This window comes from Aureibacillus halotolerans (assembly GCF_004363045.1).
Lineage (GTDB): Bacteria > Bacillota > Bacilli > Bacillales > DSM-28697 > Aureibacillus > Aureibacillus halotolerans.
Genome location: NZ_SNYJ01000024.1, coordinates 1 through 57,146, shown reverse-complemented (window position 1 = coordinate 57,146; position 57,146 = coordinate 1). Strand labels below are relative to the sequence as shown.

At 45.2% G+C, this 57,146-nt stretch carries 59 protein-coding genes and 2 pseudogenes (1 of these 61 running past the window's edge); 43 read left to right on the top strand and 18 right to left on the bottom strand.

What is annotated here, in order from left to right:
• The 3 genes in view from EV213_RS18945 to EV213_RS18935 are tightly spaced (at most 17 nt apart) and all read left to right on the top strand, a layout consistent with a single transcriptional unit that may run on beyond the window.
• Positions 1–293: the end of a TIGR02678 family protein gene (locus EV213_RS18945; RefSeq protein WP_133582142.1), read on the top strand. The gene continues 868 nt to the left of window position 1, outside the view; the window shows 293 of its 1,161 coding nt (coding positions 869–1,161); the start codon falls outside the window, past its left edge; it ends in the stop codon at positions 291–293.
• A complete protein-coding gene (locus EV213_RS18940) occupies positions 290–4,426 on the top strand; it encodes a TIGR02680 family protein (RefSeq protein WP_133582141.1) in 4,137 nt (1,378 codons plus the stop codon). The genes EV213_RS18945 and EV213_RS18940 overlap by 4 nt, the downstream gene beginning before the upstream one ends.
• 17 nt (positions 4,427–4,443) lie before the next feature.
• Positions 4,444–5,721 carry a TIGR02679 family protein gene (locus EV213_RS18935; protein ID WP_133582140.1) on the top strand — a complete coding sequence of 426 codons (1,278 nt, stop codon included), beginning with the start codon at positions 4,444–4,446 and terminating at the stop codon, positions 5,719–5,721.
• A gap of 635 nt (positions 5,722–6,356) precedes the next feature.
• Here EV213_RS18935 and EV213_RS20920 read toward each other — a convergent pair.
• Entirely contained in the window at positions 6,357–6,530 is a 174-nt protein-coding gene (locus EV213_RS20920; protein ID WP_166639420.1) for a hypothetical protein, read from the bottom strand.
• Between the two features lie 601 nt (positions 6,531–7,131).
• Between EV213_RS20920 and EV213_RS18930 the strand changes: the two genes are divergently transcribed.
• Positions 7,132–7,440: a GRAM domain-containing protein gene (locus EV213_RS18930; RefSeq protein WP_166639419.1), complete on the top strand. Its 309-nt coding sequence runs from the start codon at positions 7,132–7,134 to the stop codon at positions 7,438–7,440.
• 146 nt (positions 7,441–7,586) lie between these two features.
• Here EV213_RS18930 and EV213_RS18925 read toward each other — a convergent pair whose 3' ends face one another.
• The 4 genes from EV213_RS18925 to EV213_RS18910 are packed head-to-tail and all read right to left on the bottom strand — an operon-like array spanning position 7,587 to position 11,551.
• Positions 7,587–8,390 (bottom strand): ABC transporter ATP-binding protein, encoded by an 804-nt coding sequence (locus EV213_RS18925; protein WP_133582138.1) that lies wholly within the window; start codon positions 8,388–8,390, stop codon positions 7,587–7,589.
• Positions 8,390–9,421, bottom strand: a complete 1,032-nt coding sequence (locus tag EV213_RS18920; protein ID WP_133582137.1) for a FecCD family ABC transporter permease — start codon at positions 9,419–9,421, stop codon at positions 8,390–8,392. Before EV213_RS18920 ends, EV213_RS18925 begins: the two co-directional genes overlap by 1 nt.
• Complete coding sequence (locus EV213_RS18915; protein WP_133582136.1) at positions 9,418–10,461, bottom strand: FecCD family ABC transporter permease; 1,044 nt, start codon at positions 10,459–10,461, stop codon at positions 9,418–9,420. The genes EV213_RS18920 and EV213_RS18915 overlap by 4 nt, the downstream gene beginning before the upstream one ends.
• Positions 10,454–11,551 carry an iron-siderophore ABC transporter substrate-binding protein gene (locus EV213_RS18910; RefSeq protein ID WP_133582135.1) on the bottom strand — a complete coding sequence of 366 codons (1,098 nt, stop codon included), beginning with the start codon at positions 11,549–11,551 and terminating at the stop codon, positions 10,454–10,456. The genes EV213_RS18915 and EV213_RS18910 overlap by 8 nt, the downstream gene beginning before the upstream one ends.
• A gap of 607 nt (positions 11,552–12,158) precedes the next feature.
• On the opposite strand from EV213_RS18910, the gene EV213_RS18905 reads away from it, so the two are divergent.
• The 6 genes from EV213_RS18905 to EV213_RS18880 all read left to right on the top strand — a co-directional run bounded on the left by EV213_RS18905 (position 12,159) and on the right by EV213_RS18880 (position 17,436).
• The gene (locus tag EV213_RS18905) at positions 12,159–13,289 is read left to right on the top strand and encodes a Rossmann-fold NAD(P)-binding domain-containing protein (RefSeq protein WP_133582134.1); all 1,131 of its coding nucleotides are present in this window, start codon (positions 12,159–12,161) and stop codon (positions 13,287–13,289) included.
• Positions 13,290–13,838, top strand: coding sequence for a hypothetical protein (locus EV213_RS18900; protein ID WP_133582133.1), 549 nt, complete (start codon positions 13,290–13,292; stop codon positions 13,836–13,838). It begins immediately after the preceding gene.
• Positions 13,839–14,098: 260 nt separating this feature from the next.
• Positions 14,099–14,797 carry a response regulator transcription factor gene (locus tag EV213_RS18895; RefSeq protein ID WP_133582132.1) on the top strand — a complete coding sequence of 233 codons (699 nt, stop codon included), beginning with the start codon at positions 14,099–14,101 and terminating at the stop codon, positions 14,795–14,797.
• Complete coding sequence (locus EV213_RS18890) at positions 14,794–15,765, top strand: sensor histidine kinase (protein WP_133582131.1); 972 nt, start codon at positions 14,794–14,796, stop codon at positions 15,763–15,765. Before EV213_RS18895 ends, EV213_RS18890 begins: the two co-directional genes overlap by 4 nt.
• Before the next feature lie 56 nt (positions 15,766–15,821).
• The gene (locus EV213_RS18885; protein ID WP_133582147.1) at positions 15,822–16,766 is read left to right on the top strand and encodes an ABC transporter ATP-binding protein; all 945 of its coding nucleotides are present in this window, start codon (positions 15,822–15,824) and stop codon (positions 16,764–16,766) included.
• Positions 16,744–17,436, top strand: coding sequence for an ABC transporter permease (locus EV213_RS18880; RefSeq protein WP_133582130.1), 693 nt, complete (start codon positions 16,744–16,746; stop codon positions 17,434–17,436). Before EV213_RS18885 ends, EV213_RS18880 begins: the two co-directional genes overlap by 23 nt.
• 102 nt (positions 17,437–17,538) lie before the next feature.
• On the opposite strand, the gene EV213_RS18875 is transcribed toward EV213_RS18880, so the two are convergent.
• Both EV213_RS18875 and EV213_RS20915 read right to left on the bottom strand, forming a co-directional pair.
• Positions 17,539–17,949 (bottom strand): type II toxin-antitoxin system death-on-curing family toxin, encoded by a 411-nt coding sequence (locus EV213_RS18875; protein WP_133582129.1) that lies wholly within the window; start codon positions 17,947–17,949, stop codon positions 17,539–17,541.
• 86 nt (positions 17,950–18,035) lie between these two features.
• Complete coding sequence (locus tag EV213_RS20915) at positions 18,036–18,203, bottom strand: AbrB/MazE/SpoVT family DNA-binding domain-containing protein (RefSeq protein WP_166639418.1); 168 nt, start codon at positions 18,201–18,203, stop codon at positions 18,036–18,038.
• Between the two features lie 265 nt (positions 18,204–18,468).
• Between EV213_RS20915 and mqo the strand changes: the two genes are divergently transcribed.
• Positions 18,469–19,992, top strand: coding sequence for a malate dehydrogenase (quinone) (gene mqo / locus EV213_RS18870; protein ID WP_133582128.1), 1,524 nt, complete (start codon positions 18,469–18,471; stop codon positions 19,990–19,992).
• A 351-nt stretch (positions 19,993–20,343) separates the two neighbouring features.
• On the opposite strand, the gene EV213_RS18865 is transcribed toward mqo, so the two are convergent.
• Positions 20,344–20,748, bottom strand: a complete 405-nt coding sequence (locus EV213_RS18865; RefSeq protein WP_133582127.1) for an RrF2 family transcriptional regulator — start codon at positions 20,746–20,748, stop codon at positions 20,344–20,346.
• Between the two features lie 241 nt (positions 20,749–20,989).
• Between EV213_RS18865 and EV213_RS20910 the strand changes: the two genes are divergently transcribed.
• The 9 genes from EV213_RS20910 (at position 20,990) to EV213_RS18825 (ending at position 28,035) form a co-directional block, all read left to right on the top strand.
• Complete coding sequence (locus EV213_RS20910; RefSeq protein WP_166639417.1) at positions 20,990–21,130, top strand: hypothetical protein; 141 nt, start codon at positions 20,990–20,992, stop codon at positions 21,128–21,130.
• Positions 21,127–21,663, top strand: a complete 537-nt coding sequence (locus EV213_RS18860) for a FixH family protein (RefSeq protein WP_133582126.1) — start codon at positions 21,127–21,129, stop codon at positions 21,661–21,663. Before EV213_RS20910 ends, EV213_RS18860 begins: the two co-directional genes overlap by 4 nt.
• A 427-nt stretch (positions 21,664–22,090) precedes the next feature.
• Complete coding sequence (locus tag EV213_RS18855; protein ID WP_166639416.1) at positions 22,091–23,392, top strand: right-handed parallel beta-helix repeat-containing protein; 1,302 nt, start codon at positions 22,091–22,093, stop codon at positions 23,390–23,392.
• On the top strand, positions 23,389–24,012 hold the full coding sequence (locus EV213_RS18850) for a nitrous oxide reductase accessory protein NosL (protein WP_243740272.1): 624 nt from the start codon (positions 23,389–23,391) through the stop codon (positions 24,010–24,012). The genes EV213_RS18855 and EV213_RS18850 overlap by 4 nt, the downstream gene beginning before the upstream one ends.
• Complete coding sequence (locus EV213_RS18845; protein WP_133582124.1) at positions 24,009–24,830, top strand: ABC transporter permease; 822 nt, start codon at positions 24,009–24,011, stop codon at positions 24,828–24,830. The genes EV213_RS18850 and EV213_RS18845 overlap by 4 nt, the downstream gene beginning before the upstream one ends.
• Positions 24,823–25,548, top strand: a complete 726-nt coding sequence (gene ccmA / locus EV213_RS18840) for a heme ABC exporter ATP-binding protein CcmA (RefSeq protein WP_133582123.1) — start codon at positions 24,823–24,825, stop codon at positions 25,546–25,548. The genes EV213_RS18845 and ccmA overlap by 8 nt, the downstream gene beginning before the upstream one ends.
• Entirely contained in the window at positions 25,545–26,069 is a 525-nt protein-coding gene (locus tag EV213_RS18835; RefSeq protein ID WP_166639415.1) for a TlpA family protein disulfide reductase, read from the top strand. Before ccmA ends, EV213_RS18835 begins: the two co-directional genes overlap by 4 nt.
• Before the next feature lie 76 nt (positions 26,070–26,145).
• Complete coding sequence (locus EV213_RS18830) at positions 26,146–27,561, top strand: PepSY-associated TM helix domain-containing protein (RefSeq protein ID WP_133582121.1); 1,416 nt, start codon at positions 26,146–26,148, stop codon at positions 27,559–27,561.
• Positions 27,562–27,819: 258 nt separating this feature from the next.
• Positions 27,820–28,035 carry a DUF6366 family protein gene (locus tag EV213_RS18825; protein ID WP_133582120.1) on the top strand — a complete coding sequence of 72 codons (216 nt, stop codon included), beginning with the start codon at positions 27,820–27,822 and terminating at the stop codon, positions 28,033–28,035.
• A gap of 31 nt (positions 28,036–28,066) precedes the next feature.
• Here the strand turns inward: EV213_RS18825 and EV213_RS18820 are convergent, their stop codons facing one another.
• Positions 28,067–28,711, bottom strand: a complete 645-nt coding sequence (locus EV213_RS18820; protein ID WP_133582119.1) for a response regulator — start codon at positions 28,709–28,711, stop codon at positions 28,067–28,069.
• Position 28,712: 1 nt separating this feature from the next.
• Positions 28,713–29,543, bottom strand: coding sequence for a sensor histidine kinase (locus tag EV213_RS18815; RefSeq protein ID WP_133582118.1), 831 nt, complete (start codon positions 29,541–29,543; stop codon positions 28,713–28,715).
• Between the two features lie 260 nt (positions 29,544–29,803).
• On the opposite strand from EV213_RS18815, the gene EV213_RS21265 reads away from it, so the two are divergent.
• Positions 29,804–29,944: a nucleotidyltransferase domain-containing protein gene (locus EV213_RS21265; protein WP_341770360.1), complete on the top strand. Its 141-nt coding sequence runs from the start codon at positions 29,804–29,806 to the stop codon at positions 29,942–29,944.
• Positions 29,945–30,121: 177 nt separating this feature from the next.
• Positions 30,122–30,537, top strand: a pseudogene (gene hepT, locus EV213_RS18805) (type VII toxin-antitoxin system HepT family RNase toxin).
• Between the two features lie 54 nt (positions 30,538–30,591).
• Here hepT and EV213_RS18800 read toward each other — a convergent pair.
• Positions 30,592–31,227: a hypothetical protein gene (locus tag EV213_RS18800; protein WP_133582117.1), complete on the bottom strand. Its 636-nt coding sequence runs from the start codon at positions 31,225–31,227 to the stop codon at positions 30,592–30,594.
• 187 nt (positions 31,228–31,414) lie between these two features.
• Here EV213_RS18800 and EV213_RS18795 point away from each other — a divergent pair, with 187 nt between their 5' ends.
• From EV213_RS18795 to EV213_RS18740, 12 genes are all read left to right on the top strand, one after another.
• Complete coding sequence (locus tag EV213_RS18795; protein WP_133582116.1) at positions 31,415–32,167, top strand: SDR family NAD(P)-dependent oxidoreductase; 753 nt, start codon at positions 31,415–31,417, stop codon at positions 32,165–32,167.
• 227 nt (positions 32,168–32,394) lie between these two features.
• Positions 32,395–32,643, top strand: a complete 249-nt coding sequence (locus EV213_RS18790) for a hypothetical protein (protein ID WP_133582115.1) — start codon at positions 32,395–32,397, stop codon at positions 32,641–32,643.
• A 104-nt stretch (positions 32,644–32,747) separates the two neighbouring features.
• Positions 32,748–33,851, top strand: coding sequence for a Fic family protein (locus EV213_RS18785; protein ID WP_166639413.1), 1,104 nt, complete (start codon positions 32,748–32,750; stop codon positions 33,849–33,851).
• A 52-nt stretch (positions 33,852–33,903) separates the two neighbouring features.
• Entirely contained in the window at positions 33,904–34,131 is a 228-nt protein-coding gene (locus EV213_RS18780; protein ID WP_166639412.1) for a DUF2651 family protein, read from the top strand.
• 662 nt (positions 34,132–34,793) lie between these two features.
• A complete protein-coding gene (locus EV213_RS18775; protein WP_133582112.1) occupies positions 34,794–35,690 on the top strand; it encodes a macrolide 2'-phosphotransferase in 897 nt (298 codons plus the stop codon).
• A 233-nt stretch (positions 35,691–35,923) separates the two neighbouring features.
• Positions 35,924–37,450 carry a nickel ABC transporter substrate-binding protein gene (gene nikA / locus EV213_RS18770; RefSeq protein WP_133582111.1) on the top strand — a complete coding sequence of 509 codons (1,527 nt, stop codon included), beginning with the start codon at positions 35,924–35,926 and terminating at the stop codon, positions 37,448–37,450.
• Positions 37,451–38,395 carry a nickel ABC transporter permease gene (gene nikB, locus EV213_RS18765; protein ID WP_133582110.1) on the top strand — a complete coding sequence of 315 codons (945 nt, stop codon included), beginning with the start codon at positions 37,451–37,453 and terminating at the stop codon, positions 38,393–38,395.
• Positions 38,395–39,255: a nickel transporter permease gene (gene nikC / locus EV213_RS18760; protein WP_133582109.1), complete on the top strand. Its 861-nt coding sequence runs from the start codon at positions 38,395–38,397 to the stop codon at positions 39,253–39,255. Before nikB ends, nikC begins: the two co-directional genes overlap by 1 nt.
• A complete protein-coding gene (locus tag EV213_RS18755) occupies positions 39,242–40,036 on the top strand; it encodes an ABC transporter ATP-binding protein (protein ID WP_133582108.1) in 795 nt (264 codons plus the stop codon). Before nikC ends, EV213_RS18755 begins: the two co-directional genes overlap by 14 nt.
• Positions 40,033–40,794, top strand: a complete 762-nt coding sequence (locus tag EV213_RS18750) for an ABC transporter ATP-binding protein (RefSeq protein WP_133582107.1) — start codon at positions 40,033–40,035, stop codon at positions 40,792–40,794. Before EV213_RS18755 ends, EV213_RS18750 begins: the two co-directional genes overlap by 4 nt.
• A 34-nt stretch (positions 40,795–40,828) precedes the next feature.
• Entirely contained in the window at positions 40,829–42,157 is a 1,329-nt protein-coding gene (locus EV213_RS18745) for an MATE family efflux transporter (RefSeq protein WP_133582106.1), read from the top strand.
• Between the two features lie 110 nt (positions 42,158–42,267).
• A complete protein-coding gene (locus tag EV213_RS18740) occupies positions 42,268–42,744 on the top strand; it encodes a hypothetical protein (RefSeq protein WP_133582105.1) in 477 nt (158 codons plus the stop codon).
• Positions 42,745–42,818: 74 nt separating this feature from the next.
• On the opposite strand, the gene EV213_RS18735 is transcribed toward EV213_RS18740, so the two are convergent.
• The 4 genes and pseudogenes from EV213_RS18735 to EV213_RS20905 form a co-directional block, all read right to left on the bottom strand.
• Positions 42,819–43,709 (bottom strand): putative RNA methyltransferase, encoded by an 891-nt coding sequence (locus EV213_RS18735; RefSeq protein ID WP_133582104.1) that lies wholly within the window; start codon positions 43,707–43,709, stop codon positions 42,819–42,821.
• Positions 43,710–44,018: 309 nt separating this feature from the next.
• Positions 44,019–44,801 (bottom strand): annotated as a pseudogene (locus tag EV213_RS18730) (PhzF family phenazine biosynthesis protein).
• Between the two features lie 37 nt (positions 44,802–44,838).
• Positions 44,839–45,120 carry a hypothetical protein gene (locus EV213_RS18725; protein ID WP_133582103.1) on the bottom strand — a complete coding sequence of 94 codons (282 nt, stop codon included), beginning with the start codon at positions 45,118–45,120 and terminating at the stop codon, positions 44,839–44,841.
• A 557-nt stretch (positions 45,121–45,677) separates the two neighbouring features.
• Positions 45,678–45,845, bottom strand: a complete 168-nt coding sequence (locus tag EV213_RS20905) for a hypothetical protein (protein ID WP_166639410.1) — start codon at positions 45,843–45,845, stop codon at positions 45,678–45,680.
• A gap of 142 nt (positions 45,846–45,987) precedes the next feature.
• Between EV213_RS20905 and EV213_RS21385 the strand changes: the two genes are divergently transcribed.
• The 4 genes from EV213_RS21385 to EV213_RS18705 all read left to right on the top strand — a co-directional run bounded on the left by EV213_RS21385 (position 45,988) and on the right by EV213_RS18705 (position 48,061).
• A complete protein-coding gene (locus EV213_RS21385; protein WP_133582145.1) occupies positions 45,988–46,239 on the top strand; it encodes an ATP-binding protein in 252 nt (83 codons plus the stop codon).
• A gap of 88 nt (positions 46,240–46,327) precedes the next feature.
• Positions 46,328–46,855 carry a P-loop nucleotide/nucleoside kinase family protein gene (locus tag EV213_RS18715; RefSeq protein ID WP_133582102.1) on the top strand — a complete coding sequence of 176 codons (528 nt, stop codon included), beginning with the start codon at positions 46,328–46,330 and terminating at the stop codon, positions 46,853–46,855.
• A gap of 91 nt (positions 46,856–46,946) precedes the next feature.
• Positions 46,947–47,378 carry a GNAT family N-acetyltransferase gene (locus tag EV213_RS18710; RefSeq protein ID WP_133582101.1) on the top strand — a complete coding sequence of 144 codons (432 nt, stop codon included), beginning with the start codon at positions 46,947–46,949 and terminating at the stop codon, positions 47,376–47,378.
• A gap of 149 nt (positions 47,379–47,527) precedes the next feature.
• Positions 47,528–48,061, top strand: a complete 534-nt coding sequence (locus tag EV213_RS18705; RefSeq protein ID WP_133582100.1) for a hypothetical protein — start codon at positions 47,528–47,530, stop codon at positions 48,059–48,061.
• A 121-nt stretch (positions 48,062–48,182) separates the two neighbouring features.
• Here EV213_RS18705 and EV213_RS18700 read toward each other — a convergent pair whose 3' ends face one another.
• Positions 48,183–49,640, bottom strand: coding sequence for a carboxylesterase/lipase family protein (locus tag EV213_RS18700; RefSeq protein WP_133582099.1), 1,458 nt, complete (start codon positions 49,638–49,640; stop codon positions 48,183–48,185).
• Between the two features lie 196 nt (positions 49,641–49,836).
• Here EV213_RS18700 and EV213_RS18695 point away from each other — a divergent pair, with 196 nt between their 5' ends.
• Both EV213_RS18695 and EV213_RS18690 read left to right on the top strand, forming a co-directional pair.
• Positions 49,837–51,102, top strand: a complete 1,266-nt coding sequence (locus tag EV213_RS18695; protein WP_133582098.1) for an MFS transporter — start codon at positions 49,837–49,839, stop codon at positions 51,100–51,102.
• Complete coding sequence (locus EV213_RS18690) at positions 51,077–51,613, top strand: winged helix-turn-helix domain-containing protein (RefSeq protein ID WP_133582097.1); 537 nt, start codon at positions 51,077–51,079, stop codon at positions 51,611–51,613. Before EV213_RS18695 ends, EV213_RS18690 begins: the two co-directional genes overlap by 26 nt.
• Positions 51,614–51,672: 59 nt before the next feature.
• Here the strand turns inward: EV213_RS18690 and EV213_RS18685 are convergent, their stop codons facing one another.
• On the bottom strand, positions 51,673–54,897 hold the full coding sequence (locus tag EV213_RS18685; protein ID WP_208112787.1) for an FIMAH domain-containing protein: 3,225 nt from the start codon (positions 54,895–54,897) through the stop codon (positions 51,673–51,675).
• Between the two features lie 255 nt (positions 54,898–55,152).
• Entirely contained in the window at positions 55,153–55,656 is a 504-nt protein-coding gene (locus EV213_RS18680) for a GNAT family N-acetyltransferase (protein ID WP_424923081.1), read from the bottom strand.
• A 180-nt stretch (positions 55,657–55,836) separates the two neighbouring features.
• Between EV213_RS18680 and EV213_RS21380 the strand changes: the two genes are divergently transcribed.
• The 3 genes from EV213_RS21380 to EV213_RS21370 all read left to right on the top strand — a co-directional run bounded on the left by EV213_RS21380 (position 55,837) and on the right by EV213_RS21370 (position 56,737).
• Complete coding sequence (locus EV213_RS21380) at positions 55,837–55,920, top strand: putative holin-like toxin (RefSeq protein WP_424923082.1); 84 nt, start codon at positions 55,837–55,839, stop codon at positions 55,918–55,920.
• A 324-nt stretch (positions 55,921–56,244) separates the two neighbouring features.
• On the top strand, positions 56,245–56,328 hold the full coding sequence (locus EV213_RS21375) for a putative holin-like toxin (protein WP_424923082.1): 84 nt from the start codon (positions 56,245–56,247) through the stop codon (positions 56,326–56,328).
• A 325-nt stretch (positions 56,329–56,653) separates the two neighbouring features.
• Positions 56,654–56,737: a putative holin-like toxin gene (locus tag EV213_RS21370; protein WP_424923082.1), complete on the top strand. Its 84-nt coding sequence runs from the start codon at positions 56,654–56,656 to the stop codon at positions 56,735–56,737.
• The last annotated feature ends 409 nt before the right edge of the window (positions 56,738–57,146 follow it).

Genomic DNA, 57,146 nt, shown 5'->3' with positions numbered 1-57,146 from the left:
TTCGAAGCAAGGTCGAGGAGAATGAAGATATGATCAACGAATTTGGCGATGTGCGTTTGCCGATGGCGGAAGCGACGCAATGGGTGATTGAAACCAAAGAGGTTTACGGTGATGGCTGGAGCAAGGCGTATCGAGAGGCTGGGCAAGCCTCTCTGATGACAGACATCACCAATACGTTAATTGACTGGGAAATGGCTAAGGTAGATGAGGACTACGGCATGGTCGTCCTTCATTCTGCATTCGGTCGCATGTACGGCGTGTATCCAAAAGATTTTGAGGAGGAACACCAATGAGAGCAGAGCAACGTTGGCAGATGAACCGTGCGGGCTTGTTCAATTTTTGGTATTACGACGAAGAAACGTTTGATTTTGCTGATGGCAAGCTGCTGTTGCGCGGAAGCAACGGTTCGGGAAAATCGGTGACAATGCAAAGCCTTCTGCCAGTTCTTCTCGACGGCAGAAAAACGCCAGACCGCCTTGATCCCTTCGGTTCAAAAGCGCGACGGATGGAAGACTACTTGCTTGGAGAGAAGGATGTCGTGAATCGTGACGAGCGAACAGGCTACCTTTTTCTTGAATATAAGCGAAAATCGACCGAGCAGTATATTACGACTGGCATTGGGTTGCAGGCAAAACGGCACAAACCGATGAAATTCTGGGGGTTTGTCATCACAGATAACCGCCGCATCGGTCATCATTTCGAGTTGTATAATGAGACTACTGAAGGTGGAGAACGAAAGAAAATTCCGCTGTCTCGCATCGAGCTTGAGAACCGGATAGCTGACGGCGGTACGGTCGTGCAAACAGCGGAGGAATACAAGAACCTCGTCAACCGTCATATTTTTGGGTTTCAGTCTTCGGAAGCGTTTGACGAACTCATTAAGTTGCTCATTCAAATTCGCAGCCCGAAGCTCTCTAAGGAATATAAGCCGACTGCGATTTATGACATTCTTGAAGCCGCTTTGCCAGCATTGACCGATGACGATTTACGCCATCTGTCCGATACGATTGAACAGATGGATGAAACCCGGCAGCATATGGAGCAGCTGGAACGAGAGCTGTCGGCACTTGGGAAGATTAATCAAAAGTATACACAGTACAATCAACGTCAACTAGCGGATCAGGTCAGCGAGTTTTTGAAGGCAAAGCGTAGGCTTGCAAAGGAAGAACGCGAGCTTGAAGAACTGGCGAACAACCAGTCTTCTTTAGAGCAAGAGATCACCGACCTGACCGCTTCGATCTCAACACTTGACCAGCAGCGTGAAACACTGGAGAAGCAAGAGCATCGCTTACGCTCACACAAGGTATGGCAAATGGAAAAAGAGCTCGCAGAAGAACAACAGCAGCTCAAAGAGAGAAAACATCGCGTTAAACAGCTGCAGCAAAAGGAAGAAGAAAAGCGACGCCAGGAACTTGCAGCGAAGGAACGGATTCGCACTTTGGAGGCAGAAGGCGCGACTGTTGAACACGATGCCGTCCGCCAGCTTGAGGACCTCGAAGGAAGTGCGTTAGAAGCGTCTTTTTCTGGTCATGCGAACAATGCAGCTGCCTACAACAATGACACGGCGTTTGATTTTATGCTCTGGGATCAAGAGGCATCCACTCACCAAGCCTTTCTCTCAGAAGCAGAAGAAGCATTGCGGCTTTTAGAAGATGAAAAAGGAAAAGCGGCAGCAAAGCGACTGGAATTAAATGATGTCCAAATCGCTATGGAGAAGAAACAAGACGATAAAAAGGCCTGGTTAGACACGTTTGATGCAGAAAAAGAAAAGCAAATTGAGCTCATTCGCCAATGGATGGATACGTCCCCGCAGATTCAGAAAGAAGGGGAAGAGGCGTTCCGTCAAAGTACGCGTCATGTGTACCAGCTTTTCGAGGAAGCGGAGTACAACAACGTCCTCCAGCCTTTTCAAAAGGCAATTGAGCCGCTGGTGGATGCCCAAAAAACGACAGTCGCAGAAATGGACGTAGCTCTGAAAGAAAACGGTTTGAAGCAGAATGCGTTGACCGAAGAGCTGAACGCTTGGAAAAAGAAAAAGGATCCAGAGCCGGAACGTTCTCCTGCTGTACGTGCCTCTAGAAGCCGGTTGAAAGACACGGGCACTGCATTTGAGCCGTTATGGGCGACAGTGGAGTTTCAAGACGATGTGCCAGAAGAACACCGCATTCGCATCGAGGCGGCGCTTGAAGACATGGGGATGCTTGATGCCTTGGTTACAGCGACAGATCGAGTGACGGTAGAGCATGATCGCGTTTTGATCCCCAATCCGCAGTTGCTTTCCCATACTCTCGCGGATTATTTAAAACCGTCGTTGCACGCAGACAGTTCCTTGCCTGTTGAACGAGTCGCCAACGTGCTGCAAAGCATCTTGATTGGAGATGAGGGGGGTGGCATAACTTCCATTAGCGAGAGTGGGGCTTACGAAATTGGTCTTGAAAAAGGGCATGCACTCCCGCTTGATCATGTGCGTTTTATTGGGAGAACGGCGAGGGAACGGTACAAGCAACAACAAATCGCTGCACTTCAAAACGATCTGGACTTGTTGGTAGACGAGGCGCGTTCTTTAGATGAGAGAAAGGTGGAGGCAGCTAGCCTTGTCAAACACCTACAGTCCCATCTGTCTCGCTTTCCTTCAGGAAAAGATTTAGTGGAGATTTGGAGACAGCTTGAGAAGGTTCAAATTGAATTGGATCAACTCAACAACCGCATTACTGATCTTGCCAATCAGTCGAGAGCGCTCGATAAAGAGGTGCAAGCGCGACACCAACATATTCAATCGATTACAGAAGACCATGAGATTGAGTTGACCTTTGCAGGGTATCGAGCGGCCAAAGAGGCGATGATCATCTATCTGCGGGAGCTTCAGGAGCTGAAGCGACTCAAGAGCCAGCTAGAAAATGTGAAGCAACGGTCAGCGGATGTTGTCATTCGTTTGGAAGAGCTGATGGAAGATGTCGATGAGTTGAAGGGTGAGCTGAACGAAGAGGAAGATCGTGTGCAGCGAATCAACCTCAATGTGACACAGTTGGAAGAGCAGCTTCAAAAGGCGGGTGCCGACGACATTCGTCGCCAAATCAAGCAGGTCATGACTGACAAAACGTCTACCGAACAATTGTTACAAACGAAGCGAAGTGATTTCAGCAGCAAGGAGACCGAGCTACGCTATTCAAAAACCTCCCTTGGGCAGAAGCAAAAAGATGTCGATTTCTCGCAAAAATTTGCATTGCTTTGGACGGACACTGTTCGTGCGGAAGGCAAACGTGGATTTGTCCTTCCAGAGGAGGATTGGGACGACGTTGATCAGGTCGCAAGAACGATTGGGCAAGCCTTCGGTGAAGCGGCGAAAAAAGACAAGTCCGTCGTTGAAAATCAGCTTACCTCTGCTTTTTACGAGCAGCAGACGACCCTTGTTGAATTTAGGATGCAGCTGTTTCAACACGCTGCTGATATGCCTACGTGGAAAAATGAGGCGCTCACAGAGGAACAGGAAAGGCTGCTCGAGGTGTGGAAAGAGAAAGCGAGCAGACGTATTGTTGAGCTCGACATGCGTGGGCAGCAGGTAAGTCCTTACGTGGTGGAACAAAAAGTAGAAGAACATCGTGAGCAGCAAAAGGATATTTTAGACGAAGCGGATCGTGCGCTCTATGAAGAGATTCTCTTTAAGTCGGTGGGAATGAAGCTCCGCAGCCGAATTCAAAGGGCGGAAAAATGGGCAAAAGACATGGACAAGCTGATGGGCAACCGAAACATCTCCTCTGGCATTGTATTCTCTATTCGCTGGCGTCCGAGAACAGCGGATGTGGAAGAGGAAATGGACACGCGTGACTTGGTCCACTTACTGAAGCAAGATGCGAATCTCCTAAAAGAAGAAGATCTCGACCGCATTACGGCTCACTTTCGCTCTAAAATTAACAGAGCTAAGGAATGGATTGAAGAACAGGGAGAAGGGCAGACACTTCTCCAAGTGTTAAAAGAAGTGCTAGACTACCGAAAATGGTTTTCTTTCGAGCTCTCCTTTCAACGGACGAATGAGCCTGTTCGCGAGCTCTCCAATAACCAATTTTTCAAATTCAGTGGGGGAGAAAAGGCACTGGCGATGTACATTCCATTGCTCACCGCGTGTTACTCAAGGTACCAGGAAGCATCAGACCATGCCCCGTACATTATTTCGTTAGATGAAGCGTTTGCTGGTGTGGATGAAAACAATATTCGCGAAATGTTTGAAGTGGTGGAACAGCTTGGTTTCGACTATATTATGAATTCACAAGTGCTCTGGGGCGATTACGATACGGTGTCGGCTTTGTCAGTCTATGAGCTTCTCCGCGCCAAAAACGCACAGTTTGTCTCCTTGCTCCATTATCATTGGAACGGGCATAGGCTCGCAATGAAGGAGGACAGCCCTGCGTTCATCCAGGCGGAAACGTAAGGAGGCAAGATGGAACTATGTTGGAAGAGGCGCTAATCTATTTCAAGAGCAGACCGGGATATGAGACGTTATTTTCCCTCTTTAAAAAAAAGATGGAGTCGCTGGGACGTGTCGGTGGAAGTGTTCCTGTGACAGCATTGACCGGCGATGAACAAAGAGAAGTGGCTGCCTTTTTTGGTATGACTGCCGAGGAATTGAAGCAGAAACGAAATGTCACTTTGTTGTCGTTTGAGAAGAAGCTGCAACAGACACGGTTTGAAGGGATTACGCTGTCTGCTTTGCTCGAAGGGTATTATGGTAAAGCTATCATCTCAATCAAAGAGGCAAAGCAGCAAAAGCTCCTTGAGCAGGAGACGCAATGGCAGCACTGGAAAGCCCTCTACCCGCGTCTTGATTTCTGGTTTAACCGTGTATTGGCAAGAGCGCCGGACAGTTACTGGATCTATCGTCTCCAAGATGAAGGACGTTTGAACACATGGCTACCCAAGCTGGAGAAAGCGGTCACGATGTTCCCGGATGAGCCGACACGCCTACCTGTGTTCAGTCAGAAGGTTACAGGTGATCCACATGCCTTTGATCCAGGGAATGAACTCGGACGATTGCTCATACACGTGTTGCAGACGAATTTGGACGTTTCGCCATCCCGTTCATCAAACACGGAAGACATGAATGATGTGCTAAGTGCCCATTCCCTCGTTCGGGATGACATTGCCAACTTTGTCACTGTCGCAAACATCACAGCCTCCACAAGCAACGGCATTTCGCCATTGTGGGCAGCGGCATGTGAACAACATACTGTTCTGAACATGCCTCTTCGTGAAGTAAACAACGTCACGAGTGCGCGTCCTGCTCATGGTTCATACGTGTGGATCGTGGAAAATTCAGGCGTTTGCGCCAGTTTGTTAGATGAAGTACCTGAAGCGCCCCTCGTTTGTACACATGGCCAGTTTAAGCTCACGGCGCTCCGTCTGTTGGATCTTCTCGTGGCAACCGGCACACAACTGATTTACGGAGGAGACTGCGATCCAGAGGGTCTGCTTATGGCAGAGCGCCTCTTTCAGCGCTATCCCGGGCAAGTGTCTTTTTGGAAGATGGATGAAGCGTCCTATCGTCACTCGCTGTCAGGAGTCCAGGTAAGTGACGAACGCTTGAAAAAGCTGGACGCCTTACATCATCCCATGCTTTCGCAAGTGGCAAGCACGATGAGTGATTTGCGTGTAGCGGGATACCAAGAAGCCGTGCTGCCGGAGTTAATTCTTGAGTTAAAAGAATACATGGGGAGTGCGTTTGAATAAAGGTAAAACGATGAAAGTGTGTTTCCCTACCGAACTTCATTTGATACGAAACCATGACCACATATAGAAATAAAATAGGGCTACCCTAAACGTCATTTTTGTGACTTAGGCTAGCCCTATTTTTGTTTTATTGATTGTATCAAATCTAGTCCCCAATTTGGCATGGATCTGTCCTCACTCATTAAATGACCATTTTCTATAGTAGCAAACATCTCTCCATGTCTTCTTCATGAACCTACTGTTCGTTCTTTCTCAATCCGACCATCGGGGTATTCACGAACAAGGTAATTATCTTTTGCGTAAACAATGTAGGTATTATTCATTTTCGCACCTTTCATCTGGCAGGCACACTTAGATATCACTGAGTAAACCTACAATTTATTGTTGGGATTGCTTTTTAAACATACAAGCTACCATACGCTTGCTTTCACCCTAAAGGGGTTCAAGTGCATCATCGACTCAAAAAGACTTCGTCGTGATGTCTTTGCCGCGGGAGTCTCGCTATTGGCATCTTTTAATGATGTGATATGGATTGAAAAGGGACTCATTTAGTGATTTAACTAGAGTTCATTTCGTTACAAAGAAAGAGGGGATCTATTAGAATTACAGGATTGTGAGCATTGGCACTTTTATATTTACTGAATACAGCAGGCGTTGTTTTGAAGTAGTGAATTAATGGATCTTACCTTGCTTCCACTCAAGCACAGCCAGCGTTCAAGGTCTCTACGAAAGGAGTCCACCGCTTCATCAATTTGCAATAGCTGATACAACTTTTCATGAAACGATGCGCTTACTTGTCTTGTTCGCAAAAGTAAAACGCCTAAACAAGTTTTTCTCTCCGTTATACGAGACCGGGACAAAATAAAAACAAACCCCGCAGAAACAAAACATTAGCGAAGTCAAAATACGTAGACTCCTGCGGGAACAGCGCGAGCTGAAGATCCCGCAGGAAAGCTTGCTTTCCGAGGAAGCTGAAGCCGTGCCCGCGGAAAGCGAAGTGTTTTGACGAAGCGGTAAATGATTTATGGTGTAGAAGTCCGCTTCGTTATTAAAAGACGATCTTTTGAAAATACAGGTATTTACACAAGTTTTCAAGATGGCAATTAACCTATCTCACCTTGCTTCAACTCAGGCACAGCAAACATTACAAGTGTTTTTTGCTCTGCGAAAGTTGAGTGACATAGTAAAGAGTGAAAACTTTATTTTTCTTTGCTCCATAACAGCCTAAATAGTCTACTCCAAACAAAAAAGTATACCGAATCTATTGTCCGGTGCACCAATATGATGGATGAGTCGTCGTATTTCTTCTTCTAAACTCTCTATATATGTTTGACTTTTCCACTTATGGGAAAATTGTCATTAGGGAGTATTCGTACTTCACCATTTCCTATAAAACGTTTGGAGGTCTGTATGGTACAAAGACAAGAGGAAAACATTCATTTTAACATTGGCGCAAACTTGCAAAGAGGCATTGAAGCGGTAGGTGGAATGCTGAGGGTTTCAGAGGAGCGGCTGTTTTTCCAGCCGCACAGATTTAACATTCAAAAGAAAGAGTTAGAGGTGCCTATGCATCAAATTGCACGCACCGAGAAAGCAAAATCGTTTGGGTTTATTCCAAACCGGCTGAAGATCATTGAGCATGATGGTACGCAGCATACTTTTATTATTGGAAGACGAGATGAAATGATAGCGTTTATTGAGTCCAATCGAGGCGAATAAAGGATATGAGAAGGATCTCAAGTTTCAACAAAAGCTTCTTCACAATGGTTCCACGTGAATCATTCCAACATTTTCAATTGCACACAAAACAGCGCCGACGAAACGTTTACACAACTGTGGACGATTTTTAGTCGGCGCTATTTGTGTCACTGCATCACATGGTGCCTGCCCTTAGGTACGACAAACGGGGTGCCCGAAACAGGGTCCTCGATCACAGTACAATCAAGCCCGAAAATGTTGTTAATCAACGTGCTTGTTATGATCTGAGAAGGTTTTCCTTCGGCCATTAACCTGCCTTGATGGAGCGCAAAGATGTAGTCTGCATACCGTGCGGACAGGTTAATATCATGTAGCACCATCACGATCGTTGTGCCGTGTTTGCGGTTCAGATCTGTGAGCAAATCAAGGATGTCGATCTGATAGGTAATGTCTAAAAAGGTTGTTGGTTCATCGAGAAATAAAATATCCGTTTGCTGGGCTAATGCCATCGCGATCCAGACGCGCTGTCGTTGACCACCGGAAAGCTCATCAATGTGAAGATTGGCGAGCTCTGCAATGTTCATCATGTCCAGCGCTTCAGCAACAGCCTCGGTGTCCTTTTTTGTCCACGTCCCGAACATGGATTGGTGAGGAAACCTTCCTCGTCCCACCAAATCGGCGACAGAGATCCCTTCTGGAACAATAGGGGACTGCGGAAGCAGCCCTAAGACGCGAGCCAATTGCTTTGGTGGCAGGCTTCTGATGGGCTGTCCATCAAGGGTGATGTCTCCAGATGTCGGCTTTATAAGCTTTGCCATCGTTTTCAATAGCGTCGATTTCCCACAGGCGTTGGCCCCTATCATTACACTGATTTTATGGCTAGGAATTTCAAGGCTAACGTCGTGAATCACTGTTTTATGATCATAGCCTGCGACGATATTTTCGGCTTTGAATACATGGGTAGGTTTCATTATAACTGTCCCTTTCGATTCATTCGAATTAGCAAGAAAAGCAAATAGGGTGCACCAAGAATGCCGGTAATGATGCCAACGGGATATCTGACCTCAAAAGCAAACTGTCCGACGAGATCTGCGGCCAACACAAGATTCACACCAACGAGACCAGCAGGAAGGACATTTGAAAAACCAACGCCTACCAATCGTTTTGCGATCGGACCTGCTAGAAAAGCAACAAACGCAATAGGGCCTGTGGTCGCTGTTGCTAAAGCAATCATCACAACGGAGCTTACAATTAGTATGATTCTCGTTCTGTCTGTATTCACTCCGAGTGAAGCGGCTGATTGTTCGCCAAGCTCCAGTAAACTGAGATCCTTTGAAAGAAAAAGAATGATAGGCACGCAGATAAGGACAGAGATTGCGAGTGGTGGAAGCTCGTCCATTTGAGAGCCGTTGAGACTGCCACTAAGCCAGCGAATGGCTGAAGGAATGTCTTGTTCTGCGCCTACCAATAACAGGTAGGAAATCGCGGCATTCAGCATCGCTTGTATGCCAATTCCGACAAGAATTAGACGTCCGACCGAAAATGGCTTTCGCTTAGATAATACATAAATCAGGACAACTGTGATGAGTCCAGCGATCACTGAAGCAATGGAGACAACCGTATTGCTTGCCTGGAGGATGATGATGCAAAAGACCGCAGCTGCGCTTGAACCAGCCGTGATGCCGATGACATTCGGGTTCGCCAATGGATTTCGTAGCATTGTCTGGAAGGTGTTACCCGCTATCCCGAAAGCAAATCCAGCAAGAAGCCCTGCCACCATACGTGGTAACCTGATCGTGTTGACGGCAAAGGTGGCTCCTTTCATCTCTTCTCCAGTAAGCACTCGAACAACATCCTGCACGGGATAAATGGTGTTTCCTAACATAAGCATGGCGCCGCAAAGCACGACTGCGAAAAAACTTAGGACGCTTGTGACAAGCACCCACCTACGGCGTCTTTGACGTCTGCCTGTTTGAATGAATTCAATTGTAGCATTTTTCATAATGAACGCACTTTCGATCTCATCGCGATGATGATTAGGATAGGAGCGCCTATAAAGGCTGTAACAACGCCGACTTCAAGTTCTCCAGGGCTACCAATGAGCCGACCACTGACATCAGATAACGTCAAAATGATGGCTCCAGACATCGCCGACATCGGAATAATGTAGCGTTGATTTGGACCGAGGAGGAGTCGTATAACGTGAGTGGACAACAGACCGACAAAACCAATTGGTCCTGCGAGCGCGGTCGTCGCTCCGCACAAAATAACGCCTGCTAGGGCCGCAATTAGCCTTAATGTTCCGGTGCGAACCCCAAGACCTGACGCAAATTCATCTCCTAAGGCTAATGCATTCAGTGCGGGTGCAGTAAGAATGCCAACTAGAATGCCGGTCACCAAAAATGGTGCAAACGTTGCCATATCGCTCCAATTGGCGGAACCGACACTGCCGACCTGCCAAAATCGAAATTGATCCATGACGTAAGAACGCGGAATCATAATGGCGACAACGAGGGAAGACAGGGCTGCGGTGGTCGCAGCTCCAGCCAACACAAGCTTAAGAGGCGTAGCCCCGCCACGCCCCATTGAGCCAATGCCAAAAACGAAAAGGGCAGTGAGCACCGCCCCAGCTAAGGCTAGCCAGATATACTGACCAGACGTGCTGATGTTTAGAAACGCAATGCCGAAAACGACAAACAATGAGGCACCTGTATTCACACCTAAGATGCTTGGGTCTGCGATTGGGTTGCGCGTAACGGCCTGCATCAATGCGCCAGAAACGCCAAGCGCAGCCCCGCAACATAAGCTGAAGACGGTGCGGGAGATGCGCTTGCGAACGATATTGGCTTCATACGTATCGACGTTGCTATAAAACAAACCGTCCATTAAATCATTGAAGCGTACCGTACCAGAACCGAGGGTGAATGAGGCAATCACACTAATGCCAAGCAGGATCGAAATAAGAGTCAGAACGAGCTTAAAGTGCTTCGGCACATGGGAAATGTGCGGTTTTCGTTGTTCAGAAGCGACTGATTTACTCATTGACCTTACTGCTAGCTTCGCCTAACAATTCTAGGTATTCGTCAATCGTATAGGCAATGGAAAGTGGGTTCGGAGTGCCTGAGGCCGCTAGTGGTGTACCATCCCCGATAAAGACAACGGAACCTCTTTGAATGGCTGGAATCTTTCCAAGCAGCGGATCAGCCTTTACAGCCTCATATAAACTGTCATCCCCATAGCCAATTAAGACGTCTGCATCAAAAAGGGCTTCGGCATTTTCAGCACTTAAACTTAACGAATAGCTCGTCGGGTCTGTGATTTGCGATGTCACACTTTCAGGATATTCGAAGCCTAGCTCAATCAAAAAGGCGCCACGAGGATCTGCAGGTGTGTAAATGTGTAGCTTCGACATATCGGTCGACGAGAAGTTCACCCAAACGACCTTTTTCCCTTGAATCTCAGGAAACTCGCTCGCTTTTTCTTGAACAAGGGCTTCAGTGTCTTGAATGAGCTGTTCGCCCTCGGCCTCCATGCCCATTCCTTTTGCGTTCATAAGGACTTGTTCACGCCATGTTGTCGCCCAAGGAGCTGTTGGATAAGCGACGACTGGAGCGATTTCAGTAAGAAGGTCATAGTCTTCCTGTGTAATTCCTGAGTATGAAGCTAAAATAACATCAGGATCAGAATCGGAAATAGCCTCAAAATCAAGTCCATCTGTATCTTGGAAAATGTTAGGGGTCTCTGCGCCGAGCTCATCAAGCTTTTCAGCGGTCCAAGGCAAAAGGCCACTGTCATCTTGAACGCCAAAGTTCGCTGCTGAGAAGCCAACAGGAACGACGCCAAGTGCTAGGGCAACATCATGGTTTGCCCATTGAACCGTCGCCACGCGTTCTGGCTTGCTTTCAATCACGGTTTCGCCAAAGGCATGCTCAATGACGATAGGGTAATCAGAGCCTTCCTCCTCTGAAGCGTCCGTTTCTTCTTCTGGTGCGTCCGTGCTAGCCGAATCACTTGCTGTTTGCGTCGGCTCAGGGGTGGTGCTTGATGATTCAGAGGAACAACCAACAAGTGCGATCATAAAAACAGCGAACAGGAGAACTGCTCGTAATACATTGCTGCGTATTGTGTTCATTTTGCATGACCTTCCTTTTTATGTAAGATTTTAGATGTATGATTGTACAGATCAAATCACTATGAAGAGGAATTTTTGGGAAATTCTTTTATTTGTGATAATGATTATCATTTTCACATTTTATAATCTCTTTGAATGGATGTCAATGGAAAATTAAAAAGAGCCAATGCGGTCTATCGCTTGTTAAGAGAGTTTTACTACAACAAAATAAAATCGGTGGCTATATCAGTTAAGTACTTGTTGGTTCCAACGTATTGGCTAGTTATTCATCTACGTTGTAAAGTCTATTATTCTAATTACCTGGTTCATCACCACAACACGGGGATGACATAAATACGAGCAGTCATACGCTCGACTCAGAAGTACCTCTCGTCGTGATTTCTTTGCCGCGGAAGTCTCTCTAGTGACCGCTGGCTTTTAGAAGATTCCTTTTTGCACCTTCGCTTGTCCCTCAACAGATTAGATCTTATACAAAGCGATGTAATTATTCGTTGCGAGATGTACGAATGTTGCGCCAGTCAACCCCGACTTTTGGGTAAGGGCCAATTACCTGTTAAAAATGGAATTTTTTTATTCCTCGTGATATGACTTATTGAGGAGGGTAGTCATGAATCATATACTTGCGGAACATAAAGACAACCAAATGCTTGTATGGCATTGGCTTGTAAATGCTTACGGATCAATCCTTCTAGCGTTTATCGGTATAGGGCTTGCAACACTACCGGTATATCTTTTTTGGAATGGATTTACTGGTTGGGGTGTATTTGCTTCAGTAGGTTTAATTGGAACCGTCATTATCTTTCGAATCATTATTAATCATTATCAGCGGTTGCTTTGGTATAACCGACATCAAAATCATTTTGTACTAACTGAAACTCAACTAACTTATGATGTGAAAGATTTCAAGGACAGGAAAGTCTATACGGGGACAATCGCATTGTCAGATGTGGAATGCTGCGATGTGATGATCTATTTATCCTACGCGTACTACACCTATTATGAGGGATACTACAAAAAAGGTCCTTTTCATCGACTAGTACCATGTTTGTTGCTTCAAACGAAACAAGGAATTTCTATTCCGGTGTATCTAAAAGATTACGAAGCCATAGATCAGTGGCTTACTGTGTTTCACAATACAAATATCCCTATTTATATGAACCGCACTGTAGCCACAGAGGAGCACTTACAAGAATTGAAGAACATTGCAAATACAGATGAAAAAGAAAATGTTCCTGTTGACCTCCCTTTCGCAGAAATTTACGACTCTCTTAACCAAAAATGGATTAAAGAAGAGGAAGAAAGAGCAAAAAGTGTGGTGGAAGAGCTGGTAGCGCCAAAGACGAAATTCAGACCGACAATATTTGGTGTTATTGCAATTTTGTTGATTCCAACAATTTGCTCGGCTTTCCTTCACTCTTGGCTCCAGATTTCTGGTTGGCTCGCCGTTTTTCACGTTTTCTTTTATGCTGCCGGGTATGTCGCATTTACTTACAATTTGAAGGTATGTCGTTTTTGGACGTCGTGTTTATATATCCCTATGGCATTTGTCATTAGTGTTATTGCTTTAGCGCAGTTTGTAGATACAACTAGCGAAACATTTGCCTCCGTTTCAACTGTAATTGCGCAAGGGTTATATCTTATTTTAATTTGGTTTTTGTATAAAATTGCGCGTAAGCTCCGTGAGAAGTATCCTTCTTCCCACCATCAAGATCGACGTAAAAGAAGGAGGGTTGTTTAGATGACCATCCCAGTACAAGCGTTTTTTCCATTTTGGATCTCATGCTTTTCTGTCATTATGGCGGCAATAGCACTGATTAGTTTAATTGCGGGAAAGTACCCTCCCCGAATTGTGTGGAAGAACACGCTCAAAACATTTGCTGCTGTTTTTATTTTGTTTACAGGCATCCACGCATTACATACGTATTCAGATCATTATTCACAATGGCAAGCGATTAAAAAAATGGAGCGACACTTTACTGAGTTCGATGAAGCACGTAACAATTTATCTGAAATGCAGCATTTATTCGCACAAGTCTCCTCCTTTTCTGATGATTATCATTTTGATCACTTCGTCTACGTTGGGAACTTTAATGAAACATTTGATTTTGAAGGTCAACTGAAAGTTACGATGTATGATAACAAGGATGAAATTTTAGAGGTGCAAATCTTTGATGTGAAAATAGACGCAGGTGCAAAATTTTATCTTGATCAGTTTTCAACCCCAACGAAGGCTGCTAGTTTCCAATGGGAATGGAGGACACCAGGAAAACCTTGGATAGGTAAATAGAGAATAATAAGCAGTATCTTTGTCTTTCTAATTCTTGTCTTTCAGAGGTCATCATAGAATGGTAAAGGTTGAATCAAAAACCCAAAAGCGCAGGCCGATTGAGTGTCGATCATCCTGTGCTTTTCTTATGTTCTAGTTTGTATGCCCTAGAGACATCAGTCTAAGAGGGAATCGAGTTGTAGCTATTGAGCAATGTCTCTTATTTCCTCATGCTATAATGCAAATATATCCAGAACGTTGAATGAGAGGACTGAGATTGTATGGGGCATAGGCTTCTTGTTGTGGAGGATGAGAAGGAAATCCTTCAGCTCGTGCAGGAGCATTTGACGCGGGAAGGGTTTGACGTGGTGTGCGCCAGGGATGGTGAGGAGGGGCTGCGGAAGTTCCATGAAGGCACATTTTCAATGGTGCTGCTCGACATCATGCTGCCTGAAATCAATGGTATCGAGCTTTTGAAAACCATTCGTCAGTCGAGTGCTGTGCCGGTGTTGATTGTATCGGCCAAGGGAAGTGAGCTCGACAAGGCGCTTGGGTTAGGCTTTGGCGCAGATGATTACATCGCCAAGCCTTTTTCGTTTATTGAGTTGACGGCACGTGTCAATGCCGCTATTCGACGGGCGACTGAATACACGAATCGTATGGACGGACAGGCAAAACGCCATTTGGAGTATCGCGGGCTACGGCTCGATGTAGATGCGTTTATGGCTGTGAAGGAAGGACGTTCAATCAAATTGACTGCGAAAGAATTTGCCCTTTTACAGCTGTTAATGGAACATCCGAAGCAGGTGTTTACGAAGGCGCAGCTTTACCAGCATGCGTGGAACGATACCTATTATGGCGATGAAAATGTCATCAATGTCCACATCCGGCGGTTGAGGGAAAAGGTCGAAACGGACCCGTCTAACCCCGAGTTGATCAAAACGGTGTGGGGCATCGGTTACACGATGGGGGCGTCATGACGACGGTGCTTCTTAGCGTTGCTGTCGGTGTGTTGCTCTTGATTTGCCTAAAGCAGTTCTTTGACCGCCGTAGATGGAAATCGGATGTAAAGGCTGTCCATGCTTCCCTTGACCATATTCTTACACAAGAGACGCGTGAGAAGGTGTTCTCGCAGACGGACGAAACAGAACTCCAGCGCCTGCTAGCAGCCATTAATACATTGCTTGATGAGAACCAACGTGTTCAGGCAGCCTCCAACAAGACACGGCTCGAACAACGAAAAATGCTATCGAACATTTCTCATGATTTGAAAACGCCATTGACGGTGATGCTCGGTTATCTGGAAAAGCTGGAGCAACAGCCTTTATTGGCACGCGATGAGCGCGAACGCACGCTGTCCCAGCTGCATCAAAAAACGTTGACCTTGATCAAGCAGGTGAATGCTTTTTTTGATTTTTCCAAGCTAGAGGCAGGGGATGTGGACGTGCCCATGAGCCGTATCCATCTCAATGAGGTTTGCCGGCAAGCTGTGTTGGAGCACTATGCCATTGTTCAATCAAAAGGGCTAGCAGTTGAGCTCGATCTCACTGATGAGCCGATCCACATTTATGCCAATGAAGAAGCGTTTCAGCGAGTTCTTGGCAATTTGTTGACCAATGCAATCCGCTACGGTGCTGATGGCAAGGTGCTGGGACTAAAGCTGTACGTACATGAAGGGCAAGCCTTGATTGAAGTTTGGGACAAAGGTCGGGGCATTCCTGAAACCGAGCAAGACAATGTGTTTAACCGGATGTACACGTTGGATGATGCACGTCATGCGTCCTTTGAAGGCAGTGGGCTCGGGTTAAGCATCACCAAGCAACTCGTAGAAATGATGGGAGGCCACATTGTCATTCGGAGCATCCCCTATGAGAAAACCACCTTTCGCTGCACGTTCAATCAACTCCCTGAAGTTAAGAATTTTGTAAGAAATGCGCAAGAAAAATGACAGGGGGACGGTATAAGCTAAAGCTGAAGGGAGAGAACAGAGTGGAACAGCTTACAATGAACGTGCGTGAAGTAACCAAGGTGCTACACGGCACTGAAGTGATATCAAATGTATCGATGGACTTGAGGCGAGGGGAGATTTACGGCTTGATTGGGCATAACGGGGCCGGAAAAACGATGCTGATGAAGCTCATTACGAATCTCGTAAAGCCGACCACAGGAACGATTGAGCTTTTCGGTGAACCGCTGCTGGAGTCTTCTTATCTATTTTTGAGACGACTAGGGACAATGATTGAGTATCCGGTCTTTTATGATAGAAAAACCGCCTTTGAAAACTTGCAATTGTGTTGTGCCTATAGTGGCTACCATGAGGCAAATGCTGTCGACACTGCGCTTGAATGGGTGCAGCTGACTACAGTGAAACATAAGCCCGTGCATACGTTTTCGCTCGGTATGAAGCAACGGCTCGGGATTGCAAGAGCGATTATGACAAAGCCCGAGCTGCTCCTCTTGGATGAGCCAATGAACGGGCTTGATCCATCTGGCATTCGAGAGATGAGAGATCTCTTTAAGATGCTGGCAAACGATTACGGCACGACGTTGTTGCTTTCTAGCCATATGCTGAGTGAAGTGGAGCAAGTCGCAGATCGTGTCGGTTTAATGAAGAATGGACGACTGCTTGAAGAAAAGTCAATGGATACGATTCGTAGCAAGCACACCGAATTTATTGAGCTCTTGACGCCTGATGTTAAACAGGCGTGCTTCGTATTAGAGGATCAACTCGACCTGTTTAATGTGAAACATATCGGTGAGCGAACCATTCGAATTTACGGTTCCGTAAAAAGCCAGAGCGAAATTGCTCGAGTTCTGCTAAGTTACGGCATTGAGATTGAATCCATCAGCAAAAAGTACAAAACGTTGGATGAATATTACCACCAGGCGCTTCAAGTGGACAATGTAGCGAGGGAGGACATGGACGATGTTTCGGGTACTAAAGCTTGAACTAAAAAAAGATAGCGTGTCGTGGTACTGGAAAGGTGCCGTCATTGCCAATCTACTCATCGTTAGCATGCTCACCTTTATTTTGTACATGGAAAGGATGGAAGGGAGTCAGGTCGTCCGTGATATGGAGGAGTTGTTCTTTATTGGGGGCACCATCGTGCGAGCAGTGTTCATCGTCTTTGCCGCTGTTCTGCTGGCAAAGCTCATCATTGAAGAATACAAGAACAAAACGATGGCACTACAATTCCTATTTCCTATTGAACGAAAAAAGCTTCTGTCTGCGAAGCTGCTGATCGTGTTTTCATTTACGTTAACGTCCATCCTTCTCTCCGAATTGTTTGTCACAGCAGTGATGTGGGGCGTAAACGGGTATTTCCACTTTGTTGAACATACCGTCACAACGGCCATGCTAACAGAAAAAATTTCAACGAGTCTCACGCTCGCTTTTGCAGCGGCGGGAACGAGTCTCGTGCCATTATACTTTGGGATGCGTCGCCTATCTGTGCCTGTGACCATCGTGTCGTCACTTGTGATCGTCTCGTTGATCAGCTCTCACAACCCAACCTTTTCGCTCGCTAGCATTGTGTACATTCCAATAGCGTTTGCCGTCATTGGCATCGCCATCTCCCTGCTATCGATTCGGAATGTCAACCGGATGGATGTTCTCTGATTGTAGGAGTATCAATAAAAAAGAAGACTGCGATGTCCAGAAGAGGACGCGCAGTTTTCTTTTATTGTCCTTTTGTACCCTTTAATCAAATGGAAGGACTGTTCATTTGTCCATGTCTCGTTGCTTCGAATGGTCCTTTATCCACGCTCCAATTTCTTCAACGTTGAGGGATGGGTTTCGTACAACCAATTCCACTGTGAAATCTGCAGCTTCATTTTCAGGGACCATCAACTGGTATCCGTTCACCCATATCAATTGTTTCATCGCAGCAAATGCTGTTCGCTTATTCGCATTGTGAAAAGCATAGTGCTGGGCAATGCTGCTATACAGTGCTGCTGCCTTTAGCCAAAGAGTGGGGTAAGCTTCTTCACCAAAAGCCCTTTGCTGTGGTCGATTAACGGCACTATCCAGTAAGGCTGGCTCTTTTACGCCAATCTGTTCTCCAGGACTGTATCTTTTAATGATAAGGGCATTAAGTAAAATAACCTCCTTGTGGTGTAAATAACGAACCATCTAATTAACGATCCACTAAGTTTTTTAAGGTCTGATCGTAGTTGTCGAAAAGATCCTGTATTCCATCTAAAAACTCCTGATCAATTTCATTCAACGCCCCATGATCGAGAGTTTTTTGACGTTTGAACGATACAGCGCCGTCCTTTTCTAGAGAAAAGCTTTACTTGGAGATGATCTAGAACACTTTGAGGTAGTGTGATGCCAAGGCTATTTCCAATACGTGTGATCTTGCGTTCCACATTGGTCACCGCCATTTAGTTTTCCTCCTATGTATATGCGGATGTTATTAGAGAGAAAGAACGCTATGTAAAAATGGTTCTCTTGCCACGACTTGACACCTCTCACCGTCATTTGTTTCCTAAATGAATATTCTAATCTATGAATATTAGTGGTAAACTATAGAGTAGGGTCAGTATTCCTTGAATGAGACTCGCGATTAAACTGCGCCCTGTTTGGCAGGACGTCGAAGTATACGTAGACATTTTTCTGCAAATTTTTAGAGCATAAGGATGATCACACATGAGTAATACCTATAAAAAAACAGACGTTATATTAATAGGTGCTGGCATTATGAGTGCAACGCTAGGTTCTTTGCTTAAAGAATTGTCGCCAGACTGGAACATCACCGTGTTTGAGAGACGTGAAACACCGGGTGAGGAGAGCTCAAACGAGTGGAACAATGCGGGAACAGGGCATTCCTCGTTGTGCGAACTAAACTACACGGTTGAACAGCCAGATGGATCGATTGATGTCAGCAAAGCCATCAAGGTCAACGAAGAATTCCAAGTATCTAAGCAATTTTGGTCGTACCTTGTGAGCAACAAGCGCTTAAAGCAGCCGCGTGATTTTATCATGCCAGTGCCGCATATGAGCTTTGTGCAAGGAGAAACCAATGTCGCTTTTTTGAAAAATCGCTTTGAAGCGCTTTCGAGAAACCCTTTGTTTCCAGGTATGGAGTATACCGATGAGCCTGAAAAACTGAAGGATTGGATTCCGTTAATGATGCAGGATCGAAAAATCACGAAACCGATTGCGGCGACAAAAATCAATTCTGGCACGGATGTGAACTTTGGTGCGTTAACACGGGATTTGTTTAATCACTTAAAGAGCACAAATGTCGATATCCAATTTAAGCAGAGTGTTGAAGACCTGACTCAAACAAGCGACGGGTCATGGAATGTGAAGGTGCGAAATGTTGAAACGGGTAAGATTGAAACCCACACTGCTAAGTTTGTCTTTATTGGTGGCGGAGGAGGCAGCCTGCATCTGCTACAAAAATCAGGGATTCCCGAAGGCAAAGGGATTGGTGGTTTTCCGGTTAGTGGCCTGTTTATGGTCTGTCAGGACCCAGAGGTTGTTGCGCAACATCGTGCAAAGGTGTACGGCAAAGCAGCGATTGGGGCACCACCAATGTCAGTGCCACATCTGGACACACGTTTGATTGATAAGAAGGAATCGTTGTTGTTTGGTCCGTTTGCTGGTTTTTCACCGAAGTTTTTAAAATTTGGCTCCATGCTGGATTTGTTCACGTCCATTAAACCGCATAATTTGCTAACGATGATGGCGGCTGGTGCCAAGAACATTCCATTGACCATTTACCTGATTAATCAGGTGATGCAATCGAAGGAAAAGCGTATGGAAGAACTAAGAGAATTCGTGCCAAACGCGAAAAGTGAGGATTGGGGCTTGGTTGTAGCTGGCCAACGTGTGCAAATCATTAAAGATACGCCTGAAGGCAAGGGAACGCTTCGTTTTGGAACGGAAGTAATTAGTGCAGGGGATGGCTCGATTGCCGCCTTACTCGGCGCTTCTCCAGGGGCGTCTACCGCCGTCTCTGTGATGCTTGAGATTCTCAACAAATGTTTCCCAGAGAACATGAAAGCGAAAGCATGGGAGCCAAAGCTGAAGGAAATGATTCCATCGTATGGCAAGTCACTGTATGAAAACCCTGAGCTTTTTAAAGGCATTCATGCCACGACAACGCGGACGCTTCAGCTCGAGGATCCTAAGAAACCAGACAATAGCAAGGTGAAGGAAGCATAAATTGATACGTTCATCAAAACGTAGACAACATCTCTTTTTTGGAGGAGTTGTCTACGTTTTTTTTGTCTATTTCTCTTTGTTGCTTAAGGAACAAGCACACATGTCAAAGGACTGTCCTACGACTTCTAGGACAGTCCTTATGCAAATTTTTATATCATGCTCTGGTCTTTTAGTCGAACGAGAACCTTTCCAAAGCGCCCTCAAGGAATCATTAAGCATGCCACGTCCTACAGGCAATGAAAAGTCCACAGCAGCATTGGCTACCATCGTTTCTACCAAAACGGGATGATTTAATCTCCACTTCAAAAGTTTTTAAAGACACTTAATATCCTTAATTAGAAGAAAAAATTTTTACCAAAGATTCACTTTCGTTCTTTGAACTAACTCAAACATTGTCTGGTCTCTCAAATGCTGCTCCATTTTTTCCTCTGCGGACAGGACGACCTTTTGTATCGGGCATTCTGGTCCATGATCCAAGCTGCAATCGAACATAGAAGTGGGTCCTTCAATGGCGTGTATGATATCAAGGAATGAAATGTTCTCCCAATTTCGCTTTAACCGATAGCCACCCTTAGCTCCTGATGCGGATTCAATCATGCCTGCCTTGACTAGTTTAGTTAAAATCTTGGAGAGATAAGTTGGAGACACCTTCTGCTTTTCTGCTAATTCCACTACAGTGACAGGCTTGTTTGGCGTGGCTGCTACAAGAAAAAGCATGGTGTGTAAAGCATAATTCGTCGCTTTCGAGTATTTCATAGCAAATCACCGTCCTGAATTAGAGACTTTATATGTCGATAATACCTTGATAGACTCTTTGCGTCAAGCACTGCAGTCGTGGCTCTTCCAATAGTTTTGTACATCTTTCTCCAAAATCATTTCACAGAATGTTCATGTTCATAGCTCTAACGAGTCATAGGAAAGGAAATGAAACCCGTATACAATGCAAAGGAGCATTGGTTACGTGTATCACAAACGATCCCTTATGAGGAGGCTCGCGATGGCAATAAAGAAGATTCAACATGAACAGGTTGATGAACGAAAACAAAAAAAAATGAAAAAAGCATCGCTGTTCAAACCATTTGGCGATGGCATTTTTTTGAATAAGAAATTGACAATAAGAAAGGGTGAGCTGCAATGAAGACTTTCAAATTTATACTGATGGCTACGGCAATGTGTATCATAACGGCTTGCCAGGCACATGACCCAGGGGAGCCTGGTGGGCAACCGAATTCGGAACAGCTCTTAACAGGCTTCATTGAGGTCGAGCTCAAAATTGACCAAAACGTTGAAACCGAAGCTGCTGTAAACATCCAGGCGATCATTACAGAGGAAGAAAAGCCTGTAGACACAGCACAGGTAGGGAAAGTCACTTTTGAATTTTGGAAGGCGGGAGACCGTCAACAAAGCTGGGAAGAGCAAGGGACCTTGGCGGAGGCAGGCGTTTATACCGCAGACACTTCTTTCAATGAAGAGGGCGTTTACTACGTGCAGTCGCACGTGACAGCCCGAGGCACGCATGCCATGCCAAAGGAACAGGTGATTGCAGGCAACGTCAGTGAAGATGCGGTTCTAGCTGCTGAAGAAGCCGAAAAAAATAGCGACGTATCGGATATGGACAGTATGACTGATATGGAAGGCCATGATTCAGGGGGTGGAGGTCATCACCACTAAGTTCAAAAAGACTCTAGTGCCTTTTCAGATAACGTAGATCTTATTTCATTTAATGATGTGTTGTGCTTGTTCACTTGCAAATGACCATTTTGAAAACAATCTCAAATGAGATCGACCCTTTATGGTTTTATTTGATTCCTTTACCAAACTAATTTCGTGTAAAAGGCACTAGGTGATCTAACTTGAAACAATGAATTTTTTTCATATTTGGTTTAAACAAGGATTTTCACCCGCTATACGAGACCGAGACACAATAAAAACAATATGTGCAGAAGCAAACCCCAACGAAGTATTTTGACGGAGCGGATTGCACTAGAAGCATTCTACAAACAGGCTTCTCATTTTATTGAAAGAGGTGTTGCACATTCAAAGGAATCAATCAGCGCATTGGAATCGCCGGAAAATAATGTTTTTTTGGAGCAGCGTCATGGTGCTTATCCTTTCCATCGTTTGTGCTAACTCAGTGGCAAACGCACAGCAGCATACCTCCATCCAACAGTTGATTGATCAAGCGGAGGCAGGGGACACGATTCATATTCCAGCAGGGTACTACACAGGCGCGATGATTATTGACAAGCCTTTGCAGATCATATTCAGCAAAGGGTCGGTTCTTACCCACGAGGGCAGTGAATCTGCTGTTAAGATTACGAGTGATCATGTGAAACTAAGTGGTCTTAAGATCGTCGATCGAGAGTTAAAGGATGCCGCGACTGTCTTTGTAACAGGGGATTCAGTACACCTAGAAGCACTGCACATTCAAACGGGTTCCTATGGGATACGTTTAGAAAAAACGCAGAACGGTCTCCTTGATGAGAATCGGATTGAATGGTTGCCTGATACCGAACATCCTGTCTCGCTTTCAGACAAGAAAAATGGAATCGACTTATATGGGGCTTACAATAACCGCATTACGAACAACCATATTCGTGGGGTTTTGGATGGAATTTATTTAGAAAGAAGTAAGAAGAATGTTGTTTCTCAAAACGTGGTTGAACGTGCCCGATATGGCATCCATGCGATGTATACAGAGCAAACGATTATTCAAAAAAACACAAGTAGGTTGAACTTCACCGGGATCATCGTCATGGTCACACGTGGTTTGACGATTACAGAAAACCGTGTCGTCATGCAAAATGAAAATGTCAATTCACAAGGATTCCTCCTGTATGAAACAAATGGTGCTACTGTGCAAAGAAATTGGATTGAAGGAAATCGTGTAGGTATGAACATCCAACAATCTTTAGACAATCAAGTGATGCATAACACCTTTGTGAATAACTACGTAGGGCTTCAACTAATGGATGCAGAAAACAACCTTATTACTGAAAACAGTTTTATAGGAAATATTACTGGCGCAAGATCCGTTACGAGTGTTGATAATTCTTTGTCAGGAAATTATTGGGATGCGTTCAAAGGTGTGGATTCTGATGGCGATGGGAAAAGCAATCTTCCTTATGCAATGAATCCGCTTAGCCTGGCTCTCTTCCAGTCGCAGCCCGCTTTTCAATTGTTTTATCAATCGCCAGGACTGGAGCTTCTTGAACGTTTGTACCAAGCTGATTCACGCACATGGTCTATGGACAAGGAACCACTTATGGCACCACCAGACAACGTCTTTTCTGGAGATAGTTCACACGTTTTAGTTAAAGATCGTGTCAATCTGATAGCATTTCTACTGTTATCTTTCGGATGTTCAATTTTTTATTTTGGAAGGAGAAAATTATTATGAAAATGGTTAATGCAAATTTTATGAGGCCTCTCGTTTTTCTATTCCTTCTTGTAGCTCTTGTTGCTTGCAATACAACAAAGGCGTATGAGCCAGAGCCAATTAATGAAGAGACGGACAAATGTCCCATTTGTAATATGTCAGTGAAAGATGATCAGTACGCCACGCAAATTATTACAGAAGACGGCCGTGCGCTAAAATTTGATGACATTGGTTGCATGAATAAGTGGAAAGACCAGAATAGCACAGAAGCAATCGGAGCTGAATTTGTAAGGGATTTTGACAGCATGGAATGGATTCCTTATGAAGATGCGACGTATGTGTATGGGCCGGAAATCAAAACGCCGATGGCTTACGGGGTGATTTCCTTTGATACAAAAGAGGCGGCTGAAGCCTATATAAATGAACATAGTCAAGGCGAAATAATGACGGCTGAGGATCTGAAAAGCCATAGCTGGGAAGTCAATATGGACATGATGATGGAAGGCATGGACATGGAGGGTCACTCCCATGACCATTCTGAGGATGCCGGTAGCATGGACATGGAAGGTCATTCGAATGACCACTCTGAAGACACAAGCATGGACATGGACAAAGAGATGACAGAGGAAAAAACAGAGTGACTCAAATAGGGGTTATTGTCGCTAGAGAACTAAAATTAGGCTTTCGAAATCCGTGGGCATATTCGTTTCTAGTTGTGTTTTCACTTTTTATGCTTTCACTGACGTTAATCAATGCACAGGGGTATGTTCAAGGATATTCTGGAGCTTCTAGCACGATGATGAATTTAACGCTTTATTTATTACCGCTCATGACCTTAATGCTAGGGTCGTTTTCGCTGACAGCAGAAAAGGAAGAAGGAAGCTGGTCGCTGTTATCCACCTATCCCTTAACGACAACAGCATTTATCACGGGGAAGTATATCGGTATTGCCATTGTTCTACTTACCATTGTTTCAATTGGATATGGTATTGCTGGGATCGCAGGAAGCATGGCAGGCGCCGCGTGGTCCCTTGACGTCTATCTTCTCCTGTTTAGCTTCTCTTTGATTTTGACATTGCTCTATCTAGCTGTCGCCTTTCTTTTTGGGGCTTTAGTGAGCAATCGCTGGCAGGCCCTTACGTTGTCTATCAGCATATGGTTTTTTAGTGTGGTTGGATGGCCAGCTTTGCTTATTTCCGTGCTTTCCTTCCTTCCCTATGGTTGGGTGCAGCCTGTCATCTCTGTTGTTACAATTTTCAATCCAGCCGAATTCGCTCGCTTATTTGCTGTGATCAAGCTCGGGGGAGGATCGGCACTCGGTCCAGAATACTATCAATGGGTTCAATGGGTGCAGGGCACAAAAGGAACAATTGCAGCGCTTGTATTTTTTCTAACGTGGATGATGATTACTTTAGAATGCTCAAAAATACTATGGGGAAGGAGGGGGCGTCATGGATAAGAAGTTATTTGTTCAAATGAATAACATTTCTAAAACGATAAAAAAGACTACTATTCTTCACGATATTCATATGAATGTCTCCTCTGGACATGTAGTGGCGCTTTGCGGTGGAAACGGTGCAGGAAAAAGTACTCTTCTTCGTTTGCTTGCCGGTGTTCAACAACCTTCTGAAGGAACACTTCTCGTTGGGGGACTACAGTCTAAAACAAGTAAAAAAGCTTACGCGAAGCAAATTGGGTACATGCCAGATGACTATGTCTTTACGAACCGTCTGACGGGTAAAGAGTCGCTTGTGTTCTGGGCAAAGTTACGTGGGCTTCCAAAGGAAAGAGCCGTACAAATGCTTGAACGGGTTGGTTTATCGCAAGCAGCGAATGAAGCCGTCCAAAACTACTCAAAAGGTATGCGGCAGCGCTTAATGCTCGCTCAAGCACTCCTTTCCAACCCACCATTATTATTGCTCGATGAGCCGACAAACGGACTGGATCCTTATTGGGTAGACAACCTAATTGAATTGGTGCATGAGTTTTCTCAGGCAGGGACAACGATCGTCCTCTCCACTCACAATCTTTCTTTTACGGAAGCCATTTGTAATCAAATCGTGTTCTTAAGAACGGGAAAGATCGTCTTTAAAAGTACCCCGACGGAATTTCGTCAGCATATTGATGAAGAAGGGTACCGCGACGCATTTTCAGCAGAAGGGAGATGGATGCAATGAATAAAAACCGTTTAATATCATGGATTCTAGTCATTGGGTTAATCGTTGCAGCCACCAGTGTAGCCGTAGAAATGTTTTCTGAAGACACCCTTCTCGCGAAAGCTGGAGAGCAAGCACCATTATTTACTTTGAAAAACCTAGACGGTGAAGTTACTACTCTCGAAGATTTTAAGGGCCAGGGTGTACTGTTGAATTTTTGGGCTTCATGGTGTGTGCCATGTGTGAATGAACTTCCCTTGTTAAATGAAGCGGATAAATTGATGGATGGAGTCACTGTTGTGGCAGTGAACTTAGGTGAGGATAAAGAAACAGCGCAAACCTTCGTTGATCGATACGATTTGCGTTTTCCTATTTTACTTGATCAAGAACATTCTTTACGAACCACCTACCAAATCACCTCGCAGCCTGTCAGTCTATTGATTGACCCATCAGGTACGATTGTAGAGCGACGAATTGGCGCCATTGATCCTTTTGAGGAAATTATGAGAATGATGAAAAGCGTTCAGCCTGATTCGTTATAGGGGCGTTTAAGAAATAGGATGGAATCATCCAATAGGCAAGAACCTTGTAACAGATTAACAGACAAAGGAGATTTGTATGAGAAATAATAATATTTTTAATCCTTTCAGAAGACTTCATTTTTATGCGGCATTTTTCATTACACCACTATTGTTAACGATGACTTTATCGGGTATTGGTTTTCTGTTTTATCCTGAGGTCGAGAACAATATTTATAAAAAAGAATTTTTCGGACAAAGCGAAATAAAAGACACCCAAAACATAGATGAAGCTATGCAAGACATTCGGGACAATTTCGCAGGCTATGCGGTTACTAAAATCAGCATGATGGACGATCCCTATAATAGTAGAGTCACGATCAGTAATGATGAAGGTCGTACTCGTACAGTTTTTCTAGACAGCAACAATCAAATCGTTGCTAGTCAAGATACGAAACACACATACGCTAGTTTTATGCGGAACTTTCACAGCTCCCTTTTGACCGAAAGCACATTTATACGATATTTAGTTGAACTGACTGCTTGTTGGGCGGTATTTCTTATCGTATCTGGTATCTACATGACATTTAAAAAGAAGTTGCTTGTCAACAGGTCTAAGAAGGGAACCAACCCCTTAAAATTTCAAAAGGTCCACGCAATACTTGGACTAGTCATTGCAATCCCATTACTGGTACTTGTGGTGACTGGCATCCCTTGGTCTGTATTTATGGGAAGTCACATTAGTCAATTTGGTGCAGATCATCCAGACTTAGGTAGAACGGAATTGCGGTATAACCCTCCACAATCTAACGTTGATGAAATCCCATGGGCGACGAGGAATTTAAGTCAGCCTGCTTCAGATCATGATGACCATCATGGTAGTGATAGTAGTGATAGTAGTGATAGTAGTGATAGTAGTGATAGTAGTGATAGTAGTCATCATGGTAGTCATACTCATACAAATCTAGATATACCGGGTCAACAAACCCTAGAAGTTATCATGGAAGAATCTCAAAATGAAAAGATCACAAGGCCGTTTTCTATCGTGTACCCTTCAAGTGAAACAGGCGTATTCACTGTATCCAAAGGAAGTAATACAGGTGTCACTGGATTAGATGTTAGTCCATACGAAGAAACAACGGCTTACTTCGATCAATATACTGGTAAATTAATTGCTAAAATAAACTTTGAGGATTATGGAATTATAGGGAAGTGGTTTACTTGGGGAATTCCTCTTCATGAAGGACACTTATTTGGTATTGCCAATAAACTAATAAACTTATTTGTATGTATCGCTTTGCTAGTTGCCATAGCAATGGGCTTCGCTTCATGGATGAAAAGAGTGAAAAACCGACATTCATATTTGCCAAAACGAATCAACAAACCGTGGTCTATCGGAGCTGTTGTCACACTCCTTATACTAGGTGTTCTTATGCCTCTGTTTGGCCTATCTGTACTACTCATATTTATTATTGAGGGGATACTCTATTATTCTACAAAGAAAAAGGCAACTTGATAAGGGCTTTTGAACAGACCTTTTAATTCTGCAAATGTATGCTCAATTTGCTAACGAGAGTGCCACTTTTTTTCTCTTCGCAGTCCCGGTAATCTGAAGTGAACATGCAATGATGATGTTGATGTCATTCGGCTCATCCTAAAACAGTTTGGGAGAAATGCGGTCGTTTCTCCCTAAGTTACAGTTGCAACGAGTTTGATCATTCATCCTCCTATGTTAAACTGGCCCTACATGGAAAAGGAATGGGAGGTGTGCCTCATGCGCGACGAAAATGAAACACCTGAAAGCAGTAGAGAACGAATGCGCCAGGAGGAATTAAAACGAAATCCGGCTGGAAATTTAAACGATTCTTTTCAGCGGGCACAGACAGGTGGGCTTGCTGATCTGGTAGGGGGATTAGGCTGGAAGGGGAGCGGCATCCTTATCCTCGTTCTTATCATAGTGGGCATCCTTGCGGCTATATTTCTAAATTAGATTGCGACCTTTATAATGATTTGAATGCCCGCTATGATTTTTTCATCCAGCTTTGTTCGTAAGCGTAGCGTGCCAGCTGGACACGATTTTCTAAATGAAGCTTTTGGAGAATGTTTTTCAGATGGTTTTTCACGGTATGCTCTGAAATTTCTAAGTGCCCAGAGATCTCCTTGTTGCTTAGACCCTTTGCCACCAGCCCTAGGATGTCACGTTCCCGCGCAGTTAACGGATTGTCGCCGGCATCTACGCCTATCGGCGAGAATTCCTTTAAGATACGAAACGCTAGCTCTCGTGTCATTGGCGCTTCATCCAAAGCTATCGCCTTGAGATAGTCGTGCCACTCATCGGGTTTCATGTTTTTTAATAGGTACCCTTGCGCCCCTTTTTTTAGGGCATCGAACAGGTGAGCAATGTCATCGGACACCGTTAGCATGACGACCTTTACATAAGGAAACGCTTCTTTTAGCTGTTTGGTCGCCTCCAAACCGCCGATGCCAGGCATTTGAATGTCCATCAGAATGAGATCTGGCATCCAAACCTCGCTTAGGATCAGCGCCTCTTCGCCACTGCTTCCCTCTGCAACGACCTCAAATAGTGGATCAGCTTCAAGAATCAGTCGAATGCCTTCCCGAGCCATTTGGTTGTCATCAATAATCAGTACGCGAAACACGGTCATGTCAAACGGCCTCCTTTACAACGATCACCTTGGTTTCGCCATCTTTCCTTTCAAATCGGAGGTCCCACGACATACTGCTTGCACGATCCCTCATCATATTCAAGCCATATTGGTTTCCCGTTGTCACACCTGGTTTAGAAAACCCTTGTCCATTGTCGATGATCTGGCAGTACCATCCTTGCTTTTCTGGCAAAGCGTTTGCCTGTATGCGAACCCCCGTTGCCTTTGCATGCTTGTGTATATTAAATAAAGCTTCTCTTATAATGGCCAACAGCTCGACTTTTTCCTTAGGTGTTAGGTGAGATTCAGGAATGTTCCAGATTGTTTCAAACGATAACGCGCTTTCCCTCTTTAATTCTTCAATAAAGCTTTCAATCCCTTGAAGCCAAGGATTTTGATCCTCATCCGCAGCATGTCTCAAATTGGCGATGGCCTGTCTCACGTAATCGTTTGTGCGATGAACGCTGTTCTTCCATCGTTCCAAAGGAAGTTCTTCTGCCTGCTTTGTGCGTTCCATGACGGTCACCTGTGCATTCAGCAGAAACAACGATTGGGCAATGCCATCATGAAGCTCCCGAGCAATTTTTTCTCGTTCCTCCAACACCGCTTGAACCGCCTTTGCCCGATGCAATTCTTCTTGGTTTTGCTCATACATTTTAAAGAGCTTTGTCAAAATGAGCACGGATACCAACAAGACGATCACAGGGGCGAGCCAATTGCCAAGCTCCATGGAGATATAGGGGAGCAAGTACTCGTGTCTGACGTATTCCCATACGCCAATCGTGAGTGCAGGGATGATGATAATCAACCATTTGGTTTGTCTGTATGTCAACGGCCGATCTCCTCTCAGCGTAGTTGCTTCTATTATAAAACAAATGCATTAGGAAAACATGACTCATTAGGGTTATAGCGTCGCTTGTATGGGAGACATTTCTCAAAGAATTAATTTACACAAAGTTGGATTTTGCGTTGCAGCCTCGCGAAAGCTATAGAAAATACATTGTAGAAAGGAGAGATTTGATGCTTGATCGAACGATGAAAGAGAAGATTGTGACATTCTTGCATAAGGAAATCAGCCCTCTCTGAATTGTCTTGTTCGGATCTGAAGCGAAAGGGCACGACCGATCAAACAGTGACATTGATTTGGCCGTTTATTGTCGTCATGAAACGAACGATGCCTATGCGCTGTTTATGTTGGCACAGGAGCTAGCAGGTGAGTTGGGCAGAGATTAACTTAAAAACTTGCGTCTACCGTGTTTCAAGCGCAAGTGGTGGCGACAGGGGACATTCTATACTGCGAAGACCGTTATCAAAGAGAGATGTTTTCGATGCGAGCGCTAAAGGAGTATGCTTTGTTGAACGAGCGGCGCGCCCCCATTTTGCGCCGCATTGAAAAGGAGGGCACCGTATATGGCTCATGATGTGGCATTAAATAAGTGGCGGTAATGGAGCGATGTGTTCAGCGAGTAAAAGACGCTTATCAGAATGATCTGCAAACCTTGGAGGACTTTACGAAGCAGGATTCCATCGTTTTGAATCTGCAGCGAGCCAGTGAAGCAGCCATTGATTTGGCTATGCATATCGTTTCGGAAGAGCATATGGGTCTTCCTCAAAACAGTAGAGATGCATTTGCATTGCTTGAAAGTCACGAAGCTCTTCCCTCAGAGGTTTCCAAGAAGCTCCAAGCGATGGTCGGCTTTCGGAACATTGCGGTTCATGATGATCAAGAAATCAATGTCGTCATTGTTCGTTCTATTATCGAGAACCACCTTAATGATTTTCAGCTTTTTGCTCAGAGTATTCTTGCGTTTAGACAGTCGGAGTAGTTCAAACATTTCGTAAGTAATCGAACATCACAGAGCCTAATCCGTGTCAACATGCTACATCTTTTCCACCTGTGGCTGATGCTTCACTATAAAGGTCAACGCCAGGACATCATCATAATCTTCGGCAAGGTCTCGGAGACTTTCAATAGAAAGAACATGAGCAAAAGCGTTAAAGGTTGTATCGTTATGACGTACGTCAATGTGATAGATAAATGGTTCGCCAATCGTTGCCATCGTGGGTACGGAAGGCATGGAAGTAGAGCTGCTGCTTCCTGATATTCGTTTGATATCGAATTGTGCAATGGAAGCCCCATGGTCATTGACAACGGCGATCTTGTGGTCACCTTCTTCGTGTTCTGCCATACGGATGGACATTTTTAAAGTCTGCTCATCCTTAGATGAGGAAGTGCCTAAACCAACCCCCATTATTTCGTCCCTTCTTTCAACTAACTCCCCATTGATATAGTGCTGATAGCCAACATAAAAGGTATGCTCGTTGGTCAGAAATTGTTTCGGAATGGTCACATCAACCCCAGCAAACCCTTCGCTTAGCAGGTCATACATCGTTTGTACTTCAGTGCTAATTTCGGGAAGCTCGACAGTCATAGGATTCGGTTCAGTATTCGCATAGTCATTGTTCATTGAACACCCGGCCATAAAAAGTAAGCCTACCAACCATTTCTTCATCATCTATTCACCTCTTAAAACGTAAAATCATTAGGAAATATAATCCAATAGTAACATAGAGCTTGCTTTCTTTGCATAATTCTTCTACATTTTTATATTACGGAATGAATGCCAGTTCGTTTTTATCTTAATCAAAACAGGGAAAACTAAAAAAGATTCACCAAATCTTCTTTGAGGGAGTCCTGCAGACATGAAAAAACAACACGTAGCAATTATCACAGGCGGGGGCAGTGGCTTAGGACAAGCCGTAGCTTTGAAACTGGCAGAGTCCAATGTTCAGCTAAGCATCGTAGACATTTCGGAGGAGGGCGGCAATGACACCGTTCGCCTCGTGAAGGAAAAAGGAGCTTCAGCGATCTTTATCAAGGCGGATGTAAGCAAGGCCGAGGACGTAAAAAACTACGTTGACAAAACCTTGGACACCTATGGCGTGATTACAATGTTTTATAACAATGCCGGTATTTCGGGACCAGGAACAAAATTTGCTGAGAACACGATTGAACAAATTGATCAGGTCATCGGCATTAACCTTCAGGGTGCGCTTTACGGTCTGAGATATGTGGTGGAAGCGATGCTTAAAAACGGTGGAGGCAGCATTGTCAACACATCCTCGACCGCCGGACTTGTTGGTCAGCAAACCGTAGGGACGTATTCTGCAACGAAGCATGCCATGATCGGCATTACAAAAACCATTGTCGCCGAATATGCGAGCGAAGGCATCCGTGTCAACGCTATTGCACCCGGTGCGACAGAAACACAAATGGTCAAGGAATACATGGAGAAGAACCCAAATGCAGCTGATATTGCGGTCAACCCCGTTCCGCAAAAACGCCTTGGCACACCGGAAGAAGTCGCTGAGCTTGTGGCTTTTCTTCTCGGAGACAAAGCACCTTACATCAACGGAGCGGTTGTTCCGATTGATGGAGGGTTTACATCGATATAAAGTTTTTGGTTGAGATATGAAGTATGATTTGGAGCAGCTCGGGACTTTCGCTCGAGCTGTTTTTTTGTGCATAGATCTAGTAGTGAGGCCGACCATATGGATGTAAAAGTGATTCACTGTCTTTAAAGGAAGCAATGATTAGAAGGAGTTTCTTTCTTGAAGAATCAGGGAACGCTTCAAGAAAGCGGCATTTAGAAAACAATCGATTTGGAAAGGAGTGTTTTAGTTTGAGTGCGTCCTCACAATACGAAATCATTGCGACACAATTCATCTTTGTTATCGCGGTGGGCATCAGTACGCTCTTTATCCTCGCTTTTCCGATATTGAAGAAATATTCTAGAAAATTCGCATGGGGAAGTGTAGGCGTAGGTGTTTTTCTATGGGGAAACATTCTGCTTATCTTTATTGACAATCCAACGCTTTTTGTAGAACTGTATTTACGGATTTTTCCGTTCCTGCCTGCGCTGTATAATTAGTAAAAACATCAAGGTACATCTATTTAACGATCAAACTATTGTACGTTTAATTTCTCATTTTCCCAAGGTAAACTTAGGTAAATGATAGCTTAAAGGTGATGCCCATGAATAAATCAAATCGACTACCCTTCCTTCCACTTGAGTGGACAACTGAAACGGAATTGGCACTTTATAAAAAAGTAGTGACTGCCATATCTGAAATGGAGAAGCTGAAGCAAAAGGTAAGGTATTCACTAGTTAACGAGTCATTTATTCAGCTTTTAACGCTTCAAGAATCTGTGCAATCGACACGGATTGAGGGGACACAGGTGACGTTTAGTGAGATGCTGGAGGATCATGTTGACCAGAAGGAAGGCTTCGAGCGAGTAGAGGTTAGGAATTATCAAGCGGCGTTGTCGTATGGCATGGAGGTTGTGACTGCAGGCTATCCGATCACCGAAAAACTCATTCGTCAGCTGCATGAGATGCTCATGATGAACGCACGAGGGTCAACAAGCGCATCAGGACACTATCGCCGAATTCAAAACTTCATTGGGCCGACCACACAGATGAAAGATGCCTCTTACATTCCACCAGAGCCACAATTAATGCCTGAATACATGACCAATTTAGAGAGATATATGAATGGCCATGCCTATGTGGCAGAGCAAAACGATGACACACACCCGTTAATTAAATCTGCAGTGGTTCATGCGCAATTCGAGTCCATCCATCCCTTTTTAGATGGAAATGGTCGCTTAGGTCGAATTTTGATCGTTCTATATATGCTCCAATCATCCCTTATTGATTCTCCCATCTTCTTTTTAAGTGAAGAGTTGGAAAAGGATCGTTTTAAATATTATGCGATGTTAAACCGAGTTAGGGGGATCGGAATAGGTAAACCCGATTGGGAAAGCTGGGTTGTCTTTTTCTTGGATGCCTCTTTAAGGATGGCGAGGCAGCAATTTGAAAAGCTAGACCGAGCGGAGACTTTATACAAGAACGGTCTTGAACAATTGGATCAGCCATCGCACAAAGAAGTGTGGGGGGTATTGTTTGCGGAACCAATTACAACTGTCCTTAAGGTTGAAGAAAAAACAAACCTGGCAGCAACGACGATTCGTAAGGCGTTAAGTCATCTAGTGCAAAAGCAAATGGTCTACGCAAACGACCAAAAACGAAATCGACGATACTACCACTATGATTTGATCCGGGCGATGAATGGGTAGGGTTGAAAGTGAATGCACAAAGCCTAGGGTTAATTGAAGGGAGGCAATAAAATTGAACCTTTTTCTTCTATTGATTATTGTTTATCCTCTCGTAACGATACTATTAACCGCAGTTCTTTGGGCTCTCACAAGAAAGGTAAGTGTGCCACTAATTGTCACCTTTGTTGTGTTTGTGTTGCTCATGTTTTTTGAGTACAACACTACATTTCTAATATGGGTGCTTGTGTATACAGTCATTTCCCTCGTTACTTCACTACTTTTAAAGAAGCGTAAACGATAGCTTGTTTCACGTGAAACACAAACGTCTCACACACATTCGTTTTTAGTGTGAGACGTTTTTTATTAGCTATAAGTACAGACAATCATTAGGGATCTGCCCGATTGTTGAAGATCATTTCAATTGAATTGTATTTTTGTTGTACTGTTCAGTAACGAAACTGCTTTCTAGTACTTAGTAATATTGACAATAATACTATGTGAATGTATGATATGCGTTATATTACGCAAAGGAGGGTTTTTAAAAATGATGCCATCAGGAAGATTACGCCAGCAAACTTTGAACAATAGGTAACTTAATATGTTCAAAGGCTCTGTTTTTATGAAACAGAGTAAACGGGAGTAGTCTGCACATTTTTAAAAACCTTCTACGGAGAGGTATACACTTTTTACGTGAAGAAAGGCAGATAGTCATCTGTCTTTTTTTCGTATGTCTTTTTTCGCTCATTCAAAGGAAGGCGTCTATTTGCTGTACATCGTTTACTCTTCATTATAGACAGTAGCTTGTCATGATCGCATTCCTTTAAAACCTAACGTCCATGTGGAAAGAGCATGAGTTTTTGCACCGTTTGACTGTTAGACAAACGAGTCCCCATCTTATCAAGCATCTGAATTTAAATGGCTTGGCCCATTGAACCAACAAATGAACTTTTGGAGGAAATAAACATGAATACACGTAAACTTAAACAATTAGCAATGAGTAAAGGCTTGGACATTATAGAAAACAGTATCAAAATCAATGAGTCTGGTATTGACTTTCAAGTAGCCTTCGCCAAAGATCAACATGACGATAATTGGATTTTAAGAATTCCACGTAGACCCGAATCAATGAGGCATGCACACCAAGAGAAAAATTCGTTAGAGATTATTAATCGCCATGTAAACTTTCAACTTCCGGATTGGTCTATTTTCTCTGAAGAGTTCATTGCGTATAAGCAATTAAGCGGAATTCCTGCGGCGACGATTGACTTGGAGCAACAGAACTATGTATGGAGTTTTGATGAATCCAATGTACCACCTGCGTATTTTCAATCATTAGGAAAAGCTCTAGCAGACTTACACTCGTTACCTCACGAAGAATTCAAACAGAGTGGGGTTGACGTTCTTCGTGCCAGTGAGTTAAGAGTGTCCATGAAACAGCGAATGGAACGGGTAAAAAAACAATACGATATCAATCCAACTTTATGGGGTCGCTGGCAAGCATGGCTAGCGGAGGACGCCCTTTGGCCAACACATGTAGGGGTGAAACACGGCGACCTACATCCAGGTCATGTCCTCATCAATAAAAATTATCAAGTAACGGGCTTCATTGATTGGACAGAAGTCGGAATTGCTGATGTGTCTGTCGATTTCTTGTCCCATCAACTCCTTTTTGGGAGTGATGGACTAACTAAGTTAATCGACGCTTATGACAACGCTGGTGGAAAAACATGGTCCAAAATGGATGAGCACATTGTAGAACTTCTAACAACAAGTGGCATCACTGTAGCTGAATTTGCTGAAGTCTCAGGCTTGAAAGAGATGCATGAAATGGCTGCACACATGCTTGCTAGCGAGATGTAATGAAACGTATCAAGTAATTCTGTTTCGACCATTAAAACATCCTTACCTTTTTTGAAAATAGGGTAGCACTCAGGAAACATGTGCTTCACATTGAAAAATCGCATTTTCCTGAGGCTACCTCTTAGTAAACGAATCATCAAAGAGAAAACGAAATTATTACGATTTACAGGCTTGCCATTCTATGCTACACTCAATCTCGCCTACATATGAATCCATTAAATGGGGGAGACCTGATGAAAAATTATTTTACTATCGCAACTTTACTCGTGTTGTTGTCCTTACTAGGGGCATGCACGTCAACCCCTTCGGCGGAGCCGGAGACAAATACAAAGCATTTGCACTTCCTCTATAATTTTTCAACAAATTCACTTGATCCACATGTGGATACGAGCTATGTGCCGTTGCGCGCTGGCATAACGGAAACGCTTGTCCGACTGGATGAGGAAAACCTCACGGTGGCGCCGTGGCTTGCCGAAAGCTGGGAGAGCGACGATGGCCAGTACTGGACGATTCAACTGCGTGAGGATGTGACCTTTCAAAATGGCAAGCCAATGGATGCTGATGCTGTCAAAGCGTCTTTGGAACGAGCTTTAGAGGAGAACGTCGCACTTCAAAATGCTCTGAAAATCGACACAATTGAAGCGGATGGGCATACACTAACTATTTCACTCACACAGCCATTTCCTGAGTTTGCCTCAGAGCTTGTTCACCCAAACGTGGCCATTATTGATGTCACGGAGCCGGATATTGTCAACCATCCGGTAGGCACTGGTCCGTTCAAGCTTACGTCGTTCACACCGGGTAGTAAGCTGGAGCTGGAGCGCTATGACAATTATTGGGACGGGGCTTCACCATTGGATACCGTTACGTTTGCTTTTAATGAGGACGCCAATGCCCGTTCACTCGCCCTTGAATCAGGCCAAACGGACATTGTCTACCGACCAGAAGTCGAAAGCTTGGAAACGTTGAAAGCGATTGAAGGCATTAAGGTTGAGTCAACGGGAACGTTCCGAGTTCATCAAATGACGATGAATGTGGAGCGTGAGAGTTTAAAAGATGTCAATGTGCGCCGTGCAGTAGATGCGTTGATTGATCGTGAAGCGATTGTGGAGTCCATTCTCCTTGGGCATGGTCAGGTTGCCGAAGGCCCGTTTCTTCCTTCCTTACCTTTTGCTCCTTCCTATCCACCACGTGAAAGTGGTTTGGATGCGGCAATAGCTCACCTTGAAAAAGCAGGGTATACGCAGCAGGATGGCGTCATGCAAAAAGATGGTGAGCCGCTCACGTTTAAGTTGTTGACGTATAGCGCACGCGCAGATTTGCCGCTCATTGCCCAGGTGTTTCAATCAGATGCCAAGCGCATTGGCATTGATGTGGAAATTCAAATGATCGAGATTCCCGAAGAATACATGGCGGCAAATCGCGACTGGGATCTTACAACGTATAGCAATCTAACCGCACCACGTGGTGATGCAGGGTATTACCTGAACGCGACCTACCATCCGACAGGTGCTTTGAATTTTAGTGGTACAGATGAACCAGAGCTGACAGCCATTATTGATGAATTAAACCAGACCGTTGACCAAGACAAGCGTGCAGCGTTATCTCAGCAGGCAGCGACCTATGTGCATGAGCAAATGCTTAATTCCTTCGTCCTGCACCCGGCTACGATAGTGGCGTACAATGCGGACAAAGTTCAACATTGGGTAACGACACGAAGCGAATATTACATGATTACCAATAAGTTGGATGTGAACTAAATGATCCGCATCGTTTCACAGCGCCTCATTGAGGTCCTTGTGTTTCTGCTTTTGATTACCTTTGTTAGTTTTCTGTTTGTACGACTTGCGCCAGGCGACCCGATTCTCACCATCCTAAACGTGGACGAGCTGGCAGTGAGCCAGGAGCAGGTGGAGGATCTCCGCGAAAAGATGGGCTTTAACGATCCTTTCCTTGTTCAATATGGACGTTGGCTGCTAGATTTTTTCCGCCTGGACCTGGGCTCATCCTTCACAACCAATCAGCCCGTCATGGACCTGATTCTGATGAGTCTTCCCGCTTCGCTGGAGCTGGCGACAGGTTCGATTATCGTGATGCTGTTGGTTGCCGTACCACTAGGGTCACTATCGGCACTTTATCGGAACAGCTGGGTTGACCATCTTAGCCGAGGGATTTCAATATTAGGAGCAGCTGTGCCAAGCTTTTGGCTTGGCCTTTTGCTCATTGATCTGTTTGCCGTTCGATTCGGCTTGTTTCCAACGATGGGGAGGGAAGGGTTCATTTCTCTCGTACTGCCGTCGATTACGCTTGGTTTGGCGATGGCCAGTGTGTATGTGCGTCTTTTGCGTTCCAGTTTGCTTGATTCCCTCAGTCAGGAGTTCGTTCATGCAGCCCGTGCACGAGGGCTGTCTGAACAACGCATTTTTGTGTCGCATGCCTTTCGCCACAGTTTACCCCCTGTCATTACGGTGTTTGGTGTGAGCTTGGGAAGCTTGATTGGCGGTGTTGTTGTCATCGAAGTGCTGTTTTCGTATCCAGGGGCGGGCAGTCTCGTCGTCGATGCGATTCGCCAGCGGGATTATCCGTTGATTCAGGGATATATCCTCGTCATGTCCATTCTGGTCTTCCTAGTGAACACTGCCGTTGATTTGTCCTACCATTACTTGAATCCAGAGCTGAAGCTGAAAGAAAGGAAGGCACGCTAATGGTCACCATTGAATCATCTTCATTAGTGAAAAAAAACCCATGGAAGCGCGTTGTTTTCGTAAGCGCACTCGTGCTGCTCGCCGCGCTTTTTGCCTACACCTTTCTTTACCTAAAGCATGATCCTTATTTAACAGACATGAGTGTCCGACTGCAGGGCATGAGCTTGATGCACCCGCTTGGCACTGATCATCTCGGGCGGGATGTGCTGACCCGGCTTCTTTTAGGCACAAAGCTGACCCTTGGCTACAGTGCCTTGGCGTTAGGTATTGCGGTTGTCATTGGTGTCCCCTTTGGTTTGTTCGCTGGCTACATGGGCGGTCTCATTGACCGTGTGTTTATGCGCATTGCCGATGGGTTTCTTGCGTTTCCTGACACGATTGTGGCCATTGTGCTCAGTGGTTTGCTCGGCCCTGGCATTGGCAATCTCGTCATCGCCATTGTCGTGGTTAAATGGGTCAACTACGCCCGTCTTGTTCGCAGTACGGTCATGAGTGAATCACAAAAAGAGTATGTGACGATGGCGCGCATTAATGGGATGACACCAGGACGAATCATGCGCAAGCATTTGTTTCCGCATCTTATAGGCCATGTACTTGTTCTGGCGAGTCTGGACTTAGGCAAGATCATTTTATTAATCTCCGCCCTGTCCTACATAGGATTAGGAGCCCAGCCACCTGCGCCCGAGTGGGGTGCGATGCTGAATGAATCAAGACCGTACTTTCAGTCAAGCCCTGAGTTGATGTTCTTCCCAGGACTGGCCATCGTGCTTGTCGTCCTGCTATCTAATCTAATCGGGGACGATCTACGTGATCGCTTTGATGTCAAAAGGGAGGAGAGAGGCCACCATGCTGAAGGTTGAACAGCTGACCATCGCTACATCGTCTACAACGATCGTGCAAGAGGTATCGTTTAAAGTGAAGGCAGGCGAGTGGTTTGCCCTCGTTGGTCAGAGTGGGAGTGGGAAAAGCATGTTGTCGCAAGCCATCGGCGGTCTGCTTGCTCCAAATCTCCAGGCGACAGGAAAAATTTATTTTAAGGACCAAGACCTGTCCACGCTATCGAAGCGAGAGATGCGTGCCCTGCGTGGGCGCCATCTCTCCTATGTGTTTCAGGATTACCAAGGCTCGTTTACCCCATTTCGCACCATTGGGCAACATTTTAACGAATACCAAAAAACACACGGCACCCATGATAAAGCAGCTCGGAAGCGGCAGGCCCTCGATGCGCTAAGCTCTGTCGGACTGCCAGAATCGCTATACACACGATATCCGTTTCAATTGAGCGGGGGGCAGCTTCAGCGCGTATCCATTGCTTTGGCTCTCTTGCTAAAGCCCTCACTGCTGATTGCCGACGAGGCGACTACGGCACTGGATAGTGTGTCGTCCCACCGTATTTTGGAGCTGCTTTTTCAACTGCAGCAGGACACAGGCTGTGCCATATTGTTTATTACGCACGACTGGCGCCATGTGAAGAAATACGCCAATCACATTGCCGTCATGAAGGATGGCGAGATCGTTGAAGCAGGCGGCAAACATCGCGTGCTTGATCACCCACAGCATCCTTATACGAAGCAGCTCATCAAAGCGGCACCAACCCTCGGGAAAACCTTGCCTTCTGGACTGGAGGAGATCCAATCGTGAGCGTGCTTGACGTACAAGGCTTGACGAAAGCATACAAAAAAGACAAGCTGGTGTTAGATCATATCTCGTTTCATCTAGAGGCTGGTGAATGCCTAGGTTTAGTCGGCGAAAGTGGCTGTGGGAAAAGCACTTTGGCTCGATGCGTGCTCGGTGTCGAAACAATCAAAGATGGTCACATTCGTTTGTTTGATGAGCCGATCCAGCACCTAAGCGAAAAGAAGCTTAGACCTTTGCGCAAGCATTTTCAGGCCGTATTTCAACATCCCACAGCGTCATTAAATCCAAAACGCACGATTAGGGAATCATTGCTGGACCCTTATCAACAATTCGAAAAGGAGCTTTCGTTGGCGCACTTTTCCTTCACCTCACCAGATGCCTTTGTCCGTCAGCTGCTGGAGGCGGTTGAATTGCCTGAGGAGCTTGCGAATCGGTATCCACACGAGTTGAGTGGAGGGCAAAAGCAACGCGTAACGATTGCTCGCGCCATTAGCATTGAACCTGCCTTTATTGTGCTTGATGAGCCAACCGCTAGTCTGGACGTTCTTTCACAGGGAGCCGTATTGGCCCTGTTGACGACCTTACGTCAATCGTTAGGAATCGCGTACCTGTTTATTTCTCATGATCTTGCCGCCGTCCACCAAATGAGTCAGCGTATCATGGTTATGAAGGAAGGCAAGCTTGTTGATCAGTTTAGCAGTGATGAGCTGATGGCAAACGAGCGGGACAGCTACACGAAAGAACTAATTGCGATTTTTTGAGAGCATGTGCAAATTGACATAAAGGATGACCTGGATGACACACAGAACGTATTTGGGCCTAGTTATTCCTTTACTACTGGCCTCCTTAACAACACCATTTCTAGGTATTGTCGATACCGCCATTGTCGGACGCTTTCCAGACGCCTCCTATTTAGGGGGCGTTGCGATTGCGACGATGATTTTTAATACGCTTTACTGGTTGTTTGGCTTTCTGCGTGTCGCTACATCAGGATTTACCGCCCAAGCGCTTGGTTCTGGAAATGAAGAAAACCAACGGCTCGCACTGATTCGCCCTTTTAGCATTGCCCTTATCGTTGGCAGCATGTTCATTTTATTGCAAGTGCCTATTCTTTACAGTGCGGTCGTACTCACAGGCGCAGATCCGAGCGTAAGTGATGCGGCGAGCACGTACTTTTCAATTCGCATTTGGGGGGCACCGTTTGCGCTTGCTAATTTTGTCCTGCTTGGCTGGCTCATGGGGATGTCCTATGTGAAGCTGTCATTGCTGCTCGTTTTTTTGACGAACGCCTTGAACATTTTGCTTAGCCTCTTATTTGTTCCTGTCTTCCAATGGGGGATGGAGGGACTTGCGGCGGCGACACTCGTTGCGGAAATGGCATCAACACTGCTTGGCCTTCTTATCGTTCAACGCAAAATTGATGTGCGCTCATTAGTGTCTCGTTCCTTTGTTAAAAATGTCCTTGGCGATAAACAGGGACTTAAAAAGATATTCCAAGTGAATCGTGATCTGTTTATCCGTACCATTTGTCTTCTCCTTGCCTTCCAGCTGTTTACGATTGTCGGTGCTCAGCTCGGCACAGAGGTACTTGCCGCAAATGCGATCCTGATGCAAATGCAATTTCTGATCGTGTATATGTTTGACGGGTTTGCCAATGCCTCAAGCATATTGACCGGGAAAGCGATCGGTGGAAGAGATAAAACCCTTTACTATGAAACAGTTAAGATGACCCTGCGCTGGTGTATTTACAGCTCATTGCTACTGGCAGGCATCTATTGGCTGACAAAAGATCTTGTGCTGCCAATGTTTACGACCCTTGAGAGTGTGCTCGTGTTGCTTGGTGAATTTAGCCATTGGCCAGTTTATGTAGCCCTTACCGCAGGCTTTGGTGTCCTTGGCTATGGGCTGTTCACTGGGGCAACCGAGGTGAGCTATGTCCGCAATTCGATGATATGGGCATGCGCGTTGTATGTGCTTAGTCTGTACCCGCTCATTCAAATCTTCGGGAACCACGGTCTCTGGGTCTCGTTTATTCTGTTTTGTGGCGGACGTTCGGTCTTTCTTTTCATCTATTTGCCGCGCTTGCATAAAAAGCTTTGGGGCAATGAGGAAGGCCGAGTGTAGCAGGTAATCTTGGAGACCAATGTTTGCGGACTGCACGACCACCAGACGATGTGTAACCTTTTCTTCCTCCCAAACGACTAAAGAGCAATCGACTCACGGAGGAGATGCTCATGAAAGCGATGGTGTACGGTGTGGTTCAAATCTTGCCTATTTTGGTCGTATTGATGGGGTGCAGTAGTGGTGTCACTAGTGATACTCAAGAGACCTCCACGGCGAAGAAACCTCCCAGCACGGACACGATTCCACAGTTAACCGTAACGGCGGACGAACAGCCTATCCCTGCATTTGAGGGAAGCTACTGCTGGTCATCGGAAGGGGTGGTGACATGCGTTGACAAAAGCGGTCCAATAGAAACGCTTGAGGGAGAAACACCGACTGTTGTGGCACCAGGTGCCCTCATTGACATGACCTATGAAGATGCACCTGAGCCAAAGGAGTTTCAAGTGCGGCACCTTAACATTGGAGAAGTGGCATTAGATAACGGAAAATTTCTCGCACCAGAAACGCCAGGTGTTTACTATTACAAGACATCGGGCAGGTGGGAGCAAGGCAGTGCATCATCGTTCTTTTTCTTAGAGGTTCGCTAATTGCATTTCCCGGGAAATAAAAAAACACTCTTTAGTTGTTGGGAAGGTTGCCCTTACAACAAAGAGTGTTTTAGTTATTTAGGTGAAATGCCGATCATAACATCCAAATCAACGGTGATTTGATTCGAAATCTCCTCTGCTAGAGACATTTCTTTTTCCTCAGTTAACGACCAAGTCAGAGGTGTCATTTGGACTAACCACTTCATTGAAGCTGGATTTAAGCGAGTTGTATAACATAGTCTAAAATGTTCGGCGACTTGAAAATGCTTTGAAAACCTCTCCAATGTCGCTTCATTGGAATACTTTTTGGTTGCTTTATGAAAAAGGACCTCACGTATCTCTTTCAAATAACCACTTCTGGGAACAACCTTTACGACGATGCCCCCAGTTCTCAACAACCGATTGCATTCAGCGTAATTTGAAGGGGATAAGATTGAAAGAATCACATCAAACTGGGACTCTTTGAATGGCGGATTGGCAATGTCAGCGACAGTCCAAACCTTGTCGGAGTAGTTCTTCGAAGCCATTGCAATTCCGGCTTTAGAAATATCGCTCCCAGCTCCTATCACATCACGAATTCCTCGAGAAGAAACTTTATTACAAATCGTTGAAAGGAGCGTCCCCTCGCCACACCCCATATCAAGTATAGAGCTCGTTTTCTTTGGTTTAGCAACATGAGCATGTATGGCACTTGCGATGGCATGGCTTAAAGGCTCAAAGAAAGCCTCTTCAGTCATAAGCTTTCGTCGTGCTTCAAATAGCCCCTTACTGTACTTCGTATTGACAGGTTGATTCATAAAATTGATGTATCCACGCTTGGCAAAATCAAACGTATGATGGTTGGAGCAGATTAAACTTTGATAGTGCACAACCTTCATAGACGCACGACAAACAGGACAGGCAAACATGGATTCGACAGTACGTACATAACGCGCATTCTTTACGTGTTTATTTTCATGAACCACGAAAGTCACCTCATTCATTTTTAGATAAATGAAAAAGGCATAGACAAAGAAACCCTCGCCATATTATTAAAAAAATACGAGCAGGATCTTAAAATCGTCTACACCAGATTCTATCTAAAACGAATGAATTGAATAATCATGGAAAGGACTCCTTGTTTTTAAATTACTCGCATTCATCGTAACAATGGAGTATGGAAATAGCAACGTAAAGACTCTAATAGTAGTATTATTTGTGAGAAAGAGGTATGTTTATCTCCTTGAATTAAGTGGGGGAAGTTGAGCCGGTGCATTCTTGCTATTTAGAGTAAATTACTTCCCCAATTGAACCTCCGAAATGGCATACAACACCGCTGAGCCGCTCATTCGTACATAGGGCTCGCTGTATTGACAATAGAGCGTTCCGCCACGCTTTGACAGCTGCCTAGCCGTCAAAGTGTTTTTCTCAAGCTGCTTCGCCCAATAAGGAACAAGATAGCAATGGGCAGAGCCGCAGACTGGGTCCTCGTTGACAGACAGTTTCGGAAAAAAACTCCTTGATACGAAATCAAACGCTTCCCCTTTGGCAGTAATGGTAACACCCATGCCTTCGGGAAGCTGCTACAGTTTTAAGAAATCAGGTGTTGCGTTTTGAACAGCTTTTTCATCCTCAAGAACGAGCATTAGGTCTCTTCCTAAATAGGCTTCAACAGGTTTGATGTCCAATGCATCGACCATTTCTTCTGTCAGGGGACATGGGGCAGGTGTTTGGCTAGGAAAGGTCATCTCAAAGAGGTTTTCTTGCTTCTCTACAACGAGCATGCCGCTCATGGTTTGAAATTGGACAATATCCATAAAGGGTTCGTAATACGCTGTGATGACAAAGGCAGAGGCCAATGTTGCATGCCCGCAAAGATCGATTTCCCCTCCAGGAGTAAACCACCGCAGTTTATACTCATTGTCTTGTTTAACAACAAACGCCGTTTCTGAAAGGTTATTTTCAATCGCGATGTTTTGCATGAGTTCAGCGGATATCCATTCGTCTAGTACACATACGGCAGCGGGATTGCCTTCAAAAAGTCGCTCTGCAAAAGCGTCTACGATATAACATTTCACTTGTTTCTCCTCCTCGTTTGTCCACGTCCTTGAACCATCACCCTCCATAATATGAATCAAAATTGACGATGAAAGGAAAGTCTCCAGGCAAGCTAAGAGAAAAACGTTCGTTTCCTTCGTTGTAAGAATAGGAGACGATGTAGTCGCCAAAAGCTGGAGCGTATTCAATAGTCTCGAAAGTCAGTTCTTTGTCTGCGTGAAACATGAAGGCGTAGCCAAAGGACGTCACGATTGCTTCTACCTGTCGAATAGAAGGAAAGAGCTGAAGCAAGAGTAGTAGAAGCAGAAAGCTACTTATAATCCATTTCCTTCGTTGCATAAGGAACTCCTTCCTCTTCCATTTTTTCCAGCATAGCATGTTCCACGTGAAACAGAAATGTTTTCCATGTCAAAGAAGCTACTCATCCAAGGAGTAGTTGATCAGGAACGAACCTCTATTGAAAACCAGTCATTTAATAAGCCTGCATCAATGTAAGGGAAGTGTCACCAAAATTGATAGGTTGTTTTAGCGACTGAGGGTACGAGGGATCTATCCGCCAGGATTGGTTTGGCGTACACTATTTCAATTTTCAATAGGGGGGTCTTCTTTGGGCATTATCTATCCTTATGATGCTCATTACATTAGTGATGAAGAATTATGTACCTATGATTGTCTTTACTGTCATTATTGTCATAATGAATGTCATGGGGGGAAGATACGGAGCAGCGGGGTCTCTTTCCGTGGGCAGCGGCAGGGGATATCGACATCGCAAATGTCACACTGTTGCCTACCTATCCTCAAGAGTATTCCTACGCTGTCATTATCGCTACGTCTTTGGGAGGGCTCATCGCTTCATTTGTATATTTTAATAGAATGGATGTACACTAGCGAAGAGGTCAAAGTAAAAACAATAAAGGGATGAAAAGCAGCGCATACACTAAAAGAAAGACGAGTTTGTAAGTCACGTCCTTGTGCGTGCCGGATTTTCTTTTCTTGAAATAAATGACGACGTAGCTGACACAGAGCGCCATGATGGCTATTGATAAGATGGTTACTAATGTCATTTGGGTTCACCTCCGACTAGGGTGATAGATTAAATCTCACATGTTCAATGTATCACATTTTGTAATGAGATTCTTCTTGAAATCCCTATTGTAAAGAGACCCAGGTGCCTTATATAACGTCTGCCTATATGGTTCTCATGCTATTGTCGATCCAATCGCCGTTAAACAGGTGCTGGATAATCTGCTGGTAAATACCCTCAAATATGCAAGAAGCTATGCCTCCATCCAATTTCAGGTCACCCCAGATCACGCTGTATTTTCCATAAGCAAAGATGTTGAGCATTTGACAGAAAAAGATGTTCCATTCTTATTCAACCGGCTCTATACAACAGACAAAGCACGTACCGATCGCGGACTCGCGATTGCAAAAAACGAATGGTCAACTGTCAGCTGAACTCAAAGACAACCGGATAATAATGACATGCAGCTGGCCTCTCATACGAGATGAATACCGATCGAAAACAATTCGGTGAAGGGGGAATATGCCCGTGCATGTTACTAAAAGTGTTGTCTACCTGATCTCAGGCCCACTAGGGGTCGGTAAATCAACCGTTTCCAAAACGCTGGCTAACACGATGCATCAATGCGCATTGATTGAGGGCGATCTCTTATTGCACATGTACCACGGAGAGACCGAACCCCCTTGGGAGGATCGTCTCCGATTAGCTTGGCTTCATATCGCTGCCGTGACTCGTAACCTGGTGCGAGATGGGCTGGACGTGGTGATCGATTTCGTCGTGGAAGACGAGCTGCCATGGTTCTGTGACCAATTATCTGATCTCGATGCGGCATTGCACTATGCTGTGCTACACGCGGATCCGGACATTATCTCCGGTAGGCTCGCTAGGCGGGGCGATTCGGAGGTTTTTCACCGCTCCCTTTTCCTTCGGAGCAAACTGATCGCATCTCCGGACAACCAGACATTTCTACTGGACGCGGGCAGCAAGCAGCCGGCTGAGCTTGCTGGGCTTATTTTGAAGGATGCCAGATTCAAAATCAATGGGATGTAGAGCCGGGCGAGCCGCGGCTATATTTTTTTAGAATTCCGGATTTTTAAAGGAAATTCTCACAAAAAATCTAATTGGTAGAGGAGGATGGAGAGTGCTAAAGGCAAACGAGGCCGACATCAAAGAGATTTTAGAAGGCACCCCTCAGGTCATTCATGAGGGAACATTGGGGCATGCGAGCCCATCATCGGAAAAAGTAAATACACTTGTTCTACCCCTTCTCCAAAAGGGAGGCTATTATTTGGTGGAAAAAGCGGGCGATGAGGTAATAGGCTGGGTGTTTCTTGGACCTCGGACAGATTCATTCACAGATGAACGTATTGGATTTATCTATGAGCTTTATGTAAAAGAAGAACACAGGGGACAAGGTCTTGCTAAACAGTTGTTAGATGAAGCCATTCGACAATTACAGGAGCAGGGAAACAAAGAAATTCGTCTTAGTGTCTTTAGTGGTAATGAGGCCGTGCGTCTGTATGAACAGCTTGGATTTCGTCCACACACGATGACGATGAGTTTAAAACAGTAATCCCTTGACGATGTGTTGGCGCAATCTTATACATAATGACCATGAATTCGCAATATATCAATTAATTGAAACAAATCTATGTGGTGATCCGTAAAGTAATGTAAGGGATTACAATTCTGTTCGAAAATCTAAAAAGGAGGAGTTTGATCATGAGGAAGTGGACAAAGCACAAATTAGGTCTTGCCTTGCTTCTTGTGCTACTGTTGGTCGCCGGGGGCTGTTCAAGTCAAACGGATTCCGTCATTGAAACCGTACTTAACCAACAATTTAGTGGTCCAGATGAAGAACTCATTGCTCTTTTAGAGGATCCTGAAAATCTCGCCATTATAGGCGATGATGAACAAAAGCGAGCACCATCATCCACCGATTTAGAAGACTATCTTCAGGAAACGTACGGGTCACTTATTATCGAAAACTCATATCAAGAAATTGTTAGCAATGCCGTGCATATTCAAACGGCGGCAGCGGAAAATAATTATAGTCTAAAGGCGGAGGATTTCCAGTTAAATCAAAGTGACGCAAATGAAAAAGAATATGATTTTTCGTTTGATGTTGTGTATGAAGGCAATGAGAATAGCGGTGAACAAGAAATTAGCGGGAAAGCCTTTGTAAACGAGAATGACAAAATAGCAGACATTCGATTTGATGAATCCCTGCAAAGCCTTCTGAATGCATTAGAGTAATTAATATCATCAAAAACATTTTAAATGGACGCCTCTTCGTTCCCACCAATTTCATAAGTCTAAACAAACGAAAAAACAGCCACGAGCTTTAATGTGTGGCTGTTTTTTTGTTGTGCAGTATTTACACCCATCCGCGCATGAGTGCAGCCCGTTTTTCTGCATCTGGGTCAAAAACGTGGTGTGTCGTGGGTTCGGCAAACACCATTGTCGCACGGGTCTCTGTGGTGTACCCACCCCAGTTTAAGGCGGCTGTTGACGGGGAGCCTTGTTGAATAAAGGCGAGCCACGCGTCTTGCATACGTGAAGACAACGCCATCGCTTCTTCAGTGATAGGAAAGCCGAGTTGTTGAAACACGCCAAGCTGTCCAAACACAAACGGAATCTCTGCCGCGTGTACAGGCTCTCCGAACAAAGGATGCCCTTGAATGTAACCGTCAAAACGATACATCCAAACAGGTGCGAAGTGACTTTGGGCTTCAATAAATTGCAACGACGTACGCCAGAAATACAAATCCGTAATGAATTGGGCCTGTGAGGCATGGGAGGACGAATACTTCTTGGCCACGACCTCTGCTTGTGGTTCTGGCATCTCTGTAGCAAGGATTCGTACAATTTCTTGTTCCTCCAGCAGATTGTCCTCGCGGATGAAAAATGCGCCTTCATCTTGATTCGTACCGAGTAACAGAGGGATGTCCTTTGCAGCGCCATCGGCGATCGCTTGCTGTGGTTCAAGCGGCAGAACGTTTCCATCGATTACAGGTTGAAAGGTAAGCAAGGGGCCAGTGATGTCTGCGACTTTTCCTTGGGCGGCGACCAGGTCGCTAACGGATACATTGGCAAGAGAGTCGGGTGTGTCTGCACCTATTTGTGTAAGGAAATACGAAGTGACTTGCTTTGAGAGCTGAAGGGGCATCGCTTGTGACGCGCCGCTTTGCATAATCGCTTTAGAGAATAGTCCTTTTGCCGCTGGCATCGCAAGCAGTGCGGCTACGCTCATGCTTCCGGCGGATTCTCCCATAATGGTGACGTTTGCGGGGTCTCCACCAAAAGAGGCGATGTGTGATTGAACCCAGTTCAATGCCTCCACCTGATCAAGCAAGCCTGCATTAGGTGTGTAGGCGGCATCGAGATGAGACAAATTTAAAAACCCAAGTGCACCAAGGCGGTAATTAAAGGATACGACGATCACATTGCCGCGTTTGGCGAGCGCATTGCCATGGTAAAGAGGATTGCTGCTATGTCCTCCAACAAAAGCACCACCATGTATCCAAACGACGACAGGCAGGGGTTTTTCTGAAGGGGCTTCTGGTGTCCAAATAGTTAAGTACAGGCAATCCTCCGACTGATCAAGCACTTTAGGGTCCTGGGCAACCATACTGTCATTCACATACTGCGGACAAACGGGACCAAAGGATTGTTCTTTACGTACCCCTTCCCAGGCTTTGACGGGTACAGGGCTTTTGAAGCGTAGGTTTTCCGTAGGAGGCTCTGCATAAGGGATGCCTTTCCAAACGAATGCCCCATGCTCATGCGTTCCTTCTAGCGCACCTAACGATGTATGTACGATACTTTCCCTCATGTGCGTCACCCTCTCAATAAGTTGCTTCCATCATACACCTTTCCGGAACGCTTTTTCTATTTTCACGAATTGGCTTATCGTTGTCGCCTTTTACCGTTCTATTATTCAGATAAGTTTCACAAATTCCTTGATAAAATCATTTTAGTCGTTTAAAATAATTTTAACGATAAAACAAATTAAGGAAAGGTGATGCGAAATGAAGGGGTTTAAGACAAGATGTGCCAAGCTTTTATTAGGGGGAAGGTGCTTGTCCACATTAGGAGATAGTGTGTACCAGCTTGCGATTGTTTGGTACATGTATGAATTGACGCAAAGCCCATTGTTTACTGGACTGACGATCGCTTGTATGACAGTGCCGAACGTCTTTTCCTTCCTTTTTGGGCCAATGATTGATCGTGCAAACAAACAGTTTCTCCTGGCTCATGCCCAATTGATCCAAGCGATCTTGATGACTGTTCTGCCTATCAGCCTGTTGTTAGGCTATGAGCATGTCGGTCTTGTGTTAGCCGTCGCGTTTTGTATTGCCTTTTTTGAGAATTTTCAAGGGACGGCAGAGATAAGCATAGCGCCACAGCTTGTGGGTAAGGAAGATCTCGGGCACTTTAACTCTGTATTGAATGGCTCGTCTCAGGTTGTGAATCTTTTAATGACGGGGCTGTTTTCAATTGTATTAGTGTATTTGGGCATCATTCAGGTGTACCTCTTTGTTGCCATTGCCTTTTTTGCAGCGTTTTTATGTTTTGCTTTTATTCGACGGGAAGGTACGAATAGAAAGACGTCTAAAAACACAAAGTTGATGACCCCTGGAAAGGGATATAAAAAAGAACTCAAGGAAGGTTTTGCGTATGTAAAGTCGACCAGACTGCTTATCATTATGCTGCCGTTCGTGCTCGCCAACGGGTTGCTCAGTGGGGTTCAAGCCGTGCTGCCAGATTATGCGCAAACCCTCGGAAGCACGACCTATTATGGATGGCTTATGTTTTCTATTTCAATCGGCCTCGTTGTAGGAAGCCTTGGCAGTTCATTGATCCTGCGCTTTCCAGTAGGCAAACTTTTCGTCATTTTGCCATTTCTGACAGGCATCCTCTGGCTCTGTTCTCTTCTCCAGCAAGAGATGTTACTTTCCTTTATCCTTTTTGGACTCTCCTTCGTTCCATTTGGTATGATGAATATAGTGTTTATTACGCTCGTCCAACAGTCCGTAGATTCGGCGTTGCTTTCACGCGTGTTGTCTCTTTGTGAGAGCATTCTTGTGCTCTCTATTCCTGGCGGTGCTTTACTTGGTGGATTCATTGCGTCACTGCTCGGTCCGCAGCTCATGATGTTTGCAAGTGCGGCGGCCTTCGCGATCATTGGCCTGTTCTTTCTTGTTCATCCATTTTTGCGAGCACTTCCTGCTTTGGACGAACTGACATTACATGAGGAGTCAAAAACCTATGAGCGATCTGAACCAACTTACTAAACTGTTGTTTGATGAGACCGGCCACAAGATCCTAACGGCCACCTCAAAAGAAAGCAAAACGACGAAAGAAATTGCAAAAGCAATTGGCGTGCCAGCCTCCAACCTTTACTATAAAATCAACAAGCTGGTGGGTGCCGATGCATTGAGACTGACTGAACAAACCCAGCAAGGCAACTTAATTGAAAACTACTATTCCAGTGGACATTTGTTTGAAGGTGATGGGGTGCTCATTCAAGGGGAAAACCTGAAAAAGAATATGAATCTCTTTACCCAACACTATCTGCTTAAACAAAAACAAATGCTAAAGTTGTTGGAGAAGAGTATTGATGAAGATGCGAATGCAAAAGAAGATCGCGTCAAATTCTTGCTGACGAGTGTTTCACTTTCATCGACTGATTGGGATGAGCTGAATGAACTCATTAGTGACTTCCTCGAGAGTAAGCACATGGAGGAGCCAACGGGGAATGAAATCGAAGTGGTCGTAGCATCTGCTCAAAAGAAGTTTCTTTAAGGAATAAAACACTAAAACAAAAGCGAACCCCCATTGATTCGAATGGGGGTTGCTTCAAATTACTCGAGTTGCTCCAAGGTTCTCTGTGCGAGGGCATGGAGCTGGGAGCTAAAAGGATTTGAAGTCGTTTCAGCTGCCAGAACGGTGATGAATTTCTCAGTAAAGTCACTCGCCTTTGTAGAATGCCCTTTCTCCCAATGATGTGTCGCCTGGCGCAGCATGTTCGTCAGCCGTTTGGCAACAGAGTGAGGGAACGTCTCGCTGTCAATAGTGACGTCAAGCGCACTTTGTAGCTGGATGAATGGACTTGGTCGAACGGTTACGGAATTCGATGCATCTGATTCCCCGCCGCCGTTGACGGCTTTGACATAGTAGGTGTATTCGACGCCTGACTCAGCAGTGCGGTCATAAAAAGTGTTCACCTTGGCTGTCCCTAGCGATTCTGCCACGCCATTAACTTCTCGATAGATGTTGACAAGACTCGCGCCGTCCTGAGGTGTCCATACGAGACCGACAAAGGTATCACCAGCAAGCCCTACTATAAGATCTGTCGGGGCAGGAGGTTGAGGCATAGCGACGTCGATGGCTGGAGAAGGAGCGGTTTCGCCTTTCTCGTTCAACGCTGTCACTTTATAGGTGTAGCCTGTTTCCTCAACATTTAACGCGTCATCGACATACCGCGCATCTGTTGTGCGGGCAATCTCTTCATAAAGTTCGCCACTAGTCGTTTTTCGGTAAACGATGTATTGTTCAGCTTGATCTGACGTCTGCCATGTCAATGTATTTGACGAAGGCGAAACATCAGACGCTTGGAGAGCTTGCGGAACAGACGGCAGATCAACTGGTGCTCCAGTGGTCGCGTTTGTCGTTGATGAAGCGGTCGATTGTCCACCAGTTCCTACTGCGGTGACGTAATAGCTGTAAGTGGTGGATGGATCAACGGTGTTATCGACATAGGTGGCGTCCGATGAATAGCCAATTGCCTCAGCATTAGACGAATTTTCGGTTGAGCGGTATACGGTATAGCTAACCGCCTCATCTACCGCCTCCCAGCTGAGGGCAATGCTCAGGCTGTTTACTTCCGTAGTTTGGAGTCCAGCCGGAGCAGGTGGTGCCGATTGTGAATCTTCATAAGCAAGCACTGTAATGGCGTCACTCGTTTGTGAAGGTCCCCCAGCGTTGACCGCCTGGATTTGATACGTGTAGTGCATGCCAAGGTCAATGATGTTATCCTCATAGGTTGCATTAGTCGTGTAGGCAACAGCTCTGACATAAGGATCCTTTGAAGAGGAGCGGTAAATTAAGTACCCTTCTGCTTCAGCAACGCTCTCCCATTGCAAGGCAATGGTGTCGTTGGACTGCATCTCCCCAAATAGTCCAGCCGGTGCAGTGTTTGGTGTATCTTTATCCGTCGCAGTTGGTTTAACGACGACAACGTAGTTCATCTTTTTTGCGTCATTGTTTGGCCCCATCACGACATGAGAACCAGCAGGGAAATGCTTTTTATAGAGTTTAAATTCGATTGGCTGATCATCGGTTATGCTTTTACCAGTAGGTTCATAGCTTTGCAACCATGCTGGTAGTGAAGATATTCGTGAATCGTGTGCGACATAAACATCGGCATCAGCAGCAAGGAAAAATGACACAAGATCCTCACTGGTAGAACCACGTGATTCTACCGCAGAACGAATCCACTCCGAGCCCTGAAGTGTTTCAGGAATGCTGACAAACTGATAGCCGTTGCTGTCAGACATGCGGTCCCCTGCGACGAGATCCCCAGGCTGAAGGTTTTGTTGTACCGACCAATTCGCCGCATTTTTTTCAGAGTCATTGATTATCATGTTTTTGATGAGCTCACCATTTTTTGCAGGTAGAGGCTCTTTCTTTGGCACCTCGGGTTCAGGAATCTCAGGAGGTGTAAACACAGGACCGCTCCAAACTGGTGGCTCCATCGAATATCCATCTGGAAAACCAGGGGCTGCCAGCTCATTTAAATAGTCCTCCAGGTTCGTATAGCCGTCACCGTTTCGATCTGCATTTCGATCAGATGAGTTATCTGGGTCAAGACCATGCGCAAGCTCCCATTCGTCCGGCATGCCATCGTTGTCCGAATCGGTCGGACCGGTTCTTTCTTCAAGCACTGGAAAGCCGCCAGCATCGTCTTCATGACCGATGATAGCGCCTGTTTGTGTGCGTACTTCACGAGAGATCCGCTCATCGACCGCATCACGCGCGAGAGAGGAACCCGCAAAATTAAGCACAGCTTCATACGCGTCTTCTGGTTCTTGTGTGTGCACAAGCGGATAGTTGAAACGTTCAGGCATCAACACACTTGGTCGTTCCTTTTCCATCATGCCCGCGCCTGTGTCGGTGCCGTCCAAGACACCATTTTTATTGCTGTCAATGCGATTGTTTTCTAAGTAAAGACTGTAATTTTCATTTCCTCGGACGACAGCATACTGGGGGTCAACGGAATTAATCCCAGCAACAAAGTAGTTGCCAACAACATTGCCATAGCCTTTTGTTCCAGATTCGCCGCCAGCAACGTACGGATATTCGCCCCAGTTATAAACCACATTGTTGACGAAATCAATTTGCCCCTTCGTTTTCGGGTTACGGTCATTGTTATGAGCATAGAGGTTATGATGCATCGTGATCGTATTCATTTCAATTAGGCCGCCCATGGAGTGGGTAAGCAGCCCCTCCGTCATCATCGACCATTGAACAGTAATGTTGCGAGATTGGATGTCTTCGTAATTTTTGCTTTTAATCGACAGTACTTCGTCCCGCCCCCAAGAGAAGGAGGAGTGGTCAATGATAACATTTTTACTGTCTTCAACATACATGGCATCATCCTGTGATTCGAGCGTGCCCATGCGGAAACGCAGGTAACGAATGACAATGTCTTCACAATCGATAAAACGAACGTTGTTTCCTTTAATGGTGACGCCATCTCCAGGCGCGGTTTGTCCAGCAATGGTAATATTGGATTTGTCACGAACGATAATTTGCGGAATCGTGAGCTCGCCAGATATGCCAAAAACGATCGTGCGTGGCGTATCACCAGCCGTTGTAAGCGCATCGTGAAAAGTGCCAGGTCCTTTGAGCTCACGGCTAGTTACATAGTAGACTTCACCACCGCGACCGCCCTGCGAATAGGCGCCAAAACCCTCAGCCCCAGGGAATGCGAGCAAACGATCTTCTGCGTGTGCAGAGAGTGGTTGCACAGGAATGATAGCGCTTCCAAAAATGATGCAAAACAACACCAACATAAACTTTTTCATAAAACCCCTCCTCAACGTATGAATGGTTCATCCTACACTGTAGATTGGGGAGGAGAAAGAAGCAATGCACCATTTCGGTAATGGATAAACAATTTGTTTAGAAAGGGCAGTGGTGAGCCGTTTTGTTGATCTATTGTGAAGTGGGCCAGTAGTGAGGAGGGTTTGGAGAGTTGCATTTAACAGTAGTATGTTCCCCAGAATTAATTGAGCTGTGCTCATGAATGAAGTGCGAAGTGCCCGAAATTGATTGTGAACCTAAAGGTCGCGAACATTCCAAACAAGCTCTCCATCCTCATCCCATGTCCTGAGGCGCCGTTCAAACCTTATTTTTTCTAAAACGCGAAAGGATGCAACGTTCCAAGAGCGTACCGTCGACCACAGTCGGTGTCGACCGGTGGCCATCGCAGCATTTACTATAGCGGATGCCGCTTCGGTCGCATAGCCATGCCCGTGTACGCTTCGAAACAGTTCGTAGGCAATTTCAGGTTCTTCTAGGGAAGAGCGGCCGATAATTAATCCACAATAACCAATGAAATCTCCTTCGTTTTGTCGTTGAATTGAGAGGAGGCTGATCCCATTTTCCTGCGCGCCTTTGCGAAAGAGGCTAATCTTCTTGCGAGCATTTTCGAGTGTAGGCTTAACCACGCCTCGTTCGGCAACGAGCTCCCTGTACCAATAAGCATCTGATTCTTTCCACATTCTTAAGGCCAGCCGTTTCGTCTCTATTTCAAACGTCATAGGTGTAAAGGGCACTGACAAAGTGTACACCTCCTGAGTGAATGTTGTGCTCTCGTCTCAAATTATAGATTAATAGTAACTTTAGTAGATACAATTGGTAGCGATTTCATAGAAAAGCGAAAAGTGCTAAAATAAGGGAGCAATCGTTCGGTTGGACTCAAGGGCGGATCGGCGCAAACCCCGTGAAAGGGGGTGGCGCCAATGACAGTATTTGAAACATTGTTTCTGATGATCAGCTTCAGTACGTTGATCGTCGTTGTACTGTCATTTCACCAAAAGAAATAAGCCCCCCTTGAAGTCCTGACAAGGCTTGGGGGCTTATTCTACCCAACACGCCGATCACCCTATGCAGGGAACCAACGATGCAATCGACCACTCGTGCGCTAACACGAGTGGTCTTATTTAGTATACGGTTGCTATAGCTTCATTATACGTGAAGCGAGGTGGGGAAAACAACTGTTAGAAAAAGAATAGTGAGCCCCTTTTTCAAAAACCGATACAAATGGTAGCGTTTTCATAGACGAGCAGAAAGTGCTAAAATAAGGGAGCAATCGTTCGGTTGGACTCAAGGGCGGATCGGCGCAATCCCTGTGAAAGGGGGTGGCGCCAATGACAGTATTTGAAACATTGTTTCTGATGATCAGTTTTAGTACGTTGATCGTCGTTGTACTGTCATTTCACCAAAAGAAATAAGCCCCCCTTGAGAACCTGACAGGTCTTTGGGGCTTATTTCAACTCAAACACGCCGATCACCCTTTGCAGGGAACCAACGATGCAATCGACCATTCGTGCGACAACACGAGTGGTCTTTTTTAGTATACGGTTACTATAGCATCATTATACGTGAAGCGGGGTGAGGAAAACAACTGTTAGGAAGAGAATAGAGCAGCACTTTTCAAGAACCGATACAAATGATAGCGATTTCATAGAAAAGCAGAAAGTGCTAAAATAAGGGAGCGATCGTTCGGTTGGACTCAAGGGCGGGTCGGCGCAATCCCTGTGAAAGGGGGTGGCGCCAATGACAGTATTTGAAACATTGTTTCTGATGATCAGTTTTAGCACGTTGATCGTCGTCGTACTGTCATTTCACCAAAAGAAATAAGCCCCCCTTGAAGTCCTGAGCAAGGGCTTGGGGGCTTATTTCGACTCAAACTACGCCGATCACCCTATGCAGGGAGCCAACGATGCAATCGATCACTCGTGCACCAACACGAGTGGTCTTTTTTAGTATACGGTTACTATAGCTTCATTATACGTGAAGCGAGGTGGGGAAAACAACTGTTAGGCAAAGTGTAGGACGGTCTTTTTTTCACAGTCATCTGAAACATTACTACCTTATCATTACCAAACACGTTTACTTGTTTTACATCCAACTACACTAATGTTGCATAAATAATTTCATAAAATTCTGTTCTTTATTCATCGCGGGTAAAGCAAAAAAAGGAGAACCTGAACGAAAGGCGATCTGTCCATTTGGTAATTATATACATTTAGACATAGGGAGGCGGCCG

What these genes read in the sequence shown, in the direction of transcription:
- EV213_RS18900 (WP_133582133.1), top strand. Translation starts at nt 13,290, where the DNA reads ATGACCATCCCAGTACAAGCGTTTTTTCCATTTTGGATCTCATGCTTT.
- EV213_RS18755 (WP_133582108.1), top strand. Translation starts at nt 39,242, where the DNA reads ATGCTGAAGGTTGAACAGCTGACCATCGCTACATCGTCTACAACGATC.
- EV213_RS18695 (WP_133582098.1), top strand. Translation starts at nt 49,837, where the DNA reads ATGAAGGGGTTTAAGACAAGATGTGCCAAGCTTTTATTAGGGGGAAGG.
- EV213_RS18830 (WP_133582121.1), top strand. Translation starts at nt 26,146, where the DNA reads ATGAGAAATAATAATATTTTTAATCCTTTCAGAAGACTTCATTTTTAT.
- EV213_RS18785 (WP_166639413.1), top strand. Translation starts at nt 32,748, where the DNA reads ATGAATAAATCAAATCGACTACCCTTCCTTCCACTTGAGTGGACAACT.
- EV213_RS20910 (WP_166639417.1), top strand. Translation starts at nt 20,990, where the DNA reads ATGGCAATAAAGAAGATTCAACATGAACAGGTTGATGAACGAAAACAA.
- mqo (WP_133582128.1), top strand. Translation starts at nt 18,469, where the DNA reads ATGAGTAATACCTATAAAAAAACAGACGTTATATTAATAGGTGCTGGC.
- EV213_RS18820 (WP_133582119.1), bottom strand. Translation starts at nt 28,711, where the DNA reads ATGACCGTGTTTCGCGTACTGATTATTGATGACAACCAAATGGCTCGG.
- EV213_RS18925 (WP_133582138.1), bottom strand. Translation starts at nt 8,390, where the DNA reads ATGAAACCTACCCATGTATTCAAAGCCGAAAATATCGTCGCAGGCTAT.
- EV213_RS18690 (WP_133582097.1), top strand. Translation starts at nt 51,077, where the DNA reads ATGAGCGATCTGAACCAACTTACTAAACTGTTGTTTGATGAGACCGGC.
- EV213_RS18700 (WP_133582099.1), bottom strand. Translation starts at nt 49,640, where the DNA reads ATGAGGGAAAGTATCGTACATACATCGTTAGGTGCGCTAGAAGGAACG.
- EV213_RS18915 (WP_133582136.1), bottom strand. Translation starts at nt 10,461, where the DNA reads ATGAGTAAATCAGTCGCTTCTGAACAACGAAAACCGCACATTTCCCAT.
- EV213_RS18740 (WP_133582105.1), top strand. Translation starts at nt 42,268, where the DNA reads ATGAAAGCGATGGTGTACGGTGTGGTTCAAATCTTGCCTATTTTGGTC.
- nikB (WP_133582110.1), top strand. Translation starts at nt 37,451, where the DNA reads ATGATCCGCATCGTTTCACAGCGCCTCATTGAGGTCCTTGTGTTTCTG.
- EV213_RS18940 (WP_133582141.1), top strand. Translation starts at nt 290, where the DNA reads ATGAGAGCAGAGCAACGTTGGCAGATGAACCGTGCGGGCTTGTTCAAT.
- EV213_RS18795 (WP_133582116.1), top strand. Translation starts at nt 31,415, where the DNA reads ATGAAAAAACAACACGTAGCAATTATCACAGGCGGGGGCAGTGGCTTA.
- EV213_RS18715 (WP_133582102.1), top strand. Translation starts at nt 46,328, where the DNA reads ATGCCCGTGCATGTTACTAAAAGTGTTGTCTACCTGATCTCAGGCCCA.
- EV213_RS18920 (WP_133582137.1), bottom strand. Translation starts at nt 9,421, where the DNA reads ATGAAAAATGCTACAATTGAATTCATTCAAACAGGCAGACGTCAAAGA.
- EV213_RS18800 (WP_133582117.1), bottom strand. Translation starts at nt 31,227, where the DNA reads ATGATGAAGAAATGGTTGGTAGGCTTACTTTTTATGGCCGGGTGTTCA.
- EV213_RS18930 (WP_166639419.1), top strand. Translation starts at nt 7,132, where the DNA reads ATGGTACAAAGACAAGAGGAAAACATTCATTTTAACATTGGCGCAAAC.
- EV213_RS20905 (WP_166639410.1), bottom strand. Translation starts at nt 45,845, where the DNA reads ATGACATTAGTAACCATCTTATCAATAGCCATCATGGCGCTCTGTGTC.
- EV213_RS18865 (WP_133582127.1), bottom strand. Translation starts at nt 20,748, where the DNA reads ATGAAATACTCGAAAGCGACGAATTATGCTTTACACACCATGCTTTTT.
- ccmA (WP_133582123.1), top strand. Translation starts at nt 24,823, where the DNA reads ATGGATAAGAAGTTATTTGTTCAAATGAATAACATTTCTAAAACGATA.
- nikA (WP_133582111.1), top strand. Translation starts at nt 35,924, where the DNA reads ATGAAAAATTATTTTACTATCGCAACTTTACTCGTGTTGTTGTCCTTA.
- EV213_RS18775 (WP_133582112.1), top strand. Translation starts at nt 34,794, where the DNA reads ATGAATACACGTAAACTTAAACAATTAGCAATGAGTAAAGGCTTGGAC.
- EV213_RS18880 (WP_133582130.1), top strand. Translation starts at nt 16,744, where the DNA reads ATGTTTCGGGTACTAAAGCTTGAACTAAAAAAAGATAGCGTGTCGTGG.
- EV213_RS18890 (WP_133582131.1), top strand. Translation starts at nt 14,794, where the DNA reads ATGACGACGGTGCTTCTTAGCGTTGCTGTCGGTGTGTTGCTCTTGATT.
- EV213_RS21375 (WP_424923082.1), top strand. Translation starts at nt 56,245, where the DNA reads ATGACAGTATTTGAAACATTGTTTCTGATGATCAGTTTTAGTACGTTG.
- EV213_RS18895 (WP_133582132.1), top strand. Translation starts at nt 14,099, where the DNA reads ATGGGGCATAGGCTTCTTGTTGTGGAGGATGAGAAGGAAATCCTTCAG.
- EV213_RS18905 (WP_133582134.1), top strand. Translation starts at nt 12,159, where the DNA reads ATGAATCATATACTTGCGGAACATAAAGACAACCAAATGCTTGTATGG.
- EV213_RS18860 (WP_133582126.1), top strand. Translation starts at nt 21,127, where the DNA reads ATGAAGACTTTCAAATTTATACTGATGGCTACGGCAATGTGTATCATA.
- EV213_RS18855 (WP_166639416.1), top strand. Translation starts at nt 22,091, where the DNA reads ATGGTGCTTATCCTTTCCATCGTTTGTGCTAACTCAGTGGCAAACGCA.
- EV213_RS18850 (WP_243740272.1), top strand. Translation starts at nt 23,389, where the DNA reads ATGAAAATGGTTAATGCAAATTTTATGAGGCCTCTCGTTTTTCTATTC.
- EV213_RS20915 (WP_166639418.1), bottom strand. Translation starts at nt 18,203, where the DNA reads ATGGCGGTGACCAATGTGGAACGCAAGATCACACGTATTGGAAATAGC.
- EV213_RS18835 (WP_166639415.1), top strand. Translation starts at nt 25,545, where the DNA reads ATGAATAAAAACCGTTTAATATCATGGATTCTAGTCATTGGGTTAATC.
- EV213_RS18685 (WP_208112787.1), bottom strand. Translation starts at nt 54,897, where the DNA reads ATGAAAAAGTTTATGTTGGTGTTGTTTTGCATCATTTTTGGAAGCGCT.
- EV213_RS18875 (WP_133582129.1), bottom strand. Translation starts at nt 17,949, where the DNA reads ATGGTTCGTTATTTACACCACAAGGAGGTTATTTTACTTAATGCCCTT.
- EV213_RS18705 (WP_133582100.1), top strand. Translation starts at nt 47,528, where the DNA reads ATGAGGAAGTGGACAAAGCACAAATTAGGTCTTGCCTTGCTTCTTGTG.
- EV213_RS18745 (WP_133582106.1), top strand. Translation starts at nt 40,829, where the DNA reads ATGACACACAGAACGTATTTGGGCCTAGTTATTCCTTTACTACTGGCC.
- EV213_RS21370 (WP_424923082.1), top strand. Translation starts at nt 56,654, where the DNA reads ATGACAGTATTTGAAACATTGTTTCTGATGATCAGTTTTAGCACGTTG.
- EV213_RS18725 (WP_133582103.1), bottom strand. Translation starts at nt 45,120, where the DNA reads ATGCAACGAAGGAAATGGATTATAAGTAGCTTTCTGCTTCTACTACTC.
- nikC (WP_133582109.1), top strand. Translation starts at nt 38,395, where the DNA reads ATGGTCACCATTGAATCATCTTCATTAGTGAAAAAAAACCCATGGAAG.
- EV213_RS18885 (WP_133582147.1), top strand. Translation starts at nt 15,822, where the DNA reads ATGAACGTGCGTGAAGTAACCAAGGTGCTACACGGCACTGAAGTGATA.
- EV213_RS18910 (WP_133582135.1), bottom strand. Translation starts at nt 11,551, where the DNA reads ATGAACACAATACGCAGCAATGTATTACGAGCAGTTCTCCTGTTCGCT.
- EV213_RS18935 (WP_133582140.1), top strand. Translation starts at nt 4,444, where the DNA reads ATGTTGGAAGAGGCGCTAATCTATTTCAAGAGCAGACCGGGATATGAG.
- EV213_RS18825 (WP_133582120.1), top strand. Translation starts at nt 27,820, where the DNA reads ATGCGCGACGAAAATGAAACACCTGAAAGCAGTAGAGAACGAATGCGC.
- EV213_RS21380 (WP_424923082.1), top strand. Translation starts at nt 55,837, where the DNA reads ATGACAGTATTTGAAACATTGTTTCTGATGATCAGCTTCAGTACGTTG.